The organism is Taibaiella helva, from assembly GCF_003545695.1.
Taxonomy (GTDB): domain Bacteria; phylum Bacteroidota; class Bacteroidia; order Chitinophagales; family Chitinophagaceae; genus Taibaiella; species Taibaiella helva.
In genome coordinates this window covers 172,272-229,942 of the sequence record NZ_QUZZ01000007.1, presented here as the reverse complement: position 1 = coordinate 229,942, position 57,671 = coordinate 172,272, and the positions used below count along the sequence as shown (strand labels likewise).

The window sequence follows — 57,671 nt, the reverse complement described above, 5'->3', positions numbered from 1 at the left end:
GCCATCCTTACAGGTCACTTCGATGAGGTAATAGTAGTTGCCCAGCTCAACAGGCTGCCCCTGGTAGCTACCGTTCCAGGGCTGATCGCTGCTGCGGTCATAAACTGCCTGTCCCCAACGGTTGTAAATGGTGGTTCGGGTAACTTTGCTGCCGTTCCGCACCGCAATTTCAAAAAGATCGTTCCTGCCGTCGTTGTTGGGCGTAAAAGCGGACGGAATAAAAATATAGTCGTCGCAGCAACGTTCCACGATCACCGAAAATTTCACCCGCTCGCTCTCACAACGGCCCAGGCTCCTGGCGACATAGAAATCGAAAACTCCTTCAGATGAGGTAATAATATCCGGGCGCTTGTCGAGCTTATCATTACCCGTAGCGGATGGATACCAGATCAGGTCTTTATCGTTCAAAGGAAAATTTTTAACCTGCTCATTCAGGCAATACCGGAATGGCCCGGAGACCACCGGTGCTGACGGGAAGGTTACAATATCTATTTTCACAGAGTCCGTTGCGGAGCCACATACACCACCGGAAACGGTAAAGTAATAATAGCCGCTTTGTGCGCTGACCGGGTCGGCGATATCCAGCTCTCTTGCAAACGAGCTAAAACCCTGCGGGCCGCTCCAGCTGTAGGTAAACGCCGGGTCATCGGGTTGTATGTCCGGGTTAAGGAGCACCGGTGTGTGCTCGCATATCGTCATATCTTCACCGGCCTTCGTTGTGCCCGGCACCGGCTGAACGGCGATCGTAAGCGAACCGGATACCGGCGCGCAGCCACTGCCCGGCAAGGCGGCCGTCAGGGTATAAGTCGTTGTAGCCAGCGGTGCAGCCAGCGGTTCTTTTACTGCAGCATTGCTCAATCCCGAAGCCGGCGTCCAGCTGTATTGCAAGCTGTTGTCGCCGGCAACTCTTATCTGTACCTGGCCGCCGGTGCACAGCACCGTATCGGGGGTCAGTACCCTGGCTGTAGGTGTGTCGAGCAATTGCAGGGTCACGGAATCCAGCAGCTCAGGCGTACCGCTGCAGCTATAGGGAGCATTGAGATAGAGCGTCAGCGTCTTTGTACCGGCGGGAGGTGTGGCGATGCCGGTTACGGTAAGTGTTGCCTGGGCGGCATTAGCTGGTATGGTCACACTTGCCGGAAGCGCTGTATAGTCCGTTCCGCTGATGGCACTGCCGGTAGTCGTAATAGTAAGCACCTGGGGCGTTGGCTTGGCTACAGACCGGCTGAAGGTGAGAATTGCTGGGCTGCAGCCCTTATAGATCGCCGGTTGTCCGCCTATGGTAACAGGAGCAGCAAGGCTTACATCATAAGTGGTTGATTGCAGGCTGCCGGCTTTAATAAATACGCCGGAGTCATACAGGCCGTTCACTGCATCGGCTACGGTCAGCTTGAGGTGGTAAGTATCGCAGGGGATCACGGTCTGCGCAGCAGTGAGCACCGTCGTCAGGCCCCTGTAGGCCACAGTCGTGCTGCCCTGGTTATTGTTGTACCAGGCTGTGAAAGGCGCACCTGGTCCCATAGTGGTACAGTTGGGCAGGGAGCCGTAAGGCCCGGGAATACCATTGTTGATCGAGTTGACCGCTACCGGAATATTGGTTCCCGGCACGCGGGCGATATTCTGAATACCGGTAATGCCGGGACCGGAAATAAAGAAGGCGAAGGCATCGTTATAAGGGCCGCAGATGGAATTGATATACTCTTCGGAGCCGAAGACGTAATCAAACTTAACGGTATCTCCCTTCGGCACGAGATCGAACTGCAGGATGCAGGCATCCCGGGTGGTCGATGCGCCGGAGAGCGCTGTCAGATCAGGGTCGCCTGCGGTATTGTTGTTGAAGCTGGTCAGGCCGGGTTCAGGACCCGCTACCGCTGCGGCATGCCCCGTGGTAAGCACAATACCATCCGATATGCCCAGAGTGCTGGAAACAGCTGTGAAGGAACCATTGGCCAGTCCGGAACAGGTCAGGTTGGCGTTCAATACAACAACTCCTGCACCGGCAAGGTTTTGTGCCAGCGCTGTGGCGGTTTGCCCGGTAGTTACCGTAAGCTGTGCCGCGCTGCGCGACAGGCAAACGAACAACGGCAGAGCGATAAGGGCAAGGCGGTAAAATGAGTTCATAGGCTTTTCTGTTTCAGCAACATTCCGGGCCCATCGGGTCCGGAATGTTTGCCTTATTCTTGATGATGCTTTTGATCCGTTATACGCGACGTCGTCGCCGGCCGGCTTCCGCAGGTTTGCAGTAACAGGGCTTTACAACAATTGCAGTAATGCGTCATCTGGTTCATGTCTTGACTTTTATTTTACAGGTAAGCTTTTAAGAGCTGGTGCGCCGGCTTTACCCTCAGGATATCCAATGCCCTGTCTTTGATCTGTCGTACCCTTTCCCGCGTCAGCTGGTAGTAGGCCGCTATATCTTCGATAGAATAAGGCTCTGCCACACCGATGCCGAAATACAGCTTGATGATGTTGCGCTGCCGCTCGGGAAGCACCGACAAATATTGATCTATATCCTTTTTCAGCGAATCGTGATGCTCCATAGGCCGGTCTATGCTGGCCGCCTGGCGGTCTTCCAGCAGGTCGGCGAGTGTGGCTTCTTCGTCGTGCTGTACGGGTGCATCGATGCTGGTATATTTCTGTGAAGCATGCAGCACGCTTTCGACCTCGTTGAGGGCAACACCCAGGTGCTCGGCCAGCTCACCGGCCAGCGGTTCCCGCTCCAGCTGCTGTTCCAGCACATTGTTGGCACGGGCGATACGGTTATTCAAGGCCACCTTATTCAGCGGCAGGCGTATGAGCCTGCTGTGTTCGGCCAAAGCCTGCAATATCGACTGCCTGATCCACCAAACGGCATAAGAGATAAACTTGAAGCCTTTGGTCTCGTCAAACCGCCGCGCCGCGGTAATGAGGCCGACATTGCCCTCGTTGATCAGGTCGCTGAGGCTCACTCCCTGGTTCTGGTATTGTTTGGCCACCGATACCACGAAACGGAGATTAGCCTTGATCAGGTGGTGCAGCGCTTTCTCATCGCCCAACCGGATCTGCACACATAATTCCGATTCTGCATCGGCAGAGATAAGGTCAACTTTACCAATTTCCTGGAGGTATTTTTCAAGGGCATGACTTTCACGGATCGTAATGGACCTGGAGATCTTAAGCTGTCGCATGGCACTGAAGGATATATTGATTTACCGCTTTAATGGTATGAGATAATACTTCAAAAAAGCGGGGTGTTATTGGTGCTTTGGTGCTGTGATCGGCCTTATTTTTTCCCGCTTCAGATTACACTTCAAAAGTATCCCGGTTTAGAATGGCGGCCTATAATCCTATAGTTATGTATGCATATTAACAATACATTTATTTTTAAAAACCAAACAAGTATAATCACCATCTTTAATTTAGTAACATTATAATAATGGCTTCATCATTTACCTTCTATCTTCATGATCGTATTAAAAAGGGCAGGCTATCATTGCATGGAAAACATAGATGTACCTACGTCGGAACGACATCAAAGCAGGAAGAAAGATGGTGCTCTTCGCATGTCTGTATTAACCGCTCCGGCGCGGAAAGAAAAGCGCGAACCAAGCGTAAAATCCGAGGGATTACAGGAGGTGTACGGAATGAGACTATGAGGCTTCAATCCTTACGAAAGGACAAGGATAGCACAGTCCGGGCCCGTATTGCTTATACTCAAACCTCCGGTCCCACAGGATCGAGAAGGTTTGCTGATTATCCTATAGCTATCCGCATTACAGGGCTCCGTAGGAGCCAAACGTTTGTAGCGGCAATATGAACAAACATAAATTGCTCCGTAGGAGCAAAACCAGGGTTGCTGAGAAGAATATGCATCCGGCCGCTGTTCAGCTGTTACTTACAGCGTAAATCCGATCAGCGGGATAATACAAGGGTATGCACCAGGTCTAGGCCCTCTGCCGTCCTGATCCGCAGCAGGTAAAGGCCATGGCCCAGGCCGGGTACAGAAACATTGAAATCGGGATTGCTTCCTGCATTCCAGGCAGCATGATACACCCTTGAACCCGACACCGTATATAAGGATACATCAACCACATCCTTTATTTTGTCCGGATCAAGGCAATGCAGCTGCAGCCTGTTCTCTTCCATCGGGTTTACCACCCGGAACAACGTTTGTGCTTCCCTATACCGGCCGGTAATACCGGTACCTTGCGTTACTTTCTTCACGCCGAAACGGGCTGTAACAGGCAGATGGTCCGACATCTGGTAAAGCGCCTGCAATACATCAGATGGTACACTGGTATTGGCAGGATTATCCAGCAAGCCCTTGTTGAAGTGACTGCCGTCCTGGCCAATAACCTTATAGCTTCCGGGCAGGTATTGCACCCTTAATCCGTTATCGCGTACGGGACCGGAGATGAGGATCTGATCGAAACGATCGTCGAGGCCTCCTGTGGCGCCACCATCGGGTAGTGCCACCCGGCGCGTGCTCTGGCTATGGATATCGGCAAAGTCATCATTGCCGTTCCAGGCGCCAGGGCGATTGACGGGATCATAGAACCTGGACTTCGGATCATTGCTGGCCACCAGGTTCTGATAGCAACGCTCTTCGGATGTATACACATTCATATCGCCCATGAACAGGTAGTTGCCCGGCGCGACGGCATTCGTGTTGAGGTAAGTAGCCACCAGCGCCGTTTCTCCTGCCCTGTCCGTCGAATCCTGTGCATAGCTGCCGGCCTTCAGGTGCGCCACGATTACCGTAAGAAAAGTCGTATCGCGGGTCTGGGCCAGCATCTCATCCTTGTAGTACAGGCGAAAGGCAATGATATCCCTGGTCTGGCTCGCAATGGTCTGCTGATGCAGCAGGCCCAGCTTGTTTTTCTTCCAGAACAGCATATTGGTCTGTACCTGGTTATTGGCGTTGGCATAGCTACCCTTTTCCCATTCAGCGCCCAGCACAGTGTTGAGGATCTCTTCTGAATTGGCGCTGCCCCTTGCGATCTCGTTCGCCCCGAAAATATCGGGCTTTACATAGTCGATAATCGTCTTCAGCCGCGTGTTCTTATAAGCGGTCGGATTATCGGCATCGCCATAGTTCAGCAGGTTGTATTGCATGACACGGAGCGTGTCGGTGTCCTGGGCAAAGGCGGGGCAGAGGGCCCGGCCACCGAGCAACAGGAACAAAAGCGGGAGTTTAATTGGTTTTATTGACATAAACTGCAGGCTACCTGGAGCCGGTAATACGCTTGTAATTCTTAAATCGCTTGTCTTTCTTCAATTCGAGATGCTTTTTCCTGAATTTACGCTTATTCATCATTTCCATGATATGGTAATGCTCTGCCAGCTCCTGTATCTCCTGCAGCTTGGCTTTATACTTCACAAAGATATTTTCCTGCTGCACGATATCGTTGATATACTGAAATATTTCTTCCTGGTCGATACCCAGGTCCGACCATAACAATACCTGCTGTCTTAATTGCACACAAAACTGATCGTGTCTGCTCGCGCTGATGAATCCCATATGTAGCTTAGTTTTGGTTGAATAATCATTATCGTAGTAAGGTCACATTTCCCTGGTACGACTCCGTGCGGCCATTGCGGAAGGCCACCTGGATCAGGTAGATGTAAACGCCTTCCGGCTGGGCTGTCCCGTTGAAATTCCCGTCCCAGCCGCGTCCGTTGGAGCTGGTGGTCTCAAACACCATCTGCCCCCAGCGGTTGAGCACCTGCATTTTGAAAAGGCTCAATGAGGAGGTCAGCAGCTGTCGCGGAAAAAAGTAGTCGTTGGAGCCATCGCCGTTGGGCGTAAAGGCATTGGGAATGTCGATGTAGCAATCCTTGGCGATATGCACCTCGTCGGCATTGCTGCAGAAATCGGTATAAACCGTCAGCTTCACGTCGCCGTGATGCCGTACCTCTATCGTAGGCTTGGTTTCGCCGGTGCTCCATTCATACCTGGCGCCGGGTTCCACCGGGTTCCTGTTTTCCAGGTGCAGGGCATTGCCATGCAGACACAGGCTGGAGTCTGCGCCCAGGTCCACTTTCGGCATCGGGTGCACATTCACCGAATCGCGCACGATACGTTCAGGGCAACCGGGTGTGGTGGTATTCAGCGTAAAGAAGTAGGTGCCTTCGTTCTCGTATGCATGCGTCCGTTCCAGGCTTGCCGGATTGTTCCGGGCAGCATTGTTTCGGTCGTCTACCGTTTCTCCGTTGCTGTCGCCAAAATCCCAGCGCATCAGCCCGAAGCCTTCGGTATAGTTCATAGTGAAGAGCACCTCATCACCTGTACAGATGTCGTGCTTATCGAGGGTCAGCGCCACATCGGGCACGGGAGATACCCATACGGTATGATTGCTGCTGTCGCGGCAACCATCGCTGCTGACAACCGTCAGCTTTACCGTATACACACCCGGCACCCTGTACAGATGCTCGATATCCCGTGCCGTGCTGGTATATTCATCGCCGGTATGCCACAAATAGCTGGCGCTGTCACCGGCAGAAGTATTGATTGTCACCAGGGGATCGGGAATGCAAAGCGTATCTTTTTCGAGGGTAAACATGGCGTCGATGGCGCTCACTTTTACGGTAATGTGCCGGCGCTTGCTCTCACAGCCGTTGTTCGTCGCCGTCACATACCAATGCTCTATGCGTGCTGTTCCCGTATTGATCACGGGAGCCGTAGCCGAAGGCACACCTCCGGCAGGCGCCGGATACCAGGTCAGGCTGGGGCCGCTTGCAGATAAGGTCTGCGCCGGCGAATGCTGGCACAGTAAGACAAAGGTATCGGTCAGCGGCATATCCGGCAAGGGATTGATGCGTACCATCACCTGGCTGCTCGGGCTCTCGCAGCCGCTTACGGTCTCCGAAACATACCAGTAAAAATTGCCCGTATCAGCTGTTGACGGTACCGGTATTGTGGTGCTTCCGGTACCGCCTGTCAGGGTATCGTACCAGGTAAGGTGTGTTCCGGTGGCGTTCAGGGGCACTGCTACGGCGTCCTGGCAATAAGATACAGGACTGACCACCGCGGGCGCGGGCGGGATAGGATTGACGATAAGATTGATCGTTACGATAGAATCACAGCCGCCCTGTGACGTAAAGTGATGGGTATAGTAACCCGTAGTGGTATAGGCATTGTTCCCGAAAGAATAGCTTTCGCCCTGGCAGATCGCGGCATCGAGCGTATCGTTGGAGGTCATGCCGCCGGCGGGCAGTTTCATGCTGCTGATCCAGGCGGCGTTTGCAGCGGTATTGGCCAGCCCGGGCGTTTCATTGGTGGGTACGGCGCCTGAGGTCCATCCGGCTGACAAGTTGTATTGATCGTTGGTAAGATAAAATACTTTCTGTGCGCCGGAGCCCGTAATGTGTACCGGAGCCACTACCCCGCTGCCGTAGCTTACTGCATGGTAAGCCGCTGTAAGGTTGGCCGGGTCTACGGTCTGCACGGCATCGTTGGTATTGTTGAGCGCGATATTCGTCCAGGTAGTGGAAGTACCGAACCCCGTAGAGGGATAATTCATTGCGCTGGTCGAAGGAACAGTTAAGTTGAGCTCGATCAGCGGGGAATTGACCGGCAAAATATAAACGCCGTCGTTATTGGCATCGGTAGGATCGTCAGCCGGCATGCTGGGGTTCAGGTCGCCGCTGTTGTAGATCACGATCAGCGAACCATAAGGTACACAAGACCAGTTGGGATCATCTTTGAAGCGGTAGCAGCCGGGAGAAACCGCAGTCGTGCCATACCAGCCATTGTTGTCGTCAAAAATCCAGCCACGCAGGTCGAAGCAGGTATCGTTGCAGGTAGCCTGCCCTTTTACCAGCAGCTCAACGTACTCTTTGTTGCCGGAAGCGCCATTTGAAAATTCGTTAACGATAAGCTGTGCCCTGGCAGGAAAGCAAAAGCAAAGGAAAGACAAACCGGAAAGAAACGCGAAACTGCGGAGCTGTTTCATTTTGGATGGATAGCTGAGGCTTTACAGATCGTACCAGCGGGGGCTTGCCGGCGGGACCTTAACCCGGGAGCAAAAGTATTTCCGCTATTGCTGCTGCCCTATAATTCGATAGTTAAGTATGACTTTTAACTATACTTTTCATTTTACTTATCAGCACATTAAGTCATTTTCTTTCCCATTTGATAACACAACGATAATACAAAAAGCGTGACCGGATAGCGCAACGTTAACTTTTGATTACCAACTAGCACAAAGCGCTTCAGAGCGGCTGGTTGTGCCTAATTTCGTAGTTTTAATATCGGAACATAACGACAGCAAAACACTGGCAAACTAGAAACAAAGGATCATGAACCTTGCGCTGGCAGACCAGGAAAAAGAAAGGCTGAAAGCCTTCCTGGAAGGAGAACAAAAAGAGCGGAGCCGTATCGGCAGGGAGCTGCACGACGGCATCGGCGCTATGCTGTTCACGATCAGCCATCAGTTGAAAACGTACTTCAACAGCAAAGGGCAGGAAGACAAAGAAACGCTGAACCGGTTGATAGGCCTGGTTAATGAGACCACAGCAGAGTTAAAAAATACGGTACACAGCCTTATCCCCGAAACCATTGCCCTGAAGGGGCTTGAAGCATCGCTTACCGCATATTGCGATCTCATTTGCAGGGGACAGCATCCCCGTATCGAGCTCAACTGCTACGGCGATTGGGGCCTGGTCGATATAGCAGTGCTTCATTCTCTGTTCCGGATAGCCCAGGAGCTGATCCGGAATATTATGATGCATTCCAGCGCCGCTTATGCAGCAGTAACCCTATCCTGCTTCGACAACCAGATCAGGCTTTTCGCCGAAGATAACGGGCGCGGCTTCGATGCGGGGCATGCCCGCTACGGCTCGGGCCTGCACAATCTCTACGCAAGGGTGTCGCTGCTCAAAGGTGAGGTCAACCTGGAATCCGTTCCCGGCAAGGGCACCACCTGCACCATCATCATCAGCCTCTAGTTATGGTTTATAGCACCAGCTGGTATTACAGCCCAACCAAGTTTCCGGCGTTGCTGTTTCAGAACCGTTAAACCTACACATTACCATGAGCATAACTGCAGGCATACTGGATGATCACCCCGTTGTGGTGGAAGGCATTTTGCGTATGTTCGCCGGCCATAAGGACATCAGCATTCAACATATCTGGTACACCGCCAAGGCATTTTACGATGACCTGGAGCAGGGGATCAAGCCCCAGGTGCTGCTGCTGGATATCCTGCTGCCCGACACCAACGGCGATATCGTAGCGCAGCAGCTGCATAAGAGTAATCCCGAGATCAAAATACTGGCCATCAGCGTGCTCGACAGCGCCATCAGCGCCAATACCATGCTGCGTATCGGCTGCCTGGGCTACATCATGAAGCATGCCCGTTTTGAGGAATGGGAAAAGGCAATCCTGGCTGTCGCCTCGGACCAACAATACATAGAACCTACCCTGGAAAACAAGATCGCCACCCTGGGCGCAGGCCGCACACGGGAAGCGTCGGTTAAGACCACATTAAGCCCCAGGGAAAAAGAAGTGCTGCAAATGATCGCCAGCGGAAAGAGCAAGAAAGAGATCGCCCAGGAGCTGGGCATCAGCGTGAACACGGTAAAGCAATACCAGTTTAACATCTCTCTGAAGCTGGAAGTGAACAGCACTGCTGCATTGGTGCGCCATGCCCTCCGCACCGGCCTGGCCGAATAATAAGCTACGCCTCCATGGCCTCCTTCAGCACGGTATAGGAATGCAGCCGTGCAGCGGTATCGTAAATGTTCGTGGTCACCATCAGCTCATCGATCCCGGTCTCTTCTATAAAGGGCAGTAATTTTTCCCTTAAAGTATCACGGCTGCCGATAAAGGTGCAAGCCGTCATCTGTGCAACAGCAGCGCGCTCCTGCAGGCCCCAGAGACCGTCCATGGTCTCTATCGGCGGCTGCAGCGGCCGGCGCTGATGGGTAATGATCCCCAGGAACATACGGTACATGGAAGTCGCCTGGGAAGCGGCTTCGGCATCGGTGTCGGCGCCGATCACGTTGACGCAGGCCATCATATAAGGCTGCTGCAGGTAAGGCGAAGGGACAAAATGCTTTTTGTACAGCTCAACGGCATGACGGAACTGCGCCGGCGCAAAGTGCGCAGCAAAGGCATAAGGGAGGCCCATTTCAGCAGCCAGGAAAGCGCTGTCTGTGCTGGAACCCAGCACCCATATGGGCACGTCGGCGCCTTCGCCGGGGAAAGCCCGTACGCGGGTATGTTCGCTGGTATTGCCAAAGTACTGCTGCAGCTCTTCGATGCTGCGGCCGAAGTTATAAGCGCCGTCGGCATAGTTGCGGCGCAGGGCCATCGCCGTTACCTGATCGGTGCCGGGCGCGCGGCCCAGGCCCAGGTCGATCCGCTTCGGATACAGGGTTTCCAGCGTACCGAATTGCTCGGCAACCACCAGCGGCGCATGATTGGGCAGCATAATACCACCCGATCCTACCCGGATCTTCCTGGTATGCCCGGCCACGTGCCCGATCAGCACTGCTGTAGCCGAACTGGCGACATTGACCATGTTATGATGTTCGGCCAACCATATCCTTTCGTAATCCAGTGCCTCTATATGTTGGGCCAGCGCTACGGTACGGGCAATGGCTTCGGCAGCATCCCCGTCCTGTCTTACAACAGCCAGGTCCAGCGCAGACAAGGTGATCTTTTTCATATACGACGATCTTCATAACCCCGGATAAGCCGGGGACGGCAAATGTACGGCCGGCATTGCTGGCGCGCTAACAGCTATTGTCAATAAGGCTATTGGTGTTCAACATACCGTATTCATAAGAGACGTTGCATGCTGAAACCATTTACTGGTGGAGACGTTGCATGCAACGTCTCCACGGACAACCCGTTTCGGCATGCAATGCCTCTGCACGGTTCGCACGAACAAAAAGGGCCACCCGCTGATCAGGCAACCCTTATAAATAGTTATTTTTTCCGCAACAGTACAGTGCGATATATCAGCAGACATGAACGATCTGGGCGGGAGCAATACCCCGGAGCTTCAGCGCCTGCTCAAATTCATGCACAGCAGCCTCCTTCCCCGACAGGTAGAAGATCCCTTGCTTCCATAGCGTCCACAGCTCCGGTTCCAGCCGGTCGAGGTAAGCGACAGCATGCATAGCCGGCTGCGGGCCATAGGGTACCACATCCAGCAGCAAGCCACAGCGCTCGGGCTTGTGGAAGAGAATACCCGGCAGCTCCAGCACGCCGATATACTGGCATTGGTGAGAACAGGCTTCTTCTTTCAGTCGCTGGTACAATTCGATCGAATGCTCGTTCCCGAAGAAAAAATGATAACGATGCTCCCGCAGCAGGGGCATATCAGCATAGAATTGTCTTACAGGTGTCATAACATGAAGTTCTGGAGTCACGTGTCGATAGTTTAGCATTACTTTGCAAAATTGGAGGCAAATCCTGTTGCCGTTTTTATACCAGCGGGATACTGTTTTATACCAAAAGGATTTTTATGCCGGTAAGCGTTTACGACAGCAACGGGAAACAATATTCTTTCGGGGATGGCGGGTTTGATGCCGGCATCATTAACCAGCCCATGGTTACCGAAAGCAGGCTGAAGTACAGTTTTCCTTTCGGCGATGCCGAGCTGGTACAGATCGCGTTCTCAGGGATCTATATCGTATACGGCGATATCCTGATGCAGGAGGCCAAAACGCTCCATTTCGATATGCTGGAAGAAAGCGACCTGGTGGAGCTGCATTTTACCCTGGCCGGCAGCGGCAGCATGTACAACGAAGCCAGCGGCAGCACTTATACTTTCCGCGAGAACGAATACAACATGCATTATATACCCCACTTTGAAGGGCTGGGCAATTACCGGAAGGATCAGCGGTACCAGTTCTTCGAGGTGCATTTCACCCGCAAATTCTTCAGGGAGCTGGCCCACGATAGTTCGCCCATGCTCATGGATTTCGCCGAAAAGCTTTCCGCAAGCGAGCTCAGCGAGCTGGTGACACCGTCTTTACCGATGACCTTTGCTATGCATCAATGCATCAGGGAGATCATGGGCTGCCAGCAAAAAGGAGGCCTGAAGCTGCTGTTTCTTCAATCCAAGTCGATAGAGCTGCTGACCCTGCTGGCACAGGCCTATGACGAATACAACGAGCGCAGCCAGCTGGCCTGTAAAACGGCTTACGACAAAGACCGCATTCACTATGCCCGCGAATACCTGCTGCTGCATGCGGAGCAGCCACCCACCCTGCCCGAGCTGGCTCGTGTGGCTGGCCTCAACGAGTTCAAGCTCAAAAAGGGATTCCGCGAGATCTTCAACAACAGCGTATTCGGCTACCTGAACGACTATAAGCTGCATGGCGCAAAGGAAATGCTGCTGGCCGGCCGCGCCATCAAGGATGTGGCCGATCATTACGGCTTCTCCTCCGTACAGCATTTCAGCAAATCCTTCCGGCAAAAGTTCGGCCTGCCCCCCGGTCAGTGCAAGCGCCTGTAATTCCTTCCCGGCTTCCCCGATCGCGCGAAAGATTTATCTTTGTCTTCATATGAAGCGATCCCGGCTATCTTCTTTTATCCATCATTATAAAATCCCCCTGCTATACGGTCTGTCCCTTGCGGCGCTCTTGCTCGTACTTAAATGGCTGGAGGTACGCATACTGCTCATCGATCATGCTTTCGAGGTCTATATCGGCGGCATTGCCCTCCTGTTCACTGCGCTGGGCATATGGCTCACGCGCAAGCTAAGCCGACCCCGTGTCGAGACCGTCCTCGTGGAGAAAGAAGTTTATGTTCAGGGCGGGCTGCCCTTTGCCATCAACGAGCGGGAAGTGGACCAGCTGGGTATCAGCAAAAGAGAGCTTGAAGTGCTGGGCCTGATGGCCGAAGGCCTGAGCAACCAGGAGATTGCCGACCGGCTGTTCGTGTCGCTCAATACGGTAAAGACCCATTCGTCTCGGCTGTTTGAAAAAATGGAGGTCAGGCGGCGCACCCAGGCCGTGGAAAAAGGCAAACGAATGAATATCATACCTTGAGCCTGGTACTTTAGGATGAAAAAAAGAAAGGATGAGCCAAAATCACCCGAAAGTATGAGGCCGGCTGCCGGCAAATGAGCCATTTTTGTGCTCAACGTTCAAAAACAAAAACATGAAAAAAACGGTATGGATCGCCGGTAGCATCTCCGGCCTTATTGTCGCCACCATTATGGCCATCAGCATGGCTGTTTATCACAACAATCCCGATATGGAAGGGAGCATGCTGCTCGGCTATGCCGGCATGCTGCTGGCCTTCTCCCTTATTTTCGTAGGCGTAAAGCAGCTCCGGGACAAACATTATGGCGGACTGATCTCCTTTGGCAAAGCGTTCAAAGCCGGCTTTTTCATTGCGCTCATTGCCGCTACCATCTATGTGCTCGCCTGGCTCATCATTTACTACGGCTTCATGCCCGACTATATGGACAGGTACTGCGATCACATGATCAGGAAGGCGCAACAAAACAACAACCCCGCGGAACTGAAGAAACAGCTGGATGAGATGGCCTTCTACAAAGAATATTATAAGAATCCCGTTTTCATTATCCTGTTTACCTATGCCGAGATCCTCCCGGTCGGCATTATCGTATCCCTTATCTGTGCCTTATTGCTCAAAAGAAAGAGCCGCCAGATCGCATCAGTCTCCTGATTTCCCGGTATTTATTCAAGAAAATTTTTAGTTCCGGGGCGCAGCAAACCTGTGCCCCGCCTGCTTTACACCTGTTTTAAGGGATTATTATTTTTATCCATTTAACCCAACTTTAACCTATATAATAACCAACGGTTCCATAATTTAGCCGCATAAATCTTTTTCCTCACGTTCTAAAACCATTTTACTATGGCGACTTCAGCAAGTGAATTGGCCACGCTCGAATTTGAGGGCTTGAAATTAAACGTGCATAGCGCAACGTTTGAATCAATCAAGCCTGTCGACCAGTGGAACCGCGTTACCGCCTACGCTACAAAGGCCGATGCCCGTTTTGTGATTGAGGGCAATGACAAAACTTCCAAACTGTTTGAAGTATTTGCAAACAGCCGGAAGCGTTTCAACTCCAAGCTTACCCTTTACAACACACATGAAGAAGGCAAGCTGACTGAAATGGAGTTTAACGATTGCTCGATCACGTATTACTCCTCCCGCTACAGCGCTTCGGATGAAATACCGTACACTATTACGGTAGTCTTCTCTCCGAAAGTAGTCAAAGAACGCGAAGCACTCCTAGAATTTGCACAGACAACCTAAGCCGTACCGGCATAAGGGACAAACAGTGTCCGGCAGGATTACAGGTTTCTTTATGTGCATGTGCCTGCCGGATCATCCTGATCCCTCTGCCTGTAACTGATGGTGCATCCTTATCGCGCGTCAGATTCATAATCGACCTGCCGGTAACGGCTTGAATGGGAAAATTATGCCTTCTGGTGATTCGTCAAACAGCCCATGTTGGCTGCATGTGGGTGTATGCTCTGAATGGACAAGTTGCCGGAAGCTTTCCGGCGCTGCCTTATCCTGATCCCCGGCCGTATTGTATCCTTCCGTACCTGGCTCTTCCACTAATTTATGAGAAGTATTTAGTCATAATGTTCTTCCGTTCGGAGGAGCATATGCTTTATCCGCATACTTTTTAATCCAATTTCTTAAAAACAAAAAACTTAAAAAAATGGCAACACCCGCTGCGGCCACGCTGGCCACCCTCAAACTCGACAACATGACCCTTAACGTCTTCCAGGCTACCTTCGAATCGATCAAGCCGGTTGACCAATGGAACCGCGTTACTGCTTATGCCACTAAGGCTGACGCCCGTTTTGTAGTAGAAGGCAATGCTGAAACATCAGCCATCTTTGAAAAATTTGCCAACAGCCGCAAACGTTGCAATGCAACACTTACCCTCAACAATACGCACGACGAAGGCAAGCTGGTAGAAACAGAGTACAAAGATTGCTCTATTACTTATTATGCTTCCCGCTACAACGCTTCCGACGAGGTGCCTTACACCATTACTTTTGTGCTGTCGCCCAAAGTAACAACAGAAGGCCCCGTGGAGCTGGCCTTTGCGCAAAACACCTAAGCATATCAAGTTCTTTTTGTTTGATCAGCAACAAGCTCCGGACAGGCCAGGGACAATCGTCCCGGCCTTCCGGCTTGTTACAGGAAGACTAAAGCTGAAAGCCTTTATGGCATTGCATTCTACTGGTATTCAGGTAATAAGAACGGTTTTGATTTAACCCAATTTTAACCCCCTTCTTACTTCCCGGTTTGCTAATTTAGAGGCATTATTTATTCTTCACATTATAACCATTTTACTATGGCGACTCCAGCAAGTAAATTGGCCGTTCTTAGCGTTGACGGTTTAGCGTATAACGTTTTCCAGGCCGTTTTTGAATCGATCAAACCGGTTGACCAGTGGAACCGCGTTACCGCCTATGCTACCAAGGCTGACGCCCGCTTTGTCATTGAAGGCAATGCGGAAACCTCAACTATCTTCGAAAAATTTGCCAACAGCCGCAAACGCTGCAATGCAAAGCTTACCCTGTACAACACCCACGATGAAGGTAAGCTGGTGGAAATGGAATTCAACGACTGTTCCATTACTTATTATTCCTCCCGGTACAATGCTTCCGACGAAGTACCCTATACCATTACTTTCGTGCTGTCGCCAAAGGTTACGAAAATGGATTATGGCGAGCTCAGCTTTGGACAGACGACCTGACCTGCTGTTGTCGCAGGTCTTACACCTGCGTGTATTCTTTGAACTTTGTAAATAATATACTGTAGATAAATACGGATTACGGAAAGCATCGCCGGTACACCTGCCGGTATTCCTGTTACGGATTTTATAAACCACCTAAAGCCATTTTTATGTACGATAGTTTAAGCGCCGCAGCCAGCCAGCTGATCCCTACCTATATCGGCGCTAACGTGTGGATCGGAGACAAACAGATCAAAGAGATCCTCTCCCTGGAGATAGAGCAGCAACACGCCCGGCATCATCACCTGGTCCTGCGCTTCTACCAGGACCAGATACAGCATGAGGGCTCCATGATCTTCGATGGCGCCGAGAACCTTCTCGGGCAGGTGGTTGAGGTCATCCTCTTCGACAGGAACGCCACTCAAGGCGACAAAAAGCTCAAAAACCTCTTTGTGGCCACCCGGATCGCTTTCGACCACAGCGCCCTCAACGAAGGCATACTCGTGCTCGAGGCTAAAGCGCCTACTTATGTACTGGATGGCGCCCCTCACTACGAGAGCTTCTACCACAAGAACCTCGCCACAATCGCCAAAACCGTGTGCAAGCCGCTGGAAAAGGTCAACAGCAAGCTCAACGCTACGCCAACATTCGACGCCTCGCTCAGCTATGTCTGCCGCTTCGGTGAAAGTTCCTGGAACTTCATGAAGCGCATCAGCGCAGAAACCGGTCAATGGCTTTACTTCAATGGCAAAGAGCTGGTCTTCGGCCAGCCGGAAACCCAGCAGGGACGAGACCTCGTTTATGGTCAGAACTGCTACAAGCTCGAGATGAGCATGCAGGCGCGCCCCGTCCAGGGCGGTTACTTTGACTACAATGCCGCCGAACATACCCCCCTCAGCAGCCCTGCCAACAGCGAAACAGATGTGGCCAACTCGGACAGGGGATTTGCTTTCGGAAAGGCCAAAAATATTTTCGGCGGCGACAGCTATACGCATCCCGCCGCATTGCCTGCCGATGCCCAGACACTGACCAGCATCGGCAAAAGCAAAGCTAATACTACGGCTGCTGATCTTTATCTCGTTTACGGCGAAAGCACCCTGCACGAGCTTAACGTAGGTATGATCGTCAACCTGCAGATGGTAAGGGCCGGCGTAAAGCTTAACCATACACCTCTGCGCATTATCGCCGTTACCCATCACCTGGATGTTACGGGTAATTACAGCAACAGCTTCAGCGCCATCAGCGCGCAAAGCCTTACCCCGCCACCCATAAGCTTTACCGCACCTGTGGCCACCGCCATGCCTGCCGAGGTGATCGACAATGCCGATCCCATGGGACAGGGACGCGTGCAGGTAAAATTCCTCGGATGGCAGCAGGAGCACAGCCAGCAGCAAACCGACTGGATCAGGATACTGACGCCCGATGCCGGCAGCAGCGATGCCGTCAACAGGAACAGGGGCTATGTGTTCATTCCCGAAAAGGGTGACCAGGTTATGATCGCTTTTGAGCAGAACAATCCCGACAGGCCTTATGTACAGGGCAGCATCTTCCATGGCAGCAATGGCGCAGGAGGTGGTTCCAACAATGTGACCAAAAGCATTATGACCCGCAGCGGCCATACCATCGAGCTGAACGACGACAACAACGGCACTCATATCATCATCAAAGATCCCGGCGGTAACGAGATCCATTTCGATACGCAAGGCAGGAATATTACCATAACAGCTCCCGAGACCATCACCATGAACGCCAAGAACATTGTGATGAATGCGGAGCAAAGTGTGACCACGACAGCCGGCATTAATGTAACCACCACCGCCGGCGCTACAGTAACCACTACAGCCGGCATCAACATTCAAAGCACCGCCGCCAAAGACCTCACGATGATGGCGACCAATATCATCGGCACCGCCGACGACAGCGTCAGCCACAATGCCAGCAAGAGCATCAGCAAAAGAGGAAATACCATAGAGGCTACAGCAACAGAAGAGGACTTCAAGATCTACAGCGCCAAAAAGGTGGTGAATACCAGCGGCGAAAAAGGCAAACTGTTCTAAACCGGGCGGTCATGGGTAATATTATTTTCACAGGCAAAAAGATCATCGACAATTCCCCGGTCGCTACATGGGTGGCCGAAGGCGGCGATGTGACCCTTGGCGCCGGCGGCCTGGTTAAGCAGAAAGGCGATGCCGGCGTAGACCTGCTGATCGGGCAGCCGCCACCGAAGGACGATAAGGCCACCGCCACGGTATTGGATGCCTATTTCGCACGCCTCAAAGACAAGAAATATATACGTACCTCCTGGGGTGGCGTCGGTGAAGAATTGTATGTAGTCGTACAGACTTCAGGCCTTGCCGGCAAGGAGATCGGGATCAATATCCTGGACCGTGACGGCATTGTGGTCAAAGACAAATATGGCTTGCTGAGCGTGTTGCAGGACGACGCCGATAAGCAGGGAAAATATGTCACCAAAGTAAGAGACGATAACTTCGCCATCTTCAAGCTGGCCATGAAAGCCAAGGATGATAAGGTAACCGAACAATGGCGCAAGCAGATCGGCGAAGCGAAAGACAAGAAGGCTTACTTCTGCCTGCTGGTCGACGCGCATTCAAAGAACACCGGCATCCAGGTGCAGTATAATGGTAAGAATCCACCTAAAGACCATACCTCTGCCAAAGCAGACAAGACAAATTACTGGCTCGACACCGAGGGCGATTGGTTTGAGCTGCGTCGGAAGAATCCTGTGATCGTGATCGATCCTGGTCATGGCTATACCGTAGGCAACACCGGCGCCGTAAGCTTTATCTATACTTACAAAGTACAAGGCAGCGACGGCAAGCCTGAGCTGGGCCCTGACAAACAGCCCAAAACAGCGAAGGCCAATGTCATGCAGCTGCCCCAGTATGTGCTGGATGCACCCGATACCTGGATCATAAGCCAAAGGGAAGATCCTGATCGCTCGGAACGATTCCTGGTGTACGATGTATCGGCTAAGCTGAAGTCCCTGCTGGAAGGTGAAGGCTACACCGTATTCATTACCCGTGAAAGAGGCCCCATCAAAGGCAGCGACAATGCCACAACCCGTGCCGCCCGGATCAGTATGGCCAACGACAACGCCGCCGACTATTTCATCTCGGTACATGCCGACGGCGCCAATGGCAATACTTCCACCGGCTCGCATGTCATCTATCCCAGTTCTACAGATGCAACACTGACCACGGATTGTTCAGAGCTCGCGACCGATCTCTTCAGCAGCTATACGATCGTCGCTGTGGAAAGCACCTCACCCAAGAAAGACGTACGCGGCCTGCAGGTGCTGGGCAACAGCAACAAGACCAAGCGGAAAGTGCTGGCCGAGCTGGGCTTTGTCACCACACCCAAGGATGCCAAAGCCTTATACGGCAATATCGACAACATAGCCACCCAGATGAAGAACGGCCTGGTGGTCAACATAAAAAAACATTTTTAATGAAGTCCTGGTATCGACTGCCCGTCCTTATGCTCTTCCTGTCCGTAGGCATCCAATGCCGGAGCGCCGGATCGGATCAGGCTGCCCCGCCTCCGACCGCACAGCAGCAACAGGAACAGCACAATGGAGACACCATATCCAAAACCCTGTTTCCCAATGGCCGTACGGAACAGCTGATCCTGAAGAAAGACAGCAGTGATTTCCGGCAGCTGATCTATACCTTTTATGAAAACGGGAAGATCAAAGAGAAAGGGCATCAGGGTTATTATTCGGGTAAAGAAGTGGCTACAGGCATCTATGCCGGCACCTGGTACCGCTACGACACCACAGGAAAACTGATGGAAACAACTGTTTATCATAACGACGAGCCCGCCAAAGCCTACATTGAGAAGACGCGCTACTATGCCAACGGCCGGCCTGAGGTTATTGAACGTTTTAATAACTATGAGCTCTATGAATCGGATATCGATTCCATAGGCGACTGGAAATATTTTGATGAACAAGGACAGCTGATCAAAACTGTCCACCATAAAAGCCGGCCCTGAAGAGCAAGATGGAAATGAATGCAGAACTACATACTGCCAATGGAAGACGGGTGCTGCAGATACGTCCGACAGATATATGCCGCACCTACGGCGTAATGATCCGTTTTGATGACAAAACCAGGATCCACTATGAAACGGAAGTGAGCCAGTTACCAGACGCTGAAGAAGGTTTCCTGTTCCTGGTCGATAGGAAACAGGTCTATATCAATAACCATGCCCCCGACCTGATGATCGACAGACTGGCCGATGATCTGGGGAAATGCCTGTATCCCCTGGAGCTCAGGACAGATAATGAGTGCCGGTTAACTGCCATAGCGAATAAAAACGCCTTATCGAAACGCTGGGTACAGCAAAAAGAAAAACTCGCCCAATATTATAAAGGTCAGCTCGCCCAGGATGCACTATTGAAGATGGAAGCTATATTGGGCAATGAAGGCAGCCTGCTATTGCGATTGAAAGATGACTGGTTCTACAGCCTCTTTTTTTCCGGTATCTATGGCCTTCGTTCACATGACTTCCGGCAAAAGACGCCGTTGGAGCTTCCTGTAGTGCCATACGGTCCCCTGTTGAAATATACTGTTACCAGGGAAATCACGGAGCAGCATACCGAAAGTCAATGCCTGATCATTAATTGCAAAGGCAGGATCGAAGAGCAGCGAAGCGCCGAGGACATAGCCATGAAGCGTTCTGCACCGATTCATAAAACCCTGCATGGTTCCGGTACCGGTGCTGAGGGAGAGGTTGAGATACGATACAGGTTATACCATAAAGATTTTGGGGTAAGATCTGTTACCGGTTTCTGCAGCTTCAACGACCCTGCCGAAACCGGACGTCGCATTACCTTTGAGATTTACCATCTGCCGGAAAAGGACAAGCTCGCAACGCTGCACCGGCAAAGTATTTTGATTGGAAAATAAGTCAAGTATCCCCTAAACCCGGGCATCATGAGCGAAAAACATATGGTCTGCAACGGTGCGATCTGTCAATGCAAGTTCGGCACCACACCAGATAAGCTGAAAGTGAAGCAGAAAGACTATTACATCAATGATACGGAAGGCAGCCAGAAGGCCATCGGCAATACCATGGACATCGGCCAGCCTTTTGAAGCCAATACCTTCGGCAGCTGCAAAAAGATGAACAATAACCCCTGCAAGCCTGCCATTACCGAATGGAAAGACTTTTACGATAAAGTCACGCTGCAAAACGGAGGTAAAGTGCTGCTGGAAAACAGCAAAGCCACCTGTGCTGTAGGCGGAAGTCCTTGTGTCGATATCACCTTTCACGGGCAGACCGCCAGCCCCTCGCAGCAGCAGGCTGCAAAAGCAAATGAAAATGTACAGGCTACCCTTAACCCCGCCATCAATCTGAAAGATACCGCTGATGATGGCAAGAAGATACGTCTACCTATATAAAGCCCTGAAGATATCATGGAAAACACAGCAACCAAGGGTAATCAACCGAAAGCGAAGGAGATTGAGCTGCACCTGAAGGTCAATGAAGAGCTGCTCAAGGATAAAGCTATCATTGATAAACAAAACAACCTGATCATCCTGAAGGAAGGCAATACGGCCGTTCACTTCATGGCCGATTATGATGATCCCGAGATCGCCAAGGCTAAAACCGAAGCGGAAGAAGCAAAGATCGAGCTGGATAAGCAGATCGATGCTCTGAACAAGGATAAAGAGTCGATTGATGAATCTCTCAAATCTTACAAAGCAGCATATGATGTTACAGTAAGGAACAATACGCAGCAGCATTATAATGTTTTCAAGAAGAAGGAAACAGCCTATTCTCAAAAGGTAGCTGCCTATAAAAAGAAATACGCACTATACCAGAAGCAAGATGCTAAACATAAGCTTAAGAAAGCAGAGGTAGAACGCCTTACCAAAGTACACCAGGATACCATAGGTAAAATCAAGTGGCTATGGCACCTGGCACCGAAGAAAATGGACTTCAAGGAAACGGATCTCAGAAGCGATCTTAAGAGCGGCAACATTCAGAATTTTGTTTTTGGCAAGATCTATGAAGGCGGCGGTATGGGCTGGGCAGAACCTTGCCTGGAAAACAAGGCGCCTACCAATAAGGTTCCCGCCGGCTACCTCGTGGCAGCCAAGGGTCAGCCCAAAGTATTGATGACCAAGTGGCGTGAATTCAGCGCTACCAATGATGGCGCTATCATTAACGGGAAAGAGAAGAAATTCAGGGAAGTGGTCCAGCTGCACATCTATACACAGGCCTTATACGGGCAAGACCTGGACATTGAGCTGTATGATACCAACTGGCAGAATGCTACCCTTCCCCCTTACGAGTTGACACCGGAGGAACGGGAAAAATACAATAAGGAGAAAAGTACGCCCAAAGCGCTGGCCCAGTATTTTAGAAGGGAGGTAAGAACCCACCCCCTGCTGAATGATGAAAAAGCATTTATAGATAAGATCACCTCCAACTACGGCGCGAAGGATAATACCTCGCCTGCCCAAGCCTCCCTGGTGCAAAAGACCGTCGTGAATGTATATCTCGATGAGATATGGCGCTACGATGCGGGCAACACGCTACAGATGCACGCGATCATCAGGAGCCGGCCCAAGGATCTGATGGATATATACGCTAATGAATCAGAGATGATTACGGTCAGCAAAGTCAATGAAAATGCCAATCAGCTGTTTAATTCCAATACCGTGATCGAGGTAGGTGAAATTGAAACGAACGCCGGTAATTTTCGCCCCTGCAAATACAGTGGAATATCGGTGCAGGCCGGAGACGCAGAAGCGCAGACTGTCTTTGACGAAAATGTATTGGCTGTCGACTTCAATGCCCAGCGTACTTTCAACGTGGTTGCAGGAAGTGATAAGGCCAAGCAGACCATCAAAGTGAAGATGAACGATGTAGAAACCAAAGACGATGACTGTATCGCCACCCCCAAGCATAAAGGCCATGTAATTAATATAACGCCGCTAATCGCAGCCGGCTTTATGTCCTCCAATGCCCAGGCTGGCATAACTCGTCCGAACACCAAGCCCGGCTCTTTGTCGCTCAAAGCGACCTTTGGCCTGGTAGGATATACCGGTAAAATAGATAACAAGAGTGATAAATCGGCTACAAAGATCATAGACCTGGATGATAACGGGCTGACTTTTGACGCGACTTATAATTATACGATCAAAAAAGCGGATGGAAGCATCAACTGGGAACGCCTCTGGGGCTACGTATGGTTGCCATCCGTACAGGTAGATACCTATAGTATTACCACACAAACCTGCCGGTGGAATCATAATATCGACTTCAGGATCTTCCCCGATATCAAATGGACCGTTGGTTTTAAGATCGATTTCGACGGAAGCAAATTCAAAGCCTTCGAGCAGAAGTTTAAACAAACCAGTAATCGCACCTCACTGAATCCTTTTAAAAGAGCGTACCAGTATACGCAGGAAATGAACGGCCGGTTCAGCCGGGGCGATTACTCCCGCGAAAACCTGGATGCTTACCGGCGCTCTTCCAACAGGCTTAACGCCAGGCTGGATAATGACGGTATCCGAAGAGTCAATCCCGGAGCTGCACACCCCAGCAGTGCTTTCGATAAGGTCCTAAAGGTGCTCGACAATTATGAGGTCTCGCTTAAAGCCGAGTGGAATAATGGAGCAGACAAAATTGATGTCATTGACACGATCTTTAAGACCATTGAAGACTTCATACTCGGCTTTAAGACCGCGATCAAGTTTTGTAAAGCGGTTTTCAATGGAGAGTGTACAGCAAAAGTGAATATGAATGAGGAGAAGCGCAGGAAGCTGGTAGAGAAATTTACCAAATCGCCGGTCGACTACTCGCTCACCAACCCTTCTATGGCCATAGCCGCCTCCTGGTATTACGAGACCATGCCGCCGGTCGACAAGTCGACTACCATATGGGGAGCAGGCATTACCTGGGCCATACAGATCAAGATGGATCCGCTGATCGGCATCCAGATCAAAATGGACCTGTTCCAGATGCTGAGCCGCAAGCACCCGGTAGCCATGGCCGTGTATGCGGCATCGGCGCTGCTGCAGACTCTGCTCGACCAGGACAAACCCATTATTGCCATCGACCTGGTCATTAAGGGAGAAATTGCTATTGAAGGTAATTTTAAGAACAATAGCGTCGGCGGTAACGTGATCAGCAGAGGCGGAAAATCGGCCACCAAGGAAGAATTATTCAAAGGCTCGGCTACCGTGTCTGTAAGCCTTGAAGTAAGGCTGCACGGCGAGCTTAAGGTAGACTTCTTTTACGTTACCACAATTAAGGGCTATATCGACGCCGGTGTCAAAGGTACAGCCGGCTTCGGCATTGAAACCGCCATCGGCTCCGACGATATGGGCATGTACTGGGAAAACATACTCAAATTTGATGGTATGAAGTTAAAAGGAAACATAACTCTCGACGCGGAGGTAAAAAAAACCGACAGTAAACAAAAGAAAAAGCCGCAGCCATTATTCGACGCTAACTTCGAGATCGGACTGGACGAAGCCTCCTTATCCCTGGGCAAATGCAGATTCTAAAATCAAACTTCAATGAAGCACCTCATCTGGATCATTCTGGGTATTACTATCACAACGCAATCTTGCAGTCAAAATAACCAAAGCATGAGCAACGAAAAGATCAAACAGGAATGGCAGAATATTTATAAGCAGGTAAAGACCTATGACTACAATCCCAGGATCATACTGGACTTCAGCGCTTACAATTGTACCTACCAGATATTGATCAATGATGTTCCTGCGCTGATCAGCAACGAAGAAGGCAATATCAATGGATCGGTGTTTCCTGTTTCCGATCTCATCCTGAAGAGCGGTAAGCAAACGATCACCATACGGCTGTTTCCGAAGATGAACGAGGACTACCGTTCTGATCCTTACCTGACCTCAAAAAGTGGCATGTCGATCAAAATAAAGGAAGGCGATTACAACAAGCAGCAACCAGAACAGTTTAAGACCTTATATGCCTTTGAGACGCCGGAGATCAAAGGGAACCTGCCCTATGCCGAATTTAAGGGAACCTTTACAGCCGAGGTGCCTTATACCCTGAAGGGATGGAGCGACGGCGTGCTGCTGAACAAAGAGGATGAAAAGCAATTACAGAAAGAAGCGCTCGCTGTATACGAGCGCTACCGCAAGGCCAACGAAATGCATGATATCAATACTATTGCCAGTATGCTGTATAAACGGCAGGTAGAAAATTCCCAGGCCTATTTCTCTGCGACCAGAGAGAAAAATGACACCTTCTGGCCTAAGCTGGAAGAGACCAACCAGATCATCAAAATGTATCCTATAGAAAAATATACCATGGCCTTCTTCGGCGATGGCCGCATTGTTGCGCTGGTCCGTACGGATAATGAATTCAGAGGAAAGTCCGTGATCATTGGCGAAACGGAAGACTTAGTTACGGTTTTCCCGATCTACCTCTACCGTCCACGTCCGGGCGCTCCATTGGAGATTGTAAGATAACCTGTCTCTAATACTTGCTGCATGAGATCTATTTTTCTGGCTTTACTTTCGGCTCACATACTCACTGCTTGTGCGCAGAATCAAAGCATGAGCAACGAAAAGATCAAACAGGAATGGCAGAATATTTATAAGCAGGTAAAGACCTATGACTACAATCCCAGGATCATACTGGACTTCAGCGCTTACAATTGTACCTACCAGGTATTGATCAATGATGTTCCTGCGCTGATCAGCAACGAAGAAGGCAATATCAATGGATCGGTGTTTCCTGTTTCCGATCTCATCCTGAAGAGCGGTAAGCAAACGATCACCATACGGCTGTTTCCGAAGATGAACGAGGACTACCGTTCTGATCCTTACCTGACCTCAAAAAGTGGCATGTCGATCAAAATAAAGGAAGGCGATTACAACAAGCAGCAACCAGAACAGTTTAAGACCTTATATGCCTTTGAGACGCCGGAGATCAAAGGGAACCTGCCCTATGCCGAATTTAAGGGAACCTTTACAGCCGAGGTGCCTTATACCCTGAAGGGATGGAGCGACGGCGTGCTGCTGAACAAAGAGGATGAAAAGCAATTACAGAAAGAAGCGCTCGCTGTATACGAACGCTACCGCAAGGCCAACGAAATGCATGATATCAATACTATTGCCAGTATGCTGTATAAACGGCAGGTAGAAAATTCCCAGGCCTATTTCTCTGCGACCAGAGAGAAAAATGACACCTTCTGGCCTAAGCTGGAAGAGACCAGCCAGATCATCAAAATGTATCCTATAGAAAAATATACCATGGCCTTCCTCGGCGATGGCCGCATTGTTGCGCTTGTCCGAACGGATAGTGAATTCAGAGGAGAACCTGCCATCATCGGAGAAACTGAAAACACGGTACGCGTTCTGCCCATTTACCTTTATCGTCCTCGTCCGAGCGCTCCATTGGAGATTATAAGATAGCTCCCTAATACTGTTGCATGAGAACAGTACTTCTGGCTTTACTTTCGGCTTATATGCTCACTGCTTGTGCGCAGAACCAAAGCATGAGCAACGAAAAGATCAAACAGGATAGGCGAACCGGTTACCCGTATTGAGTACCAGGACAAAAACGATAAACCGGTCACCGAATTTATGTTTGGTTATCTACATCGCAAAAAGAGCGGCATGCCGCTGGAAATGATCCGGTAGCCTTTCTTATCATAACCTCTCAACCGGTAACGGGAAATCGTTTTCCATTTCAATCCATCTATGAAATATATAGTCTTCGTCCTTGCATTACTGACAGCCGGTACGCCCTTCGCCCAAACGTCAAAGAGGCCCGCGGCACGGACCTGCGGCACGGAAGAGCAAGCGATGGGCGCATTGCAAAAGCTTCCCGAGGTCAAGACCCGCGACCGTTTCATCGATTCGCTTACGCAGCACAAGCATGGCATTGCCATGATCAATTACGACCAGGATAAAACAAGCACCCTGCCCTATTACGAGATCAATGTGGGCTACTCATCCGAGATCCGCTTTGAGAATTATTATACCTTCAGAGTGTACAAAAAAGATTGCCGCATCGAGGTGGACGATATCGAAGAAGGCTGGATGAGCCTGGCTGATTGGCGCAGGAAACAAGCGCAATAAGACCTTGCATTAATACAGCGATTCTCTTGTGCTAAATGCTTATTTTTCCCGATTGCCTCTGAAAATAGGAAAGTACTTTCCTATTTTCAGAGGCAATTTTGCTCTTGTGTCAGGGCCCTACATTGTACTCCTGTAGCAACAGCTGTAATCCGCCGTGGATCGGCATTACAGCACTAATGTCCTAATATCCGTTAAGAGAATCACAAGACGGATCAATATCAGGCTCACATCAACCAAAAGCAATATTTCTAATGCTTTAATGCCCAAACTCAAATAACGAATAAATAACATTTAACCCAACCTTAACGGCTAAAAAGGCGGGCACACTACCGTCTGTAATAACTTCGTTTCATCATTTCTTTATTCATTTTTAAAAGCAATTTACTATGGCATCTTCAGCAAGTAATGCGAGCAAACTAGCCTCCGTCGACATTGACGGCAAGGTATTCAATGTCCATCAGGCTTCCTTTGAATCCATCAAGCCGGTGGATCAGTGGAACCGTGTAACCGCCTACGCAACCAAAGCCGATGCGCGCTTTGTGATCGAAGGCAATGCAGAAACGTCTGTGCTGTTCGAGAAATACGCCAACAGCCGCAAGCGCTTCAATGCAAAGCTGACCTTATACAACACACATGACGAAGGCAAGCTGGTAGAAACAGAGTTCAAAGAATGTTCTATCACTTATTACTCGTCCAAGTACAATGCGTCGGATGAAGTCCCCTATACCATTACGCTGGTGATGTCTCCTAAGGAAACCGTGGAGAAGCTGGCCGTGCTTGCATTTGCGCAAACTACTTAAGCTCACGCCGGTACTCCGGCTTTCAGGGCGATACGATAGAGCTGTACAGGGAAGACGAAGCCCGGATTGCCGCTTTTATTGTATCGCCTTTTACTTTGCTTTCCTGTCACCATTGTTGTATCGCCTGCTTATTGCCATGCCCCTTTGCCTTCCGGTGTCGCCTTATTCCGTCACTATCTGGTAAAGGATACATTCTGAAATAGATCAGCCTGCTCCTGCTTCCGGGACCGTAGTCCGATGCAGCTAGTAATTGCCACATCAACCAAAACCTTTACAAATGTCTCTGAATTCAAACCTGTCTCCCGAAACCGGGAAAGTGGCCAAGGCAGCGGACGCTGCCGCAGAACAAGCAGTCAATGGCCTTACGGACAACCTGCAGCAGGAGAAAGCCCGTAAAGCGGCACAACAGGCAGCGTCGGCCTATACATCGGCAGGCCAGCTAACAGGCAGGCCTGTGGCTGCTCCCCTTCCCGGGATCAGCGCTGTTCCTTTCGAAGACCTTGATACGCCTTCCGCTACCCGCATCGCAATGAGCAACAGCCGATATAACAATGCAGAAGCAGCTACAGCAGCCGATGCTTCCATACCGAAAAAGATCGCAGCCAAGGTCTTCATCGGCGACACTCCTATAGAAGAAATATTATCCCTGACCATAAACCAGCAGTACGGTGAGCACAATACCCTTAAGCTGCGCTTCTTCCAGGACCAGGCACAGGCGCAGGGCTCTTTCACCTTTGAAGGCGCCGAAAAGCTCCTGGGCCAGGTGGCAGAGATCGAGCTGTTCGATCAGAACAATCCCGGCTCGGGAAAGCTGCAGCATCTTTTCGTGATCGCCGACGTGCAGTTCGACCAGGAAGCGCTGAACGAAGGCATCATCACCGTAACCGGCTACTCGCCTACCTGGATACTGGATGGCGATCCGCATTTTGAAGCCTTTTATAAAAAAGACCTGGCTACCATCAGTAAGTCGGTATGCAAGTCGCTCGAGCAGGTCAAAGGAAAGCTGAAAAGCGACCCCACCCTTAGCGATCAGCTACCCTTCGTGTGCCGCTATAATGAAAGTGTATGGAATTTCATGAAACGGCTCAGCGCGGAAACCGGGCAATGGTTGTACTGGAACGGCAGCGAGCTGGTATTCGGCCGCCCCGACAACAGCTCGGGCCCTGCTTTGATCTATGGGGAGAATTGTTTTCATATCAATATGGGGCTGCACGCAAAGCCTTTGCCGCAGGGACTCTTTGATTATGAATCGGACAATCATACGCCCATCAACAGTGAGGCCAACAGCTATAACGGCAATGCCGGCGCTTATAACAACATCGCTTTCAATAAATCGAAGGAGCTTTTCGGCAGTACGCCTTCCTACGGCATGCCCCGCGCACTGTCCTCTAAAAGCGATACCCTGAAGAAGATCGCCCGGAGTCGCAGCGCTCAGCGGGCAGCTGGTATGTATACCGTAAAGGGAGGAAGTACACTCTATGAGCTGAGCACCGGCATGGTAGTTGACATCTCCTTCAAAAGGCAGCAGCAGAGCGCCAGCCACGCCCCCATGCGTATTACCTATGTAGAGCACCAGCTCGACGCTACCGGCATCTACCTCAATACCTTCGAGGCCATTCCTGCCGCATCCGAAATGCCGCCCGATATCCAGTTTATCCAGCCGGTAACACATCCCATGCTGGCCGAGATCATCGACAACAACGACAGCAAAGGCCGTGTACGTGCTAAATTCATGGGCTGGCAGCAGCAGGACCTGCCGCAAACCGATTACATTCGCGTACTTACACCCGATGCCGGCGGCGGTGGCGAAAAGGTTGCTTCCAACCGCGGCCTGGTGACGGTACCCGAGATCGGCGACCAGGTTTACATCGACTTCGAGCATGGCAACCCCGACCGGCCTTTCGTTACCGGCAGCGTATTCCATGGCGGTGTAGGCACCGGCGGAGGAGGAGGCAATAATGTCAAGAGCCTGACCTCCAAAAGCGGGCATACCGTTACGCTTAACGACGGCGCCGGCATTACCGTAAAAGATAAAGCCGACAACATCATCTCCCTCGATGGCGCAGGCAATGCCCTGATGGAAACCAAGGAGACCATTACGATCAAATGCGGCGAAAGCAGCATCTCTATGGACAAAAGCGGCAACATACAGATCAGGGGCAAGCAGATCGTGACCCTGGGAGAGGCGATCGGCGTTTCGGGCAAGAACAGCGTCGGTATCGGCGTAGGACCGGAAGGCGGCACACCCACCTCCGGCATCGCCATAGAGGCTACCACGCTCGACGTAGGCACCAAGACACTGACGATGAGCGCAGAGACCGAAGCCCACCTCGCCGGGAAGACCGTCAACATCGGCGGCGGCACCGAAACCAATATCAGCAGCGGTAAAGTAAAACTCAACTAGCCCTCATCATACCGGAACCATGAACCCTGTACAACTGGAAATAGTCAAGATAGACCGGCAATGGCAGCGGGAGGTAAGACAACATCCTGACACGCCGCTTTTCATATGCCTGGGCGAACGGCACGAGCTGAATCTTTTTGAAGCCTATTTCAAATACCAGCTATCCGACGAAAGCACCAGCGACGACCTGTTCTTGCTGCACTACCAGCCCTTTGAGCAAAGCAGCGTTTACGGCATGAGCCTCATTGAAGAATGGAAAGAAGTATTCGATCTCTGGCAGGCAGAGCAAGGTGAGCCGGTATCCTGGCACATCGATACCGGAGAAGCAGGGCAATACCGCACCGATGCCTACAAGCCGGTGATGGCGCTGGAAGTACTTTACCGCCTGTTCCCACAGCTGAAGACCAAAAATATTTTTGTACACCTGGCGCCCACGCGCATCGCCAACCTGGAGGATTTCAGCCTTTGGGTACAGGAATGGTGCACCGCTGCACAAGCACTGCCCCAGCTGAAGCTGGTCTACAGCGACCACCATGCTCACCGCACCCTGAAGCATGCCTATGCCCGCAGGGAATTCCGGCTGCAGATCGATATCAGCCAGATGATGCAGCATGCGGCAGCCTATACCCATCCACAGAAGAACGAGCCCGAAGCCGATTACCAGCAGCAGATCCTGATCGCAGGCAACTTCATCGGCAAGGGGCAGCACAGCCAGGGCCATGCTGCCCTGGAACGCGCTATAGCTATCGCACAACGGCAGGGCGCCAAAGAGGCAGAGGCTACCGCCCACCTGATGCTGGCGCAAAGCATGGCTGCCGTACGTCGCCGGAAAGAAGCACATCGCCAGTACCACCTGGCACTGGCCGCAGCAGGTGCCGACAGCCTCATTGGCGCACAGATGCACATGAACTACGGCAGCTTCCTGCTGATGGAGGCCCGCAAGGCAGAAGCCCGTTCTTACTTCAATAAAGCCACACATATCGCAGAGCAGCTGCAGAACGACTTTATGGCGTTGGAATGCACCCGTATCGCAGGCCAGATGTCGGAAAGCAAATGGAATGGCCCGGAAAAAGCGCTGGCCAGCTACCGTAAATGCCTGGAGATCGGCAAACGCATGCCCCTTGAACGGAGAAGGCAAAGCTCTATGGCTTATGTCGCACTCACTATGGAAAAAATATACGGCCCTGAACATGAAGAAAGCATAGCACTGGATCGCGATATGCAGGAACACATCGGCCCGGACTGGCGACAGCTGGCCGTGCTGCCCGATCAATATGCACCCACCAACTAATGAAAAGGCTATGGAAAATGTAAAGCTTATCAAGGCAGCCAAGCCGGTAATGACCAGCAACGCCCGGCAGCATGTCAGCAAGCATTTCGATATCGTGCTGGCTATTGACTTCCACTGGACTACCATTCCCCTGCCCCCTTCTTTCGGCTTCATCCCCCTGCCGCTGCCTCATCCCTTTATCGGCATGGTCTTTGACCCGATGGACTACCTGCATTTCGACATTCCCATCCCCTCCTTCCTGCAGGAGAAGATCGGCGCCAAAAGCATTCCCATGGGTGGCTCTATCTACGTGCACAGCCGGCACAAGGCCACTACCACGACCAGCGTAATGGGCGTGCTGCTGCCTTTCCGGCATATCTCGTCGATACCAGGCATATACTTTATCGTCAATATTCCCGGCTCCCCGCATGAAGGCGAAGTCTATTGGGGCTCCACTACCGTGCTGGCCCAGGGCAGCGAGCTCAGCGGCTCCGACCCGCAGCAGGTGCTCACCTGCTGGTGTCCGCCTATGGGCTTGAAGATGCTGCCGACCATGCCCAACAAGATCAAGAAAAATCCGCTGTCCTACTTCGCTTTCTACAACGACATCCTCAGCATGTATGTGCAGATCAATACCGGAGGGCCGGTGCTGGTCGGCGGAACCTTTGCCCCGCACAACTACACCATGGCGGAAATGCTGATGCGCTTTGCCGGCATGGCCCTGATCAAAGGGCTGGGCAAGCTGGCAGGCGCATTGAGCAAGAAAGCCCTGAAAGGCGTCAACAGCATACTGAAAAAAGCACTGGGCGATACCAACCCCCTCTCCAAAAGGCTTTGCGCCTTCGGCCTGGAGCCGGTCAATTTTGTTACCGGCGCTATGTTCTTCGAATGGATCGACTTCGAGCTTCCCGGCGGCACTGCGCTGAAGTGGGGCAATATCTGGCGCAGCGACAAGCCCTATGCCGGTATGATGGGCAATGGCGTTTACAACAGCTATGACCTGTATATCCTTCCAGATGCGGAAGCAGGCATTGCCGGCTTCAATCATCCCAAGGAAAACATGGTGATGCCGCTGCCTTATATCGAAGCCGGGTCCATGCCCTACTACGACCGCAGCCAGCGGGTATGGATGGAGCGCCCCGACGAGCAGACCTGGATCCTTACCCTGGATCAGGATGTTTATACTTACCTGCGGCATGCAGCCAAAGACGGCGATATCTTCCGCATTCATTCGATCCGCTATGCCGAAGGCACGCAGCTGACCTTCGGCTATCACCGCGGCAGCAGCTTGCTGGCCACCATAAGGGACAATACCGGCAGGATGCTGGAACTGATTGCCGACGATCAGCTGACCCATATCACGCAGGTCTATTACCGCTACAAGGCCCAGCGGACGCTCATGGTGGGCTATGCCTACGATGAGCGCAACAACCTTGTGCGGGTAACCGACCGTGCCGGTAAAGCGCTGTGCTTTGAATACGACAGCCATAATCACATCATCCGCAGGACCAATCGCAACGGCATCAGCTATTGCTGGGCCTACGACCAGGAAGGCAGGGTGATCCACACCTATGGTCCGGAAGGCTACATGGAAGGCCATTTGAAATATTTCCCTGAAGAAGGCTATAACGAAGTGCAGTACAACGATGGCCGGGTAATGAGCTATCACTACGACGAGAATGATCTGCTATATAAAGAGGTGGATGCCATGGGCGGCGAAACTTATTACGCCTATACGCGCTTCAACGAACGGCGGCTGGTAGCCAGTCCCGAAGGCAGGCTGGTCGGCTACGACTACGACGAGCAAGGCAATATCAAAACCTACCATACGCCCGAAGGCGAGCAATACCAGTATGCCTATAATCATATGAACCAGCTCATCATGCGGTCGGAACCTTCGGGCCTGATGGAGACCTGGACCTATGATGAGCAGCTGCGCAAAACGGAACAAGTAAGAAAGGACGGCCGCATCGTCCGCTATTTCTACGGTGAGGCCACCGGCCTGCCAACCCATTGCATCGATGATAAAGGCCAGGCCCTGTACTGGCAATACAACGAGCTGCGGCAGCTTATATCAGAAACCGATGAGACCGGCGCCGGCCGCAGCTGGCAATACGATGCCTTCGGCCTCATGGCTGCCTTCAGGCCCGGCCCGCAGCAGGAGCTGCGCTGGCAGCGGGATGCCCTGGGCCGTATCACGAAATTCAAAGGCCCGGGACAGGATGAAGTTACTTTTGCCTATGACGCCTACGAACTACCCATTTATGCAGCGGACAGCAAGGAAGAATGGCGGCTGGAATACACACCCATGGGCAACCTGCGCCGGCAAACGCGCAACAGCAAAGCCAATGCCCGGCATAGGCAGCTGCTCGAATTCAGCTACGACAATTATGAGCAGCTGCAATCGGTGACCAATGAAAAAGGGGAACGCCATACCTTCTCCAGGGATGCCAACGACCAGGTGATCGAAGAGACGGGCTTCGACGGCATGCAGCAGCAGTATATCCGCGATCGCGACGGGCAGCTGCTGAAGACCGTATTACCAGAAGGCAAAAGCATTTACCACAGCTACGACCTTTCGGGACGATTGGTCTACAACCGCTACGACGACGGCTTCTGGGAGGCCTTTCGCTACGACCGTTCGGGCTTGCTGGAAAGCGCCGACAATCCGAATGCTTCCGTACAGCTGCGTCGCAATCCCTTCGGACAAGTCATACAGGAAGTACAGGGCAGCCATACCATCGACTATACCTATGATGCCTTTGGTAACCTGACCGGCCTTAAAAGCGGGCTGGGCGCCGATGTAGCCATGACCTACGACAGCCTGGGCTATCTTACCGGCATACGGGCACAGCACAGCGGCGAAGCTTGGACGGCCGGCATGAACCGTAATGCAAGCGGCGACGAGCTGGACCGTAGCATGACCGGCGGCCTCAGCTCTTCTTTCGTCTACGATCATGAAGGAAGACCGATCAGCCAGAAGATCACGCAAGGCAGCCACACTCACCTGCACCGTCAATATACCTGGAACAACAACTACAAGCTGGCAGCCTGTCTTAACCTGCTTACCGGCGGTAAGGTCACTTATGACTACGATAGCCGAGGCGATCTGACAGCCACCACATATGACCACAAGGAGCTGGAGTATAAAAAGGCCGACGATAGCGGCAATGTATTCCGCACGGCACAGCAGAAAGACCGTGTATATGGTCCCAATGGCAAACTGCTGCGCGACCAGGAATGGTATTACCGCTACGATGCGCTGGGCAGGCTGATCCTCAAAAGCAAACGGAACATCAACGATATGCCCGCCGGCGCTGCCCCCGATGGAAGCTCCCCGCGGCAATGGGCCTGGGTAACCACGGACGACGCCGCACCGCAGGCGCAGGACGCGGCCGACCTGAGCCGTCTGCCGGATGCTGCGTCGGGCTTGCCTGAATGGGAACAGGGCGACTGGTCGTATGCCTGGTATCCCGATGGCATGCTGCAGTCGGTCAAAGCGCCGGAAGGGCAGGAAACTTCATTTGAATACGATGCCCTGAACCGGCGCACAGCAAAGATCAGCAAAGGCCGTATCCGGCGCTATCTCTGGCAGGGCAATCAATTGCTGCATGAGTGGGAATACGACTTGGCCGACAGGCCGCAGCTGGTGGTCGACAAGGAAGGCGGTTTAGGCAACGACCATGCGGAGCCGGTGGGTGCAGATCTTATTACCTGGATCTACGAAGGCGACAGCCTTACACCTGTGGCCAGGCTGGCCGGCGGCCGGCGCTATTCCATCATCAGCGATTACCTGGGCGTACCGGTTATGGCTTTCGATGAAGAAGGCCGGAAAGTATGGGCCTCCACGCTCGACAGCTACGGCTGTGTACGCAGTGAATACGGCGACCGGTGCTTCATTCCCTTCCGTTATCCCGGGCAGTACGAAGATGAAGAGACCGGGTTATACTACAACCGCTTCCGCTATTACGATTGCCATACCGGCACCTATATCAGTCCCGATCCCATAGGCCTGGCCGGCAACAACCCAACGTTTTACAGCTATACCCACGATCCCAATATCTTCTTCGATCCCTTCGGGCTGACCTTCCAGAAAAGACTTGGCGACTATGGCGAGAACTGGGCCAAGCAGCAGCTCAGCAACAATGGTAAATACAAGCAGGTGTTCCACGTACAGAATGCCTCCAATAATGGAATTGATTTGGTAGGTTTGCGGCACGATGGCAAGTTCGATATCTTTGAAGTGAAGACGAATATGTCGGGTGAGGTAGGTAAATTATCGCCGCGGCAGGCCGATCCTGCAGCCTTCGTACGGGATGTGCTGGGACCGAATAAAGCAGGCAACGGCAGCTACGGCATCTCGCCCAGGATGGCCAACCAGATCAAGAACAACATCGGCGATTACCGTTTGATCGATGTATGGGTGAAACGCGGCGATAAGGGCCGCTGGTATGTCGACAGGGCCATGATGTCGGATTGGACGGAGATCGGAAAACTATATCAATAGCGTATACAAACAATATATGGACAGCAAAAAAGCACCATCTTTTCTTTCAGAAAAATACAGGCAGATCGCGGCCAATTATGATAGTATAACCGCAGATGCCGATTTTATCACCTTCCTGGATACGTCGGTGGAGGAGCTTACGGAACAGGGAAAAGAGCTGTTCACCAGCAGCTTTACCGAGTTCGGCGAAACCTTCACCACAGAGTATGACCTTGTTGCTTTGCTGCATTCCGATGCGACGCGGCGCATTTATGAAAGCATTCTGCAATTCCGCGACCGGAACGACCAGAAGGCTTATGAACAGATGATCGCCGCCTATGGCCATGTACTGATGGTACAGCTGGCCGGTCTGAAGCAGGGCAAAACAGAAGAAAGCCTGTTCAGCACCGACATCGCATTGTCGCTGATGTTTGCGATCGCCTATTTTCCCGGCGATGCTCCAGATGTATTACGCTACCTCCTGTTTTACCTGGAGCAGCGGCAGGACCTGATGCAGGCAAAGCTGTATGCCAACCGTCTCGGCAAGCCGGACCTGCTTCCCCTTGCGGCTTTCCTGGCAGGTGAGGCCGGCCTGGATAAAGCAGAAGCCATACAACCTTATTGCAGCAAGCCTGTGGAACCGGCTTACGCTGCTGCGATCGACCAGCTTTATGCCACGGATGAAGCGGTGGTCAACCAATGGGTTGATGGTATAGCTGCTTACCACATCGCCAACAGCCAGGATGACTGGACCCTGCCCTTCAACAACATTACCTGGCAATTTTTCCCGGTAGAGATCATTGCCCTGCTGGTAATGCGCAGCCGAAAAGGCCTGAACAGCAGCTTCATCAGCCATCCCATAGTTAAGCCCTTCCTGCCTTACATTGCAGCGCACCCGGCCGCCCGGCCGCTGCTGGAACATATCCGCGGGCGGGTAAAGCCCTGAAAAGGCCAATAGCATTAAATTTAAATCTTTCTTAAGATTCCGGTTATCCGAATCTTGATACTTTCGTAACGCCTGCCGGATCATCAAACTATTTGGTGGTCCGGCAGTTATATTGGTTACAACCCTTACGCTATGAACATTGCTATCACCAACCAATTTACCAAGGAGGCCATCAAGGCCAGGATGCTGCAGCATGCTTCCAATCTCTGGGGCGTGAAGAATCCCGTTTCCCTGGATCCCTTTGTCCGCCTGCTGATCGAAGCCTTCAGCACCGAGATCTACCGCGCAGCCAACGAGACCCAGAATATCGAAGGACGTATCCTGGACAAGATCGCAAGGATGCTTACACCCAACCTGCTGACCATGCCCAAGGCAGCGCATGCCATTATGCAGGCCCAGCCGGTTGAGCCTATTCACCTGCTGCACCCGCTCACCCACTTTACCCTCCAGAAAAGGATGACGCACGGCTTCGGCGGTACCCTGCGTAACGAGGAAGTGCAGATCGGCTTCACACCGGTCGACCATACCTATATCGTCAAAGGCAAGCTGGCCTTTATTGCCAACAGCTACCAGCTCTTCTCGATCGATAACTCAGGCTTCAAGCAGCCCCTGTTCCGCAACACGGACCCCTTGCCCTGGGCAACCTGCTACCTGGGGCTTCAGCTGCATACTGCTGTCGACAACCTGAAAGAAGTATCGCTGTATTTTGACTTTCCTTCTTACGAAAACACAACCTGGCTGTACCAGCTGCTGCCTTTATGTAGCATCAGCTGTGAAGGCAAACCCGTGGAAGTGACCGCCGGGCGCAATTATGTGCAGATGGAAGAGTTGTCGCTCGAGCAGGAGATCTTCCAGGACTACGACCTGATGCACAAAGTGGTGAACGAGGTCAAGAACCTGTACCAGCACAAATTCATTACCCTGGGCGATTGCGCGCTGGACCGCAAAGCCAGCGGCTATCCCGCCGCACTGCAGGAACGCTTTTCGCAGGAACAGCTGGCAGCCAAAGTACCGAAGGACCTCGTATGGCTGGAAGTCAAATTTCCGCCCAACTACGCCTACGATATCCTCGGCAACTGTTATGTGGCTATCAATGCCTTCCCGGCGCTCAACCGCAGCCTGATCAACAATACTTACAGCTATAAGGGCCTCAACAATATATTGCCCCTGCGTACGGAAGTGCACGAGCGCTTCATGACGGTGCAGCGCGTTACCGATGGCCATGGACGCCAGTTCAGCGAGATCCCTTACAGCCGTTCTTCACAGCATCAGAAAGGATATTATTCCATACGCCATGGCGGCGTGGAACGCTTTGACCAGCGGGCAGCGCAGGACATGGTCAATTACCTGCTCGAGCTTACCCGAGACGAAGTAGCTGCCTTCTCTTCGCTGGACCAGACCTTTATCCGCTCTTCGCTGGAAGGCCTGTCGCGGCAATTGCGCCAAATCCAGAACAAATCGGAGCAAATCGATAAGTTCATCAAACAGGCGCCCAGCTACCTGATCGTGGAGCCTTACGATCCGGAAGATAACATACAAGTTGAATACTGGGTGACCCATGGCGAAGAAGCCAACAATATCCGTAGCGGAACACCCTTCCGTTGCCAGAACAGTCCCGATATTTCCGCACAGGAGATCCTGCTTTTGAGCGAAAGCACCGGCGGGCGCGAGCAGCTGCAGGCCGGCGAACGCCTCGATGCCTGCCGCTATGCGCTCAGCAGCCGCGACCGGCTGATCACACAGGAGGACATCCGTAATTTCTGCAAGGCCGAGCTGGGAAAGAAGCTGAAGGAAGTGCGCTTCACCAAGGGGCTGGCGCCGTCACCCCACCCCAGGCAAGGCTATATCCGTACCCTGGATATACACCTGGTACCTTTCCAGTACGGAGAATTTTCACAGGCCGAATGGGATCATGTAGCACAAACCCTGTTTACCAAGATCCGCAACCTGAGCCCTGACGGCACCAATTTCCGTATCATGCTCGATCATCCGCTGGCTAACGTATCATAAACAAAGCTCCCGTTAACGGGAGCTTTTTATTGGATGACAGGAGAGCATGTAGTGCTAATCTTTCTCCAGCTTTACGCATAGAGACCCGATACTACATCATCATATTGAGATCGTCTTTAAATGCCCGCAGCGTCTTCCGGAAAACGCTGCGGGAAATAAACCTGGTTACCTGCCTGCCCGGTCACGTACCGGGTTCAGCAGGCTGGTCCGAGCAATGCCATTTGGTCAGGCATGCCTTGTATGTTCTGTCTCCGCCGGCAATGGCGCCCTGCTGCAGCTTGCTTAACCGGGCCAGTGTTTCTTTCTTCAAGATAAGTTTACCTTTTAACGGGATGCTTCTCTTTTTCATAAAAATTTCAGTATTTGCTTTGTTCCTCCCTGTCTTTAGCTTGCGCTATGCCCTGGGAAGATTGTTCGACATACTAACGATAGTCGTCAGCTATTCAAAAATACTTGCTATAAGAAAAACAGCGAATACCCACCTTCCGGTATTTCCCGGCATAAGGTAAAGACAGGGAACATAAGGAGCATCGTACTGACATCTGCGCAGCAATGGAAACAGCGCTAAACACTTTGGCCGCAATTCTCTTACAGCCCTGTACAGCTTCAACCGATAAGAACAAAAACAATAGCCGCCCCCACCGGGAGCGGCTATCGATATATAAGCCCTGTAGGTTTAGTCCAGGATATTCCAGCCCTTCCGGTCTTTCGTCACCTTAGACAGCACTTCTTCTTTCACCACAATGTTCTCCTTGCGCAGACCGATATATTCAAGAGTATTGAGCTTGCGCCATATAGTAAGGATATGCCGTAGCATATCTTCAATAGCAGCAAAGTAAGCGCCATTGCTGTAGTGATCGTAGTTAATCTCGATCACTTCGGAAAGCTTGTTGGAAAAGATCACCGGGGTAATATCGCTCCACTCGAAAAAGTAGTTGAGCATCTCTTCTTTCTCGCTCTCGGGCAGCGACTGGATAAAGGAGAAGAGATAGTTGGCCATTTGCGCCATGGCATCAACCAGGTATACCGGCGGCTGCTGATGTACGATATTGCGCAGGTTGAAATAGTGGGCGGCGCAGTAATCCAACACCGACTGGCAAGCCTGCTTAATGTTCTGCGCGACAGTTGATTTCTGGTTTTTATAATTGATCTTCTGGATGATCTGCAGTGAAATGTTCTGGATATCGCTCAGGTACTGAGTAATATCCCTGTAGTATTTCACCAGGCGCTCGCTGCTCATGACCGTAGTGCAGGGCGGGATGAAATTTTCATCTTTATAGAATTCATTACCATTCTTGCGGATGCGCCCGATCACGAGATGATAAGCACCCAGCTCTGCTGTATTGATGCTGCTGGCATGAGCCACCTGTACGGTATACCGGGGTTGTGTATAAGGCTGGCGAATGGGAATTTCTTCGGGATCGGGATTGCCATACATTACTTTTTCAAACAGGTTGACCACCATGATCACGTAAAAATATTCGGTGTCGCGGGCTTCCAGTTCCTGGCCTTCTTCCTCTTCCAGCACATCCGAAAGTCTTATGTATTCCTTCAGGCTTTCCTGTGCGATCTGTATGCGCACACCGCCGGGAGTAATAGCCTGGCAGTAATTGATAGTGATCTGTAGCTGGTTGGTCGTTGTCTTGCTGACAACATAGTCGCTCAGCTGCGCGCCGCTGCCCGCCAAGGGTGGCAGCAAACCGAAATTGAGCCGGGTGATGCCCAGTGAAGCGGCATCCCGCACCTGGTCGACAAAGAAGTTCTCGGTATCGATGAAATGCTCTTTATTCACCTTCATCCCGTCGGCCCAGTTAACGGCAAGATATTTCTGTGGTATGATCATGGTTAGTTGTTTTGACTGCTAGCGACTCTGTGAAAATATTCTTCCTGGTGCTCGACTACACGTTTGGAGGTAATGGTGATATGCTCCTCTATCTTGTTCTGCGCAATCGTCTGATCGGGATCCAGCAACCGGCGGCGGTGGAAGAACGACCGCTTGCAATAGAAGACCCAGCCGTGCATATCGCCGTCATCTTTGGCATAAACGATGGAAGAGTTGGGGAATTTGTAATTGTAATCGTCGATAAATTTACGGAACCAGTCGCCGAAGGTAATATCGGCCGGGGCTTTGGCCTTTACCCTCAGGCGGTCCACATCATCGGGCTGGCGGCTGAATTCAAGCTCCAATACCATCAGCTTGTTGAAATCGAGGCCGTCAAAATTGATCTCGTCGACATTGCCCCTGGGATATTGCCACACTTTATAGATCTCGAAGGGTATGGCGATAAAGGCGGCATAGGTCCAGTAAAAGACCAGGGGTAAAAAGAAGGCCAGCAGCGAGGTAGCGCCGATATAGCCGTTACGGGCATCGTTGAACAGGTTGTATACTACAGCAAACAGGTAGCCGCCGAGGGTAACGATCACCAGCATAACCGTGAGCTGCAGGGCAACCTTGTTTTGCTGCACATCTTTCTGGATATACTTATCATAAAAATGGACAAAGGCAATGCCCAGCAAAAGGTAAACAAGCTGTGCGACCATATAGTACCAGGGCGTAAAGCCGGATTGCACCAGGCCGAACAGGCCGGGAACAGCCATCACCAGACTATACAGCAGCACAAATATGATCAGCCTGCGATTGCTCAGCAGCTGGTTCTTCTTTTTCATAACCCCCATCATGCTCCCCATGATCACGATGATCAGCGGCGCCAGGAGGTATTGAAGAAAAATAGATTTCAACGACATAGTCATGGGCTTACAGATAAAAAGTGTATCCCAGCCGCCCCGAAGCAGTATCGGGAAGCAGCGCTGTCTGCGGCACGGGTTCTGATTGAATAAAATAGCTGACAAAAATATTGGCGGGCACAAAGTGCTCGCAAAGGATATCGAGCAGCTGGGTGAAGCCCGATTGCGGCAATACCGATACAGTAAGGTACTCGGGCACCGGGCCGATATGGATATCCCAGCCGAACATACCATCGTACTGGTTGCCTGAAAAATTGCTGTTGATCCCTAAGGCGGTCTTACCGATAGTGAAGCTATCCAGCTCTTCGTCGATGCGGCCCGAAACGTAATTCTCCTTTATGTTGACCGGGAAGCCGGTAAGGAAGGCCAGGCACTTTTCGGTCCATTCACGGTTGCCGCGTACCTCGTTCAGGATGGGAAGAATATAGATAAAGCTGAGCGCCGTGGAATAAGGCAGCTTGCTGATCACCGGCCAGCCTTGCTCGAACAGGCGGTACAAGTTATCGTAGCTGCCTTTCTTTTCATACATCAGCTCCAGCATAAGAGCCTGCATCTCCAGGTAAGGCGCTTCCTGCTCGAAGGGTTTGAAAAAGATACGCGCTTCCCGTTCCTTCTTGCGCTGGTGCTTGATCTCTTCTACGATCTCGTCCTGGGTTTTACCCAACCCGCCCAGCGTAGGCGGATGGAATACATTTTCGGGTATGGCTTCGTAAATGCTTTGCCGGTAGCTCTGCAGTACGGTATATTTATCAAGATTATACTGGCTGATGTCCTCGTAGCTGCGATACACATCCTTGGTATGTGTACGGGGTGTGCTGCCGAGCCGGTCGATCACGATCTTGCTCACGTCCAGCTCCTCGGCCAGTAATTGCGTCGCAATCACCTCGGCCTTGAAATCGGCTGCCATTTTCTGAAGGATATTCATGCTGCAAACAAGGGTTCAGGATGATGTTTGGATAGGCCGGATACCCTGCTGCAAAAGTAGGTAACCTGCAAAAAAAGGTATGGGTGCTTAAGGTTCAATTTGAGTTAATATTTCCTTATAATCAAACAACTAGATAACGATAAGGTTGTCATGAACTGTCCGCGTAGGTGCTGTGCCTTCTCTCCGCGATCTTAACCTTTACAAAAAAATAATACAACCGCGAAAAATATGGGAAATATTACTTTCTTTGCAGCTTATGCACAGTAAGGTTGTCATCATCAACGCCTTTGAACCAGAGGATTTCTTCATCGCGCAGCTATCAAAAGCCTATGATGATGCGATCATAGAAAGAGGCATATCGGCCGAATTATTGTTTGTCAACAATATGAGCTTTTCCTTTACGCCCTTTCCCGATCAATACACTTACGACACGCTGGAACCCGATCTGCAAAAAAGCGTCAACGCAATCAAAGGCGCCTCTACCGTTGCTTTCTTTACTTCGGCCAACAAGGACAAGGTCGTACCGATCTTTACCCAGTTTGTTGCCCGCTTGTTCCACCTCAAAGGTGGCACCATCAACAACGATATCTGGGGCAACATCGATGCTTACAGCAAAACCCTGCGCATCATTACCGTGCTCGATGATCCGGATACCTGGAAGCAATTCCGCAACAACCGCAAACCGTCGCTGGTGCCTATGCCGAAAATCAATTTCGGGCTTTTCGGCTTCGGCCAGGTCTTCAGCCGCACCTTCGGCTATCTTAAGGAAGGCTATGTGCTGAATGAATATGCCCGGAAGTCGATGAAAGCAATGCGGATCATGGCAGAGAAAGACTAGTAATATACACTCCCGCTCTTTCCTTTCCAGCACCTGCTGTTTTAAAAATCCCCCGCCGACTTCAACAGGAACCGGGATGAGTCGCTGAGCGTCAGGTAAGCTGCCGAATCCTGCGCCCGTATGTACGGTGCATAGGCGGTCCATTCCCAACGCAGCCTGTTGGCGCTGACCAGCTCGTCGGTGCTGTCTGCCCCGGAAAGAAAGAAGATCATATCGGAGTGATCCGGCACCTGCAGGTAGCGGCTGATATAGTAGACCATGCTCCCCGAAGGCTCGCCTTTCCACACCTTATTTACCTTTACGCCGATATAGTAAAAGGGAGCTTTTACGCCGTGGATCATGCTGTCTACGGTTTGCACCTTTCCACTGAATACCATGCGGCTGCGATCGGCAGCCTCTGCCGCGGTTATCGTTGCTTCAGCTCCTTTTTTGGTGACCGAAGAATCGCCGGTATTGTAATTAATATCAGGAAGAGGCAGCGCCGGCTTGTTCTTTATTGTAAAATCGTTTTCCGGCGCGCTGCAGGCCGCCAGGAAAATACAGCTGAGCATACCGATCTGTTTCAGGTTCATCTTCTTTGGCTTTCGCGTCTTCCTGCTTACTCCCCCGCAGGTATGTAAAAAAGTATTGCCGGGGAAAGATAAGCGGGGAGCTGTCGCCGGTGAGGCGGCAGCTCCTGCAAAGGATCAGAGCAGCATGCTGCTTAGCTTTGTTCGTATTCAGTGTTCCAATCCGTACCATCATCGCCTTTATGGCCGTCGAGCTTGATCACGAAGCTCTTTGCAGGGAAGTAAGGCGTAATGTGCACATCCAGCCAGATGCGGTCTTTGTCTTTCTCATCCTGCTCGAAGCGGACGATCTTGAATTTTTCGATCAGTTTGGAAGGGCCTTTTACACTATCGAGATAGTTGACGATCTGGCTGCGCAGATCGGCCTCGGTCCTGGAGTTCCAGTTCTCAAAGGCTCTGCGGTTCAGGAAGTCGAACAGCACTTTGGTAATATAGTCAAACACACGCACCACAGAGTAAGTTTGCAGGCCAATGTTATCGCCATTGAAAAGCGTTTTGGCGGAGAAAGCCATTACCTTTCCGTATTCGCTTACCATCGGTACCAGGCCTACTTTTTCCAGGTGGGAGATCTCCGATTTTTTCAATTTGAAACGCACGGCATCTACTTCGTTCATACCACCATGCTTTTTACCGGCAGTTACCTGGCTCAACAGGGTATAGTGCATTTTACCGGCGAGAGAGCTGGAGCCCGGCAGGAACACATCCTCTTCTTCTCCCACTTCGTCGGCCTTACCGCGTCCTACAAGATAGTTACAGGTCATGATCACATTGCTGCGGTACAGGTCGCCACCGGTAAGGTTGGCGCCGTCAAACATTTCGATCACGTCGTCTGGCTTGTCCAGGTTCACAAAGTCAGTCACCAGCATTACCTTGTTCTCATTGGCTATCTTAGCCCACTTTTCCACCACCTTATTGGAGCCCAGGTATCCGGGCAGCACCAGCAGGGAGTAGTTGTCGCGCAGATCGAGGCGATCATAGTTCTGCTTCAGCTCAGCGGCGACATAGTCGATAAAATAGGGGTTATCGAGATCCTTCATCTGGTCGAGCGAGGCATTCAGCACAACCACGTTGTTCACTTTATCGGACTCCGTATTTTTATAGAACTGGGAAACCGTACGGTAGGCTGTTTCCAGGTCACGGGTAGTTTCCAGGGTCTGCTTCAGGTTTTCCTTCATGGTCTTTTCAGCCGCCTCTGCCTCATCTTTGCATCTTACAGCCATTTCGGAAGTATCATTACCGCTTTCGAGCACACCGATCCAGAGCTTCAGGGTCTGGAGCAGGTCTTCCCGGTCATCTTTTTTATCAGCATCCTTCAGGAAGATCTCCTTACGGGCTTTACGGTCGGGATTAAGGTTGGCAATACCGTCGATGCAGCTTTCCAGGAACGTAAAGCCGCCGGCCTTGGCCAGCTTCTGTACGGACTGCTGCAGGGTCTGCCCTTCTGCAGGTGCAAATTGTTTTTGGGCTACCTGGTTTGTTTCCAGTGGATTGGTAGAAGACATAACACTTTAATTTAAAAGAATAGTTTAGGGTGTAGGGACGAAGCATGCCACGCTTAGGCGTTGGCAGCTTCCAGCTCGCTGGTCACCTGCTTCAGCGCATTGATGATCGCTTCCTTTGTTTCCGCATTGGCCAGCATGGTCTGCAATACTTTATTCGACTTCAGCTGCTTCATGATCTTGGTGTATTGCTCCTGCTGTATTTTGAGTGAGTTCAGGAAGGCGCTCTGACGGGTAATTCCTTTGGGCGTAAAGTCGTCCAGCTTACCGAATTTCATCGTTTCTCTTACCGGTTCGCCCTGGGCAGTCTGCATCTCCACTTCTATAGAGGGTTTGAAATGACGGAAAACATCTTCAAGTGTCTTCAGGCCGGATACGGCTTCAGGCTGGATAGCCTCGTCGGCGGTGAGCTGCGATACCAGCATGGTCTTGTTTGCCTGGATCTCGTTAATCGCCTCGTTGGCATCTACTTTTACTTCATTGCCGCCGACTTCATAATTGAACATTGCCATGTTATCTGTTTTAAAAGATGATATAGTTGGTTTCTCGTTAATTGCAGGGTTCCTGTTGCTTTCCTGTTTAAAGCTGCCGGAACGAAGAAAACTTTTGATCCGGTCCCAGAACTTCATGATATGCTTATGTTTCAGTATATTAAGATAAGCGCAAACGGGCTACCGTAAAGTCTAAAAATTTCACAAACGGAATGCACGAAAGCTTAGGCGCTTAATCTATATTGATAATTAATAAAATAAACATTTATTTTAAATGTCCCATAACCTATGCTAACAAAACTTTATCAGTCTACCTGCCATACCAGCTGCTGGGCTTCGTCGTGGCGCAGCCGCAAGATGTTTCCGGGCTTTACTTCGCCACTGACGATCATGCGCGATACCGGCCGGCGGATCTGCTGCCGTATGGTTCCGCCGATCTGCCGGGCGCCGTACTTCGGTGTAAAGCTGCTCAGGGCAAGCAGCTTACGGGTATCTTCCTCGATTGCCAGCTGGATATTTTTTTTCTTCAGCGCTTCTTCCAGGCTGCGCAGCTGGATGCTGAAGATCTGCACTGCCATCTCTTCGGTGATGGGGCCAAAAGGAATGATCTCCGTAATACGCGCCAGGAATTCGGGGCGGAACTTAGCGCTCATGCGCTCCATCAGCTCGTTGGACGCCGGTATATGGCCTTCGTTGAAGCGATCGATAATGAACTCGCTGCCGATGTTGGAGGTGAACAGGATCAGCGCATTGCTGAAATCACCTTCTTTACCGAGCTTATCGTGGATATGCCCCTCGTCCATGATCTGCAGGAAGACATCAAACACCGACTGGTGCGCTTTCTCAATCTCATCGAACAGTACCACGGAATAAGGCTGCTGCCTGATCTTATTGACCAGCATGCCGCCTTCCTCATAGCCCACGTAGCCCGGAGGTGCGCCGTACAATAATGCCGCCGAATGTTCCTCCTTGAATTCCGACATATCGAAACGGATCATCGCCTTTTCATCATTGAACAGCAGCTCTGCTATCGATTTAGCCAGCTCTGTTTTCCCGGTACCGGTAGGCCCCAGCAGGAAGAAAGAGCCAATGGGCTGCCCCGCCTTGTTAATACCGCTGCGGCTTTCCACGATCGCTTCGCTGATCACCTTCAGAGCATGCTCCTGCCCTACCATGCGGCGTTTCAGGTAGTCTTCCATATTCAGGAGCTTCTCGCGCTCCTGGGTCTGTATTTTACCGATGGGGATATTGGTCTTGCTGGCCACTACTGCAGCCACCTCCAGCGGGCCCACACGCTCTTTCTTCTGTTGCGATAGCGCTTTGAGGCCCTCCAGCGTACGGTCGAGGTAAGCTTCAAAATCCGCTGCCGAATCGATCTTCTCGACTTCCGTTTCATCCACCAGCGCACCCAGCAAAATAGGGCTCATGCGGCTTTTCAGCATGCGGTGAAACCAATTCAGCTCGGCCAGCTTATCCTTTTCCTGCAGCTCCTTATCGTTCTTCAGCTCTTCGTATTGCTTTTGCGCATTAACCAGCTCCTGCTCCGAGGTCTCGTCCATCATGCGGATGGCAGCCATGGTACGGTCGAGCAGGTCCAGCGCTGCATCGGGCAGGCGCTTGTCTTTAATATATCGCTTGGCCAGCCGCACGCATTCGGGAATGGCTTCTGGCTGTACGCTGACCTGGTGATGCGCTTCGTAATGCGGCACCAGCAGCTTCACCATTTTCTCAGAGGCCAGCAGATCAGGCTCGGCAATCTGCAGCAGCTCGAAGCGGCGGTTGAAAGCCTGTTCGGGCTCTATGATCTTACGGTATTCGTCCAGCGTGGTCGCACCGATCACGGTGATCTCTCCCCTGGCCAGCTCGGGCTTCAGCAAATTGCCTACACCGCTGCCCATGGGGCCCTTAGCATCGAGCATCACATGCATTTCATCCACAAACAGGATCGCTTTGTCAAATTGCTTCAGCTCCGCGATGATCTTCTTCAGGCGGTCTTCGACCTCTCCCTTGTAGGAGGCGCCGGCCATCAGGGCGCCCAGGTCCAGCTCGAGCAGCACAGCCTGCTGCAGGTGCAGCGGTACCTGCTGGTTCACGATCGCCTGGGCAAAGCCGTCGAGCAAAGCGGTCTTACCTACGCCCGGCTCACCGGCAATGATCACGTTGGGTTTGCTTCTGCGACCGAGTATCTCGATCATCTGGCGGGTCTCGCTTTCACGGCCGATAATGGGATCCAGCTTGCCCTCCCGGGCCATCTGGGTCTTGTCGTTGCAGTATTGCCGGATGTGGTTGGTACTGGTAGCAGCGCCGTTATGCTGCGGCAGGCTGAAACCCTGCAGGGAAGCGTTGTCGGCGCCCGGTGAAGAAGCATAGAGCTGCATGAAATCGGCTTCTCGCAGCGGGAGCGACTTCAACTGTTCAGGGGTAAAGCCGATCCGGGGCTTCACCACGGCAGCCAGCAGGCACAAGGCCGATACTTCGTCGTAGCCAAACTTAAGCCGTATATCATCCGCCTCGTCGAGGATAGCGTCGATGGTCCCGTCCGGGGCCGGATCATCGGGAAGCAAGCTGGTTTTGGGATACTCCTCTATGCGGATCTCTGCCCACTCCCTCAGGTAGGCTACATCCTTACCGGTCGATTCGAGGAAGCCGGTAAGGCCGGAATCTTTATGCATCAAAGCGCGAAGTAAATGCGGCGCACCGAACTGTTCATTGTAGTGCTCACGGGCAAAAGCTTTGGCAATATGAAAAACCGATTGAACGGCTTCGTTGATATAGACTGAATTCATGCCTCTTTGTCAGTTTTTGAGGGATTTTCCATCGGCAAAATCAACGGCAATTAAAAGTTAAAAATGCTCTTTTTGCGTTAATTTTTCTGAAGGAAAACCGTTTTAGGGTTTAAATTGTTCACCGCAGGCGGCTGAATTTGTTTAAAAACCCTCTCGTTGATAAGTCTTTAAACTGTGGACAAAAATAATCAGCGTGAATTGTGGCATGCGTTAATTTATTGATAATAAACGCGTGCCGAAAGCAACCAAATTTTAACAAATAAGACAGTAACGAATCTTTTCTATTTCAATAAGAACAATTATTTAAAACATATAGCAATGTAAATAAAAAATTTAAACAGAAAACATATTGATCTATTTAAATTTTCTTTCATTAACATTTTGAGCCCGAATGGCGTAGATGATCAATATCGAATAGTTGTTATATTTAAGTTAACTTGATTTTAAACCCGATTTGCTATTAGTTTTGTTTCCGGAACGCCCCCTGGATAACCGACATATAATAAAAATACCAAACGGGTCATTATTTTAAAAACAAAATATTTTACTTAATATTTTTTTAAAGCAATTAAACAATTAGCTAATAGTTACCGGTGCATGAATGAAAAATAAACGTGACTAATTGTCAATTACTTATAAACCTTTTTATCCCAATAATCGTTTGGGAAAAACACCAGACATTAAACGAATAAAATATACATGATCGCGTTAAACAAAGCTGAGATCAGAAGTACTTCCATCCGCTTCTGGACCCTGTTCGGCACCTTGCTGCTCAGCACCTTAGTCATCATCTATTTCTTTATCTGGGCGGCGCAAAAAGAAAGCGAGGACTACATTGCCCAGATCCAGGCCAACCGTTCGGCCATGAATAAACAGATCGCCTTGCAGCCGAAGATCGATTCGCTCTACAAACTGATGCGCGACCTGGAGAAGAACGACCAATACAACTACATATTCCTGGAAGCTTATATCAGGGAGCAAAGAGCGGGCATCAAACAGCTGATCGGCACCGACAGCGCGACCCGCTTTAGCGGTTACAGCAAACTGATCGCACGGCTCGACGAGCAGATCATGCTGCAGGATACCATTATCAAGCTGAGAACCCAGGTGGAGGATCTTCGCGACGAAATCGAGCACTGCAAAACCAGGAGCAAATCCATAAGTAAATCCCTAATCAGAACCTCCCGTCAGTAACATGGAAGAAACAATAAAAATGAGCCGCAAAGAAAAGCGGCATTACCTCTGGTATCTGCTCGCGCTCTATATCGGCTCGGCAGCCCTGCTCAGCTGGATTATTTTTATGGGCGTAGCCAGTCCTTTTGCTACCATCACCGACCAGGAAAGAGAACAGCTGAAACAAGCAAAAATATTTGAGCAGAAGCAGCACGAAGCTGTAAGAGCCTATGATACAGTGATGCAAAGCGTATCGATGCTCAAGACGAACCCCGCCAACCAGGTGCTGACCTCCGACATCGATCATAACATCAATTACGTCAACAGCCTGAACGACGGCCTCCCTAATTCCGATATGCGCAGCTTCGGCTTTTACCAGATGGCCAGGTACCTGAAGCTGCATTATGAACGGGCCCTCACGCTGCGCAAAACGGCAGAAAATATCCAGCTCTTTGAAAAACAATTGAACGATTGCCGTATCGGCTACGAGCAAAATGAGCAATATATGAACCAGATCCGGGCTGCACAATCCGGACGATAAAACCAGAAACAAAAATCTACCCCTATGTTGTGGAACAAAAACACCAGTAAAATTGTAGGCCTCACCCTTCTCGCTGCCGTGCTCGTCGTCCTGGCTATTTTCGGAATACGATCGCTGCTGCCCAACAGAGGCAACCTCAAATCCGGCGTATACCCGCGCGTAATCGATGTCTCGGATAGCATTTACTTCAGCGACTCTTCCGATTTTGGCAGGCAATACCGCTGGATATTCGGCGATGGCACACAAGCATTCACTCCCGCAGGACGCCATAAGTACAACGCTCCCGGCAATTATACCATTATCCTTACTGTCAACAATAAATTTACAGACACCTTTTTCGTTTCTGTAACCGGCCAGGCAACTGCCTTTACGCTGGCCGACTCCCTGGTCACGATTGAAGGCCCGGCTATAGGTATGCAGGGCGAGAACCTCGTCTTTCGTGCCAAAGGCCAGGGCGCCACTGAGTTCCTCTGGGACTTTGGCGATGGCAGCAACCCCGTTAGCACAACTAACGAGATCGTCCAGTATGCCTACCCTTCCGACGGAGAGTTCATCGTAAGGCTGAAAACGCGCAATACCGAATATCCCGTAGCGCATAAGATCAGTGTTGTCCCCTCTTATAAAGCTGAGCGCGACAGCCTGGCCAACCTCGATGCCATCTACCAGCAATACGAGAACGATTTCAAAGAGCACCTCCAGCAGATCGCCAACGGCGCCGATTTCAACCAGCATTACTATTACCTGCTGAAACGTTACCTCTGTGGCAATGAAAAGGCGATCATGAAGATCAACGATCAGAAGGTCAACGATTTCAATACCTATTGCCTCAACCTGCAATTTGCCAGGAATATCCTGATCCAGAGTGTGAAGCTTGTACCCGACAACGATATCCATTGCATTAAAATGGCTGAGATCAAAACCGATAAAAAAGATTAAACCGCAGCCTTGACGAATAAATCCCAACATTCACGAACGAAAACATTATATCTGATGAGAGCCCTAGCAATTACCCTGATTACCCTGGCCTGCGCGATGAGCCCTTTCTGCAGCCGGGCGCAATTCGGCCTGTTCAACAAGAACTTTATGGTTATGAAAAATCCGGGCAGCGGCGCCTATAACCTGCACGATGCCGGATCCAGCCTGAGCGACGGCCTGCCTATGAGCAAAGATGCCTGGGTGGTCTACTCCGACCAGGCCAATAACATTACCTATAAAAGTCCCGGCGGCGATGTGCAGCTGAAAACGCTGGGCTTCATGCAGCCCTGCTATGTGGTCGGAAAGAAAGGAGATTACCTCAAGCTCGCGCAGTATCAGCCAGGCCAGAAGATCAATGGCAGGAAGATATCCAAAAGCAGCGCCGACAACCTGGGCTGGATCCATAAAGACAAGCTGCTGCTGTGGAGCTACCCGCTGCGCGACAACAGGACCAAATTCCCGGTAAAGGCCGTTACTGCCTACGATGGAGAGAACGCCTTCAACATATTGTCCGGTCATGTGGCCGGCGACTCCCTGATGCTGTTCGGCAGCCCCTTCCTGAAAGGCGGCGTGGGCAAATGCGGCATGGAAAGCATCTTCTATATTTATAAGCAATCGGCGAGCGGCAACGAGTACCTTGTGGGCGCTACACCGATGCTGCTTGCCGATAGCGCGGCCGGCGCCAGGACCGGCTGGATATCCAAAGACCTGATCAGCGTATGGGGTACCCGCTCGGTGTTTATGCTGAATGACCAGCCGTCAAAAGGTAAAAACAAAAAGGCTGCAGAAACCGGCATCTCTTTTTACAGCGATACAACTTTCCTGAACAGGGAAAAACGGCCCATGCCGATGGTGCTTGCCGACAACGAACGCCAGGAAGAAAGCAGCCTGATGGAAAATCTCTACCCGATCAACGATTTTTACCGCACGAAGAATGGCAACGGGCTGATCCGTACGGCCGTGCTGACCGATGCCCTGGACCGCAGCAAGAACGAGATCTATAATGTATCGGGCAATCGCATTACCTACGCCGAATTCAAACGCATTCTGAAGGATAATGCCCGGCTCAATATCGTTTTCGTTGCCGATGGCGGCGCCGAGAACGCCAAATACATGACCCAGCTCTATACGATCCTGCAAAATCTTGAGCTGCACCTGAATGCCAACCCGCTGTTCAGGAAAGTACGCGTGGGCAGCGTGGTGTACAAAGACAACCTGAACGGCTGTAAAAATGCCATCGCGCCCCTGACTTCAGATCTGAAGCAGATCACCGATTTCTGGTCGGCCAGTCTCAGGCAATCTTTCAGCTGCAACGATCAGTACTCGGAACAGGCAGTGTTCAGCGGCCTCGCCGATGCTTCCGAGATGTTATACAAGAGCAAAGGCGAAAGCAATATCATTATCCTGTTCGGCGGTGCGGGCAACAACCGCGACGCCGGCAGTAGCTGGACCGATGTCATCAGCAGGCTCAGCTATGTAAACGCCCGCCTGATGATCTTCCAGTCCCATAGCCTGTCCGACCCGGCATACAACAATTACGTGGTGCAGGGCAAGGACCTGGTAATGCAGTCGGCCAGCAACATCGCCGATCTGAAGAAAGAAAAGCTGGTAGACTATGCCGCCAATGTGGTGTCTTCATCCGACTTTTCCCTGATCGCAGGCGACTCGGGCGTGTTCTATCTCAACTACCCCAACAAGGCGATGCACCAGGGCTACGTGATGTTCCCGCCCAAAGGAGAAGTAATGCGGCCTTCCCTCCTGTCCTCCAACCTTGACAGCCTGATCGCGGAGATTTACAAGGACAATAAGCTGATCGAGGAATCCCTGTTCCGCCAGTTCCGCAGTCCTTTTGGCGCCCGCAACACCAAGGTAGATAATAAATATGCTTTCAAATACCCTACTTATGCCAGCAAAACCGTGCCGACGGAATTTATACAATCCAATGCCTTCCGCGATCAGCCTTTTTATATACCGGCATGGACCAGCGTTGATGTCACGGATTCCAACCGCATGGTAAAAACAGGATTGCTGCTGAATGTGGAAGAGTACCAGCAGCTGATCAACCGGCTGGCTACCCTCGGCGGCAACAAAAGCTTTAAAGGAAAAGACCGCAGCGATATCTATAACCAGGTAACAAACGCCGTGGAAAATGCCGTGAAAGAGCGTAAGCTGAACCTGGGTAAGTCTGTCGCCGACCTTACCTTCTCCGAAGCGCTTGAGGTCATGACCGGCTACCGTTCGCTGGACCCGGTATGGCTGTCCACTACGCTCAAAGCGTTCAAGCAAAGCAATGCCATGCCGCTCCAGGACGGCCAGCGATTTGTAGAAGAGAGCAGCCGCAAAGCCAGCTGGCTGCGGGATAACATCAACAACAGCAAGATACAATTCAGCAATAACGGCAGGACCTATTACCTGCTCACCGAAGACAAGCTTCCGGGCGGGAATATATAAGCAGCTCTAACTACACCCAAAATGAAGACTATGAAAAAATGGTTTTGCCTGATGCTTTTTCCCGCGCTGCCGCTGACCGCCCAGGCGCAAAGGGATAGCCTGCCTAATCCGCAGCCCGCTGTGCTCACACCCGACAATAAGGTCTTTATCCGGAACTATATGTCCCGGTTCCAGCATGGCATGGTCAATCTTCAGAAGGACAAGCAGATCCTGATGAGCTATTTTGACCAATCTCTTGCCAAGAACGGTATTCCCAAAGAGTTGAAGAACCTTGCTGTTGTCGAATCATACCTGGAGCGCCGCAGCATTTCCCAGGCCGGCGCCGCCGGCCCCTGGCAGCTGATGGAAGGCACCGCCCGTGGATCGGGCCTTATCGTCAGCGACAGCCTGGACGAGCGCTTCGATGTGATCAAAAGCACCAGGGTGGCGATGAACCTGTTAAAATTCCTGCATAAGAAATACAATGACTGGAACCTTGTGGTAGCCGCTTATAATGCGGGCTCGGGCCGCGTTGACCAGGCCATACGCCAGGCCGGAGGTTCCAATATTTACTGGGATGTTGAAAAGTACCTGCCTGCCGAAACCCGTTCGCACGTAAAGAAATTCATGGCCTCATCCTTTGCCCTTGACGGCCACATACCGGAGCCCGGCCGGCCGCGATCCCTGGCCACAGCCGATAGCCTGGCCATGCAGGGCATGCTTACCGAACCGGTAACCGCCAGCTTCCGCCTGGATGTGATCGCCGAAAAGCTGGACCTCACCGAAGCGCAGCTACGCCAGTGGAACAATGATTTTGAAGCGGCGCTGGCCAAAGACGGCAACACCCGCCTGGTATTACCCAGGGATAAAATGCCCGATTTCGTTTACAGGAAAAGCGAGATACTGAAAGCCTCCATTGAAAAGAACATTACCGAGCAGGCCAACCATGAAAATGAACCTTAGCAATGTACTATAAACTGCCTTTCGATTTTGGCCGTATACTGGAAGGTCACGATGCCGAGCCTAGCTATAACATGGGAGAGAACATTGCCCAGCATATTCAATTGCTTATTACCACCAAGCTGGGCGAAAACCGTTATGATCCTGCATATGGGAATGAGATATGGAACGTGGAATTTGAAAATTCCCTTACCGACTCACAGTGGGAGGACCTGTTCCGGCAGTCGGTGGTCAACAGCATCAGGGCCTATGAGCCCAGGCTGACCAATGCCACGGCCAGCATTCATGCCGAGCTGGTGGAAAAGGTATGGCCCATCAAAGATTATACAGAGGTCAAAAAGAAAGTGACAGTGGTGGTGAGGGCCATCCTGACCGACTCCGGCGAAAAATTCTCCTTTAAGACCGAACTGTTCTTAAGCCCTATGTCGGTGGACTGACCGGGCTTAAGTCAACGGAACGAATATCCGATACAATAGCAGCCATTTCAACAATGGTTGCTATTTTTATGATACCCATTGCCCCGGATCAGGAAATTAATCATTTGTTACGCCGCCGACGGATACAACTTATTTGGCGGCCATCTGTATTTCTTCATACAAGATTCAAAACAGGAGTACGCATGCCCGGAAAAAGGACCGACCACTTACAGATTTTGTCAATCGATATTGGCGGCTCGCACGTAAAAGCCGCCTTGCTTGATCATACCGGCACGATTGTGCACGACTATGTAAAAGCTGTGACTATTATGCCTTCCACGCCGGAAAATCTCCTGGAGACGATCAGGAAGCTGGTAGCCGATTTTCCCCCTTACAGCTGCATCTCCGCAGGTTTTCCCGGCTATGTGAAAAACGGCGTGGTGATGACGGCGCCCAACCTGGGTACGGAATCATGGGCCGGCGCTGCCTTTCAGAAGATGCTGGAAAAAGCCCTGGGCAAGCCGGCACGGGTGGTCAACGATGCCGATATGCAGGGCCTGGGTGTGGTCGAAGGCAAAGGCTTTGAGCTGGTCGCCACGCTGGGTACCGGCTTCGGTACCGCCCTGCTGAACGATGGTGTGCTGCTCCCACACCTTGAGCTGGCCCATCACCCTGTAGCCGGGAAAAAAGATTACGATCAGTACATAGGCGACAAAGCCCTGAAGAAGATCGGAGAAAAAGAATGGAACAAACGCATGCAGCGGGTCCTGGACATTCTGAAGACCGTGATCAATTACGATACTTTATACCTGGGCGGCGGGAATGTGCGCAAGATTGACTTTGCGCTCGACGACAACATTAAAGTGATCAGTAACCGTGACGGCATCAGGGGCGGTGCGCGGCTCTGGACCGGTATTGCGCCCGGCAGGAGCAAGCCCAGCCCTTCTTCTGCCCCCTTAAAAAAGAAAAAGAAATGAGCTCAACGAACAAGTCCCTGGAGCAAAAAGCGATCAATACGATACGTATTCTGGCTGCCGATGCCGTACAGAAAGCCAATTCGGGTCATCCCGGAATGCCCATGGGCGCTGCGCCTATGGGACATGTGCTCTGGTCGCAGTTCATGCGCTATAATCCTGCCAACCCGCGCTGGGCCAACCGTGATCGTTTTATCCTGTCGGCCGGGCACGGCTGCATGCTGCAGTACGCGCTGCTGTACCTCACCGGCTATGCCCTTACCCTGGACGACATCAAACACTTCAGGCAGCTGCACAGCAAAACTGCCGGGCATCCCGAATACGGGCTGGCGCCGGGAATCGATGTCACCACCGGCCCGCTGGGACAAGGCTTTGCCAATGGTATCGGCATGGCGATAGCGCAAAAGCACCTGGCTGCAACTTATAACAAACCGGAGTTCCCGCTCTTCGATTATCATATTTATGCCATCTGCAGCGACGGCGATATGATGGAAGGCGTTACCTCCGAGGCTGCTTCCCTGGCCGGGCACCTCGAGCTGGGCAACATTATCTATCTTTACGACGACAATCATATCTCTATTGAGGGCAGCACCGACATTGCTTTCAACGAGGATGTTGGCAAACGCTTTGAAGCCTACCGCTGGCATGTGCAGATCGTTGAAGACGGTAACGATATCGACGCCATTGCGGTAGCCCTCCGCAATGCTAAAGCAGAGACGCAACGCCCTTCGCTCATCAAAGTACGGACACAGATCGCCTACGGCAGCCCCAACAAGGTGGATACGGCCGGTGCACACGGCTCGCCTCTTGGCGAGGAAGAAGTAAGGGCAGTAAAAACCTTTCTCGGCTTCGATCCCGACCAGCATTTCTACATCCCGGAAGATGTGCTTCAGTACTACCGGGATATCGGTAAAAAAGGAACAGAGCTGGAGCAGCAATGGCAGGAACAGTTTGAACGATACAGGAAAGCCTATCCGGAGCTGGCCGCAGCATGGGAACAATCAGCCAGAGGCGAATTGTCCGCAGGCTGGGAACAAAAGCTACCTGTATTTGCTGCCGGCGACAAGCCCATCGCTACACGCCAGGCTTCGGGTAAGGTGCTTAATGCTATTGCCGCCGATCTTCCGGGCCTCATGGGCGGCGCAGCCGATCTGGCGCCTTCGACCGAAACCCACCTGAAGCAATACAGCTCCTTCAGCTCGGAAGACCGCGCCGGGCGCAATTTTCATTTCGGGATAAGAGAGCATGCTATGGGTTCTGTATTGAATGGCATGGCGCTTACGCCTGGTATCATCGCTTATGGCGCTACCTTTCTTATTTTCTCCGAATACATGCGTCCACCCATAAGGTTGGCCGCAATCATGAAGCTGCGCACGATCTATGTATTCACCCACGACAGTATCGGATTGGGCGAAGATGGCACCACACATCAGCCGGTAGAACAGCTGATCTCGCTGCGGGCCATACCCAACCTTATGGTGATCCGGCCGGCCGATGCCAACGAGACCAGTGTAGCCTGGCGTGTTGCGCTGCAACACCGCGATGGCCCTGTAGCGCTGGTGCTCACCCGCCAGGGACTGCCGGTGCTGAACCAGGAAAAATATGCGCCGGCCGAAGGACTGGCCAAAGGCGCTTACCTGTTGTCCGAAGCCAA

At 51.6% G+C, this 57,671-nt stretch carries 47 protein-coding genes (2 of these 47 cut by a window edge); 32 read left to right on the top strand and 15 right to left on the bottom strand.

Features of this window, described 5'->3' with window-relative positions; genetic code table 11:
* From DZC79_RS12960 to DZC79_RS12940, 5 genes are all read right to left on the bottom strand, one after another.
* Positions 1 to 2,121: the 5' portion of a choice-of-anchor L domain-containing protein gene (locus DZC79_RS12960; RefSeq protein WP_118952017.1), read on the bottom strand. 42 nt of this gene lie to the left of the window's left edge; the window shows 2,121 of its 2,163 coding nt (coding positions 1–2,121); the start codon lies at positions 2,119 to 2,121; the stop codon falls past the left edge of the window.
* A gap of 182 nt (positions 2,122 to 2,303) precedes the next feature.
* Positions 2,304 to 3,167: a sigma-70 family RNA polymerase sigma factor gene (locus DZC79_RS12955; RefSeq protein WP_118952016.1), complete on the bottom strand. Its 864-nt coding sequence runs from the start codon at positions 3,165 to 3,167 to the stop codon at positions 2,304 to 2,306.
* 724 nt (positions 3,168 to 3,891) lie between these two features.
* Positions 3,892 to 5,163, bottom strand: coding sequence for an exonuclease/endonuclease/phosphatase family protein (locus DZC79_RS12950; protein WP_157977122.1), 1,272 nt, complete (start codon positions 5,161 to 5,163; stop codon positions 3,892 to 3,894).
* A gap of 40 nt (positions 5,164 to 5,203) precedes the next feature.
* The gene (locus DZC79_RS12945; RefSeq protein ID WP_157977121.1) at positions 5,204 to 5,500 is read right to left on the bottom strand and encodes a hypothetical protein; all 297 of its coding nucleotides are present in this window, start codon (positions 5,498 to 5,500) and stop codon (positions 5,204 to 5,206) included.
* A 28-nt stretch (positions 5,501 to 5,528) separates the two neighbouring features.
* Entirely contained in the window at positions 5,529 to 7,934 is a 2,406-nt protein-coding gene (locus DZC79_RS12940) for a T9SS type B sorting domain-containing protein (RefSeq protein ID WP_118952013.1), read from the bottom strand.
* 346 nt (positions 7,935 to 8,280) lie between these two features.
* Between DZC79_RS12940 and DZC79_RS12935 the strand changes: the two genes are divergently transcribed.
* Together DZC79_RS12935 and DZC79_RS12930 are read left to right on the top strand one after the other, a co-directional pair.
* Positions 8,281 to 8,928 carry a sensor histidine kinase gene (locus DZC79_RS12935; protein ID WP_118952012.1) on the top strand — a complete coding sequence of 216 codons (648 nt, stop codon included), beginning with the start codon at positions 8,281 to 8,283 and terminating at the stop codon, positions 8,926 to 8,928.
* Between the two features lie 85 nt (positions 8,929 to 9,013).
* Positions 9,014 to 9,655 carry a LuxR C-terminal-related transcriptional regulator gene (locus tag DZC79_RS12930; RefSeq protein ID WP_118952011.1) on the top strand — a complete coding sequence of 214 codons (642 nt, stop codon included), beginning with the start codon at positions 9,014 to 9,016 and terminating at the stop codon, positions 9,653 to 9,655.
* 4 nt (positions 9,656 to 9,659) lie between these two features.
* Here the strand turns inward: DZC79_RS12930 and DZC79_RS12925 are convergent, their stop codons facing one another.
* Both DZC79_RS12925 and DZC79_RS12920 read right to left on the bottom strand, forming a co-directional pair.
* Positions 9,660 to 10,652: an LLM class flavin-dependent oxidoreductase gene (locus DZC79_RS12925; RefSeq protein WP_118952010.1), complete on the bottom strand. Its 993-nt coding sequence runs from the start codon at positions 10,650 to 10,652 to the stop codon at positions 9,660 to 9,662.
* Positions 10,653 to 10,947: 295 nt separating this feature from the next.
* Positions 10,948 to 11,361, bottom strand: a complete 414-nt coding sequence (locus DZC79_RS12920; protein WP_198666875.1) for a hypothetical protein — start codon at positions 11,359 to 11,361, stop codon at positions 10,948 to 10,950.
* A 95-nt stretch (positions 11,362 to 11,456) separates the two neighbouring features.
* Between DZC79_RS12920 and DZC79_RS12915 the strand changes: the two genes are divergently transcribed.
* The 21 genes from DZC79_RS12915 (at position 11,457) to DZC79_RS12815 (ending at position 38,695) form a co-directional block, all read left to right on the top strand.
* Positions 11,457 to 12,452, top strand: a complete 996-nt coding sequence (locus DZC79_RS12915; protein WP_118952008.1) for a helix-turn-helix transcriptional regulator — start codon at positions 11,457 to 11,459, stop codon at positions 12,450 to 12,452.
* 49 nt (positions 12,453 to 12,501) lie between these two features.
* The gene (locus DZC79_RS12910; RefSeq protein WP_118952007.1) at positions 12,502 to 12,987 is read left to right on the top strand and encodes a helix-turn-helix transcriptional regulator; all 486 of its coding nucleotides are present in this window, start codon (positions 12,502 to 12,504) and stop codon (positions 12,985 to 12,987) included.
* Between the two features lie 112 nt (positions 12,988 to 13,099).
* Positions 13,100 to 13,633: a DUF4199 domain-containing protein gene (locus tag DZC79_RS12905; RefSeq protein ID WP_118952006.1), complete on the top strand. Its 534-nt coding sequence runs from the start codon at positions 13,100 to 13,102 to the stop codon at positions 13,631 to 13,633.
* A 189-nt stretch (positions 13,634 to 13,822) separates the two neighbouring features.
* Positions 13,823 to 14,227 carry a type VI secretion system tube protein TssD gene (gene tssD / locus DZC79_RS12900; protein WP_157977119.1) on the top strand — a complete coding sequence of 135 codons (405 nt, stop codon included), beginning with the start codon at positions 13,823 to 13,825 and terminating at the stop codon, positions 14,225 to 14,227.
* 415 nt (positions 14,228 to 14,642) lie between these two features.
* Positions 14,643 to 15,050 (top strand): type VI secretion system tube protein TssD, encoded by a 408-nt coding sequence (tssD, locus tag DZC79_RS12895; protein ID WP_118952004.1) that lies wholly within the window; start codon positions 14,643 to 14,645, stop codon positions 15,048 to 15,050.
* 237 nt (positions 15,051 to 15,287) lie between these two features.
* Positions 15,288 to 15,692, top strand: coding sequence for a type VI secretion system tube protein TssD (gene tssD / locus DZC79_RS12890; RefSeq protein ID WP_157977118.1), 405 nt, complete (start codon positions 15,288 to 15,290; stop codon positions 15,690 to 15,692).
* Positions 15,693 to 15,841: 149 nt separating this feature from the next.
* Complete coding sequence (locus DZC79_RS12885; protein ID WP_118952002.1) at positions 15,842 to 17,728, top strand: phage baseplate assembly protein V; 1,887 nt, start codon at positions 15,842 to 15,844, stop codon at positions 17,726 to 17,728.
* An 11-nt stretch (positions 17,729 to 17,739) separates the two neighbouring features.
* Entirely contained in the window at positions 17,740 to 19,140 is a 1,401-nt protein-coding gene (locus DZC79_RS12880) for an N-acetylmuramoyl-L-alanine amidase (protein ID WP_118952001.1), read from the top strand.
* Positions 19,140 to 19,685, top strand: coding sequence for a toxin-antitoxin system YwqK family antitoxin (locus DZC79_RS12875; protein ID WP_118952000.1), 546 nt, complete (start codon positions 19,140 to 19,142; stop codon positions 19,683 to 19,685). Before DZC79_RS12880 ends, DZC79_RS12875 begins: the two co-directional genes overlap by 1 nt.
* Before the next feature lie 14 nt (positions 19,686 to 19,699).
* Entirely contained in the window at positions 19,700 to 20,602 is a 903-nt protein-coding gene (locus DZC79_RS12870; protein WP_157977117.1) for a hypothetical protein, read from the top strand.
* A gap of 27 nt (positions 20,603 to 20,629) precedes the next feature.
* Entirely contained in the window at positions 20,630 to 21,097 is a 468-nt protein-coding gene (locus DZC79_RS12865) for a DUF4280 domain-containing protein (RefSeq protein ID WP_118951998.1), read from the top strand.
* A 15-nt stretch (positions 21,098 to 21,112) separates the two neighbouring features.
* Positions 21,113 to 24,217 (top strand): hypothetical protein, encoded by a 3,105-nt coding sequence (locus DZC79_RS12860; protein ID WP_118951997.1) that lies wholly within the window; start codon positions 21,113 to 21,115, stop codon positions 24,215 to 24,217.
* Positions 24,218 to 24,229: 12 nt separating this feature from the next.
* On the top strand, positions 24,230 to 25,162 hold the full coding sequence (locus tag DZC79_RS12855) for a hypothetical protein (RefSeq protein WP_118951996.1): 933 nt from the start codon (positions 24,230 to 24,232) through the stop codon (positions 25,160 to 25,162).
* A 21-nt stretch (positions 25,163 to 25,183) separates the two neighbouring features.
* Complete coding sequence (locus DZC79_RS12850) at positions 25,184 to 26,110, top strand: hypothetical protein (protein WP_157977115.1); 927 nt, start codon at positions 25,184 to 25,186, stop codon at positions 26,108 to 26,110.
* 288 nt (positions 26,111 to 26,398) lie between these two features.
* Complete coding sequence (locus DZC79_RS12845; RefSeq protein ID WP_118951994.1) at positions 26,399 to 26,779, top strand: hypothetical protein; 381 nt, start codon at positions 26,399 to 26,401, stop codon at positions 26,777 to 26,779.
* 386 nt (positions 26,780 to 27,165) lie between these two features.
* A complete protein-coding gene (tssD, locus tag DZC79_RS12840) occupies positions 27,166 to 27,579 on the top strand; it encodes a type VI secretion system tube protein TssD (RefSeq protein ID WP_118951993.1) in 414 nt (137 codons plus the stop codon).
* A gap of 277 nt (positions 27,580 to 27,856) precedes the next feature.
* Entirely contained in the window at positions 27,857 to 29,983 is a 2,127-nt protein-coding gene (locus DZC79_RS12835; RefSeq protein WP_118951992.1) for a phage baseplate assembly protein V, read from the top strand.
* 19 nt (positions 29,984 to 30,002) lie between these two features.
* On the top strand, positions 30,003 to 31,274 hold the full coding sequence (locus tag DZC79_RS12830; RefSeq protein ID WP_118951991.1) for a tetratricopeptide repeat protein: 1,272 nt from the start codon (positions 30,003 to 30,005) through the stop codon (positions 31,272 to 31,274).
* A gap of 10 nt (positions 31,275 to 31,284) precedes the next feature.
* The gene (locus tag DZC79_RS12825; protein ID WP_198666874.1) at positions 31,285 to 35,760 is read left to right on the top strand and encodes an RHS repeat-associated core domain-containing protein; all 4,476 of its coding nucleotides are present in this window, start codon (positions 31,285 to 31,287) and stop codon (positions 35,758 to 35,760) included.
* Positions 35,761 to 35,776: 16 nt separating this feature from the next.
* Positions 35,777 to 36,685, top strand: a complete 909-nt coding sequence (locus tag DZC79_RS12820; protein ID WP_118951989.1) for a hypothetical protein — start codon at positions 35,777 to 35,779, stop codon at positions 36,683 to 36,685.
* Between the two features lie 132 nt (positions 36,686 to 36,817).
* A complete protein-coding gene (locus DZC79_RS12815) occupies positions 36,818 to 38,695 on the top strand; it encodes a type VI secretion system baseplate subunit TssF (protein ID WP_118951988.1) in 1,878 nt (625 codons plus the stop codon).
* 181 nt (positions 38,696 to 38,876) lie between these two features.
* Here the strand turns inward: DZC79_RS12815 and DZC79_RS21245 are convergent, their stop codons facing one another.
* The 4 genes from DZC79_RS21245 to DZC79_RS12800 form a co-directional block, all read right to left on the bottom strand.
* Positions 38,877 to 39,044, bottom strand: a complete 168-nt coding sequence (locus DZC79_RS21245) for a class I lanthipeptide (RefSeq protein WP_157977114.1) — start codon at positions 39,042 to 39,044, stop codon at positions 38,877 to 38,879.
* Positions 39,045 to 39,371: 327 nt separating this feature from the next.
* Positions 39,372 to 40,538, bottom strand: coding sequence for a type VI secretion system baseplate subunit TssK (tssK, locus tag DZC79_RS12810; protein WP_118951987.1), 1,167 nt, complete (start codon positions 40,536 to 40,538; stop codon positions 39,372 to 39,374).
* Positions 40,539 to 40,540: 2 nt separating this feature from the next.
* Complete coding sequence (locus DZC79_RS12805; RefSeq protein WP_157977113.1) at positions 40,541 to 41,440, bottom strand: TssN family type VI secretion system protein; 900 nt, start codon at positions 41,438 to 41,440, stop codon at positions 40,541 to 40,543.
* 10 nt (positions 41,441 to 41,450) lie between these two features.
* Positions 41,451 to 42,365: a hypothetical protein gene (locus DZC79_RS12800; RefSeq protein ID WP_118951985.1), complete on the bottom strand. Its 915-nt coding sequence runs from the start codon at positions 42,363 to 42,365 to the stop codon at positions 41,451 to 41,453.
* 256 nt (positions 42,366 to 42,621) lie between these two features.
* Here DZC79_RS12800 and DZC79_RS12795 point away from each other — a divergent pair, with 256 nt between their 5' ends.
* A complete protein-coding gene (locus DZC79_RS12795; protein ID WP_118951984.1) occupies positions 42,622 to 43,203 on the top strand; it encodes a hypothetical protein in 582 nt (193 codons plus the stop codon).
* Positions 43,204 to 43,244: 41 nt separating this feature from the next.
* On the opposite strand, the gene DZC79_RS12790 is transcribed toward DZC79_RS12795, so the two are convergent.
* From DZC79_RS12790 to DZC79_RS12775, 4 genes are all read right to left on the bottom strand, one after another.
* Entirely contained in the window at positions 43,245 to 43,775 is a 531-nt protein-coding gene (locus DZC79_RS12790; RefSeq protein ID WP_118951983.1) for a hypothetical protein, read from the bottom strand.
* Positions 43,776 to 43,906: 131 nt separating this feature from the next.
* The gene (locus DZC79_RS12785) at positions 43,907 to 45,274 is read right to left on the bottom strand and encodes a DUF5458 family protein (RefSeq protein WP_157977111.1); all 1,368 of its coding nucleotides are present in this window, start codon (positions 45,272 to 45,274) and stop codon (positions 43,907 to 43,909) included.
* A gap of 53 nt (positions 45,275 to 45,327) precedes the next feature.
* Positions 45,328 to 45,783 carry a type VI secretion system contractile sheath small subunit gene (locus tag DZC79_RS12780; protein WP_118952102.1) on the bottom strand — a complete coding sequence of 152 codons (456 nt, stop codon included), beginning with the start codon at positions 45,781 to 45,783 and terminating at the stop codon, positions 45,328 to 45,330.
* A gap of 284 nt (positions 45,784 to 46,067) precedes the next feature.
* Positions 46,068 to 48,548, bottom strand: coding sequence for an ATP-dependent Clp protease ATP-binding subunit (locus DZC79_RS12775; protein WP_118951982.1), 2,481 nt, complete (start codon positions 48,546 to 48,548; stop codon positions 46,068 to 46,070).
* 699 nt (positions 48,549 to 49,247) lie between these two features.
* Here DZC79_RS12775 and tssO (DZC79_RS12770) point away from each other — a divergent pair.
* The 8 genes from tssO (DZC79_RS12770) to tkt all read left to right on the top strand — a co-directional run.
* Positions 49,248 to 49,742, top strand: a complete 495-nt coding sequence (tssO, locus tag DZC79_RS12770; RefSeq protein ID WP_118951981.1) for a type VI secretion system TssO — start codon at positions 49,248 to 49,250, stop codon at positions 49,740 to 49,742.
* Between the two features lies 1 nt (position 49,743).
* Positions 49,744 to 50,262, top strand: a complete 519-nt coding sequence (tssO, locus tag DZC79_RS12765; RefSeq protein WP_118951980.1) for a type VI secretion system TssO — start codon at positions 49,744 to 49,746, stop codon at positions 50,260 to 50,262.
* A gap of 24 nt (positions 50,263 to 50,286) precedes the next feature.
* Positions 50,287 to 51,198, top strand: a complete 912-nt coding sequence (locus DZC79_RS12760) for a PKD domain-containing protein (protein ID WP_118951979.1) — start codon at positions 50,287 to 50,289, stop codon at positions 51,196 to 51,198.
* Positions 51,199 to 51,252: 54 nt separating this feature from the next.
* Positions 51,253 to 53,688, top strand: a complete 2,436-nt coding sequence (tssR, locus tag DZC79_RS12755; RefSeq protein WP_118951978.1) for a type VI secretion system protein TssR domain-containing protein — start codon at positions 51,253 to 51,255, stop codon at positions 53,686 to 53,688.
* Between the two features lie 30 nt (positions 53,689 to 53,718).
* The gene (locus DZC79_RS12750; protein WP_157977109.1) at positions 53,719 to 54,630 is read left to right on the top strand and encodes a lytic transglycosylase domain-containing protein; all 912 of its coding nucleotides are present in this window, start codon (positions 53,719 to 53,721) and stop codon (positions 54,628 to 54,630) included.
* 2 nt (positions 54,631 to 54,632) lie between these two features.
* Positions 54,633 to 55,064 (top strand): GPW/gp25 family protein, encoded by a 432-nt coding sequence (locus tag DZC79_RS12745; protein ID WP_118951976.1) that lies wholly within the window; start codon positions 54,633 to 54,635, stop codon positions 55,062 to 55,064.
* 182 nt (positions 55,065 to 55,246) lie between these two features.
* Entirely contained in the window at positions 55,247 to 56,020 is a 774-nt protein-coding gene (locus DZC79_RS12740; RefSeq protein WP_118951975.1) for an ROK family protein, read from the top strand.
* On the top strand, positions 56,017 to 57,671 hold the 5' portion of the coding sequence (tkt, locus tag DZC79_RS12735; protein WP_118951974.1) for a transketolase. Its footprint extends 352 nt past the window's final position; the window shows 1,655 of its 2,007 coding nt (coding positions 1–1,655); its start codon is at positions 56,017 to 56,019; its stop codon lies off the right edge, out of view. The genes DZC79_RS12740 and tkt overlap by 4 nt, the downstream gene beginning before the upstream one ends.

What these genes read in the sequence shown, in the direction of transcription:
- DZC79_RS12785 (WP_157977111.1), bottom strand. Translation starts at nt 45,274, where the DNA reads ATGTCTTCTACCAATCCACTGGAAACAAACCAGGTAGCCCAAAAACAA.
- DZC79_RS12745 (WP_118951976.1), top strand. Translation starts at nt 54,633, where the DNA reads ATGTACTATAAACTGCCTTTCGATTTTGGCCGTATACTGGAAGGTCAC.
- tssD (WP_157977119.1), top strand. Translation starts at nt 13,823, where the DNA reads ATGGCGACTTCAGCAAGTGAATTGGCCACGCTCGAATTTGAGGGCTTG.
- DZC79_RS12805 (WP_157977113.1), bottom strand. Translation starts at nt 41,440, where the DNA reads ATGTCGTTGAAATCTATTTTTCTTCAATACCTCCTGGCGCCGCTGATC.
- DZC79_RS12750 (WP_157977109.1), top strand. Translation starts at nt 53,719, where the DNA reads ATGAAAAAATGGTTTTGCCTGATGCTTTTTCCCGCGCTGCCGCTGACC.
- DZC79_RS12880 (WP_118952001.1), top strand. Translation starts at nt 17,740, where the DNA reads ATGGGTAATATTATTTTCACAGGCAAAAAGATCATCGACAATTCCCCG.
- DZC79_RS12780 (WP_118952102.1), bottom strand. Translation starts at nt 45,783, where the DNA reads ATGGCAATGTTCAATTATGAAGTCGGCGGCAATGAAGTAAAAGTAGAT.
- DZC79_RS12940 (WP_118952013.1), bottom strand. Translation starts at nt 7,934, where the DNA reads ATGAAACAGCTCCGCAGTTTCGCGTTTCTTTCCGGTTTGTCTTTCCTT.
- DZC79_RS12825 (WP_198666874.1), top strand. Translation starts at nt 31,285, where the DNA reads ATGGAAAATGTAAAGCTTATCAAGGCAGCCAAGCCGGTAATGACCAGC.
- DZC79_RS12800 (WP_118951985.1), bottom strand. Translation starts at nt 42,365, where the DNA reads ATGAATATCCTTCAGAAAATGGCAGCCGATTTCAAGGCCGAGGTGATT.
- tssO (WP_118951980.1), top strand. Translation starts at nt 49,744, where the DNA reads ATGGAAGAAACAATAAAAATGAGCCGCAAAGAAAAGCGGCATTACCTC.
- DZC79_RS12925 (WP_118952010.1), bottom strand. Translation starts at nt 10,652, where the DNA reads ATGAAAAAGATCACCTTGTCTGCGCTGGACCTGGCTGTTGTAAGACAG.
- DZC79_RS12905 (WP_118952006.1), top strand. Translation starts at nt 13,100, where the DNA reads ATGAAAAAAACGGTATGGATCGCCGGTAGCATCTCCGGCCTTATTGTC.
- DZC79_RS12945 (WP_157977121.1), bottom strand. Translation starts at nt 5,500, where the DNA reads ATGGGATTCATCAGCGCGAGCAGACACGATCAGTTTTGTGTGCAATTA.
- DZC79_RS12855 (WP_118951996.1), top strand. Translation starts at nt 24,230, where the DNA reads ATGAAGCACCTCATCTGGATCATTCTGGGTATTACTATCACAACGCAA.
- DZC79_RS12860 (WP_118951997.1), top strand. Translation starts at nt 21,113, where the DNA reads ATGGAAAACACAGCAACCAAGGGTAATCAACCGAAAGCGAAGGAGATT.
- DZC79_RS12820 (WP_118951989.1), top strand. Translation starts at nt 35,777, where the DNA reads ATGGACAGCAAAAAAGCACCATCTTTTCTTTCAGAAAAATACAGGCAG.
- DZC79_RS12875 (WP_118952000.1), top strand. Translation starts at nt 19,140, where the DNA reads ATGAAGTCCTGGTATCGACTGCCCGTCCTTATGCTCTTCCTGTCCGTA.
- DZC79_RS12795 (WP_118951984.1), top strand. Translation starts at nt 42,622, where the DNA reads ATGCACAGTAAGGTTGTCATCATCAACGCCTTTGAACCAGAGGATTTC.
- DZC79_RS12910 (WP_118952007.1), top strand. Translation starts at nt 12,502, where the DNA reads ATGAAGCGATCCCGGCTATCTTCTTTTATCCATCATTATAAAATCCCC.
- DZC79_RS12935 (WP_118952012.1), top strand. Translation starts at nt 8,281, where the DNA reads ATGAACCTTGCGCTGGCAGACCAGGAAAAAGAAAGGCTGAAAGCCTTC.
- tssD (WP_118952004.1), top strand. Translation starts at nt 14,643, where the DNA reads ATGGCAACACCCGCTGCGGCCACGCTGGCCACCCTCAAACTCGACAAC.
- DZC79_RS12865 (WP_118951998.1), top strand. Translation starts at nt 20,630, where the DNA reads ATGAGCGAAAAACATATGGTCTGCAACGGTGCGATCTGTCAATGCAAG.
- DZC79_RS12845 (WP_118951994.1), top strand. Translation starts at nt 26,399, where the DNA reads ATGAAATATATAGTCTTCGTCCTTGCATTACTGACAGCCGGTACGCCC.
- DZC79_RS12955 (WP_118952016.1), bottom strand. Translation starts at nt 3,167, where the DNA reads ATGCGACAGCTTAAGATCTCCAGGTCCATTACGATCCGTGAAAGTCAT.
- DZC79_RS12815 (WP_118951988.1), top strand. Translation starts at nt 36,818, where the DNA reads ATGAACATTGCTATCACCAACCAATTTACCAAGGAGGCCATCAAGGCC.
- DZC79_RS12870 (WP_157977117.1), top strand. Translation starts at nt 19,700, where the DNA reads ATGAATGCAGAACTACATACTGCCAATGGAAGACGGGTGCTGCAGATA.
- tssD (WP_157977118.1), top strand. Translation starts at nt 15,288, where the DNA reads ATGGCGACTCCAGCAAGTAAATTGGCCGTTCTTAGCGTTGACGGTTTA.
- DZC79_RS12790 (WP_118951983.1), bottom strand. Translation starts at nt 43,775, where the DNA reads ATGAACCTGAAACAGATCGGTATGCTCAGCTGTATTTTCCTGGCGGCC.
- DZC79_RS12760 (WP_118951979.1), top strand. Translation starts at nt 50,287, where the DNA reads ATGTTGTGGAACAAAAACACCAGTAAAATTGTAGGCCTCACCCTTCTC.
- DZC79_RS12885 (WP_118952002.1), top strand. Translation starts at nt 15,842, where the DNA reads ATGTACGATAGTTTAAGCGCCGCAGCCAGCCAGCTGATCCCTACCTAT.
- tssD (WP_118951993.1), top strand. Translation starts at nt 27,166, where the DNA reads ATGGCATCTTCAGCAAGTAATGCGAGCAAACTAGCCTCCGTCGACATT.
- DZC79_RS12835 (WP_118951992.1), top strand. Translation starts at nt 27,857, where the DNA reads ATGTCTCTGAATTCAAACCTGTCTCCCGAAACCGGGAAAGTGGCCAAG.
- DZC79_RS12850 (WP_157977115.1), top strand. Translation starts at nt 25,184, where the DNA reads ATGAGATCTATTTTTCTGGCTTTACTTTCGGCTCACATACTCACTGCT.
- tssO (WP_118951981.1), top strand. Translation starts at nt 49,248, where the DNA reads ATGATCGCGTTAAACAAAGCTGAGATCAGAAGTACTTCCATCCGCTTC.
- DZC79_RS12830 (WP_118951991.1), top strand. Translation starts at nt 30,003, where the DNA reads ATGAACCCTGTACAACTGGAAATAGTCAAGATAGACCGGCAATGGCAG.
- DZC79_RS12930 (WP_118952011.1), top strand. Translation starts at nt 9,014, where the DNA reads ATGAGCATAACTGCAGGCATACTGGATGATCACCCCGTTGTGGTGGAA.
- DZC79_RS12740 (WP_118951975.1), top strand. Translation starts at nt 55,247, where the DNA reads ATGCCCGGAAAAAGGACCGACCACTTACAGATTTTGTCAATCGATATT.
- DZC79_RS21245 (WP_157977114.1), bottom strand. Translation starts at nt 39,044, where the DNA reads ATGAAAAAGAGAAGCATCCCGTTAAAAGGTAAACTTATCTTGAAGAAA.
- DZC79_RS12775 (WP_118951982.1), bottom strand. Translation starts at nt 48,548, where the DNA reads ATGAATTCAGTCTATATCAACGAAGCCGTTCAATCGGTTTTTCATATT.
- tssR (WP_118951978.1), top strand. Translation starts at nt 51,253, where the DNA reads ATGAGAGCCCTAGCAATTACCCTGATTACCCTGGCCTGCGCGATGAGC.
- tssK (WP_118951987.1), bottom strand. Translation starts at nt 40,538, where the DNA reads ATGATCATACCACAGAAATATCTTGCCGTTAACTGGGCCGACGGGATG.
- DZC79_RS12915 (WP_118952008.1), top strand. Translation starts at nt 11,457, where the DNA reads ATGCCGGTAAGCGTTTACGACAGCAACGGGAAACAATATTCTTTCGGG.